Origin of the sequence: Massilia sp. MS-15 (assembly GCF_020176695.1) — a bacterium.
GTDB classification, from domain to species: domain Bacteria; phylum Pseudomonadota; class Gammaproteobacteria; order Burkholderiales; family Burkholderiaceae_D; genus Telluria; species Telluria hydrophila.
On record NZ_JAIWIA010000035.1, the window covers coordinates 1 to 57,528 of the forward strand.

The following is a 57,528-nucleotide window of genomic DNA, read 5'->3' on the forward strand; positions in this document are numbered from 1 at the left end:
TCGGTTAGTTTTCTTGCATGAAGATGCCGGGGAAGCACCCCAAAAATGGGCTGCCTCAAGCGGGGCTTAAGCTTTCTGCACTACAATAACGGATTACCCAAAATTTAATGACGCTGTGTCAAACCTAGTTGAAATCCGCGATCTGCACTTTGCGTACGGAGAGCGTTCCATCCTGTCAAACCTCCGCATGGACTTCCCGCGCGGTAAGCTCGTCGCCGTCATGGGCGGCTCGGGCTGTGGCAAGACGACCGTCCTGCGCCTGATCGGCGGACAGATCCGCCCGCAGCGCGGCGAGGTGCGCGTTGGTGGCGAGGTCGTGCACCAGCTCAATACCGAGGGCTTGTACCGCCTGCGCCGCCGCATGGGCATGCTGTTCCAGTTCGGCGCGCTGTTTACGGACCTGTCGGTATTCGACAACGTCGCTTTCCCGCTACGCGAGCATACCGACCTGCCGGAAGAGCTGATCCGCGACCTGGTCCTCATGAAACTCAATGCCGTCGGCCTGCGCAATGCGCACAAGCTCAAGCCTGCCGAGATCTCTGGCGGCATGGCGCGCCGGGTCGCCGTGGCGCGCGCCGTCGCGCTCGACCCCGAACTGATCATGTACGACGAGCCCTTCGCCGGCCTCGATCCGATCTCGATGGGCGTGACCGCCAACCTGATCCGCAACCTGAACGACGCGCTCGGCTCGACCTCGATCCTGGTCTCGCACGACGTGCACGAATGCTTTGCCATTGCCGACTACGTGTATTTCATGTCGGCCGGCAAAATCGTCGCGGAAGGTACGCCAGCCGAACTGCGCGTCTCGCAAGATCCTTATGTAAAGCAGTTCGTGAACGCGGCGCCGGATGGTCCGGTACCCTTCCATTATCCGGGCAAGTCGCTGGCCGACGACCTTGGGCTGGGAGTGCGTCCATGATCGTGCGTCTCCTGGAAACCGTCGGCCGCAGCGTGCGCGAAGCCATCGGCAGCGTCGGCTTCGCCACCCGCGCCTTCTTCAACCTGCTCGGCGTCTCGCCGGGCGCTTTCCGGCGTCCATCCCTGATTTCGGAACAGATCCATTTCATCGGCAACTATTCGCTGGTGATCATCATCGTCTCCGGCCTGTTCGTCGGCATGGTGCTGGGCCTGCAGGGCTATTACACCCTGAACCAGTATGGCGCCGAACAGGCGCTGGGCCAGGTGGTGGCGCTGGCGCTGGTGCGCGAACTTGGCCCGGTCGTGACCGCGCTGCTGTTCGCCGGCCGCGCCGGCACCTCGCTCACGGCCCAGATCGGCCTGATGAAAGCCGGCGAGCAGCTGTCCGCCATGGAAATGATGGCAATTAATCCGGTCCAGCGCGTGCTGGCGCCGCGCTTCTGGGGCGGTGTGATCGCCATGCCGATCCTGGCCGCCATCTTCTCGGCGGTGGGCGTGTTCGGCGGCTACCTGGTCGGTGTGCAACTGATCGGGGTGGACGAAGGCGCGTTCTGGTCGCAGATGCAGTCCGGCGTGGATGTGCGCGCTGACGTACTGAACGGCGTATTGAAAAGTTTTATCTTCGGTATCGCGGTGACGTTCACGGCGCTGTTCCAGGGTTACCAGACCAAGCCCACGCCGGAAGACGTGTCGCGCGCCACCACGCGCACCGTCGTCATTGCGTCGCTGATGGTCTGGGGCCTGGACTTCATCATGACCGCATTGATGTTCAATAAATAAGCAGTCAAGAAACTAAACAAGAGTTACTAGGGTATTCGTATGCATCGCAAAACTATCGACGTCTGGGTTGGCCTGTTTGTCCTGCTGGGCGCGGCCTCGCTGCTGTTCCTGGCCCTGCAGGCCGGCAATATGAGCACGATCTCGTTCAGCAAGACCTATGCCGTAACTGGCAAGTTCGACAACATCGGCGGACTCAAGCCGCAGGCCCCGGTCAAGAGTGCTGGCGTGGTGGTGGGCCGCGTGGGGGAAATCACCTTCGACGACAAAACCTACCAGGCGCTCGTGCGCCTCGATATGGAGCCAGGCTATAAATTCCCGAAAGACAGTTCGCTCAAGATTTTGACTGCCGGCCTGTTGGGCGAGCAATACATCGGTATCGAACCGGGTGGCGACACCCAGAACCTGGCCGATGGCGACCGTATCAACCGTACCCAGTCGGCGACGGTGCTCGAAGACCTGATCAACCAATTCATCTATAGCAAGGCCGCTGAAGGAAAGGAAGGTAGTGAATGAACCACTTGCCATACCGCCGCATGCAAGGCCTGGCGGCCATCGCCGCCGCGCTGCTGCTGACCGGCTGCGCCACCACCGGTAATCCGCAGGATCCGCTGGAAGGCTATAACCGCGCCATGTTCAGCTTCAACGATGCGGTCGACCGCAGCGTCCTGAAGCCGACCGCCACCGCCTACAAGAATGTGACACCAAGCTTCGTGCAAACGGGCGTCAACAATTTTTTTGGTAACTTGTCGGACGTGTGGAGCGCCGTCAACAACCTCTTGCAGGGCAAGGGCGAAGCCGGCATGGGCGACCTGAGCCGCGTCACGCTGAACACGACCTTCGGGGTCCTGGGACTGTTCGACCTGGCCTCGGAAGCCGGCCTGCCGAAACACAACGAGGATTTTGGCCAGACCCTGGGCGTGTGGGGCATCCCGAGCGGTCCGTTCTTGATGTTGCCGGTACTGGGCCCATCTACGGTGCGTGACACCGCGGCCCTGCCAGCCGACATGGGCGGCGACATCTGGAAGTACAAGGAACCGGCCAACTGGCGCAATATCGGCGCCGCCGTGCGCGTGGTCGACAAGCGCGCCAGCCTGCTCGATGCCACCAACCTGCTGGAAGATGTTGCACTGGACCGTTACGAGTTTCTTCGCGATGCCTACCTCCAGCGCCGCCAGAGCCAGGTCTACGACGGCGACGTGCCGCGCCAGCAGGAAGAGGCGGACGCGGCGACCAGCAATGCCGAACCGGCCGCCAACCCGGCTGGAAAAGCGGCAGTGAAACCGGGCAAGTAACAAGTCCTTACATACCGGTGTCATCCGTAGGCCAGCACGCAGAGTTAACCGGGGACATACCGCGCTTCCCGATCAGGATGCGCCGCCCCAACCATAAGGAAAGTACATGAAACCTATCATCCAACTGATCGTAGCAGCCAGTGCCACCATCGCCTTCGCCACTTCGGCCATCGCTGCCGAAGCGCCGGATGCCCTGGTCAAGCGCATCAGCGCCGACGTCATCGAGACCGTCAAGACCGACAAGGACATCCAGGCCGGCAACCGCAAGAAGATCATGGACCTGGTAAATTCCAAGATCCTGCCGCACGTCGATACCCAGAAGATGACCCAGCAGGCGGCCGGCCGCTTCTGGCCTCAGGCCACCCCGGAGCAGCAAAAAGCATTGACCCGCGAATTCACCACGAAACTGGTTTACACCTACTCGGGCGCGCTGTCGACCATCACGAACGAGACCGTCGAGTTCAAGCCGATGGTCGCCGAACCCGGCGCCACCGACGTTGAGGTGCGTTCGCTGGTGAAATCGGCCCGCCGCGAGCCGATCATCCTGAACTACCGCCTGTCTCAAGGCCCGCAGGGCTGGAAGATCTACGACCTCAACGTGCTGGGCGCGTGGCTGGTCGAAGCCAATAAAAGCTCGTTCACCAGCGAGATCAACAAGACCGGCATCGATGGGCTGATCAAGAAACTGACCGAGCAAAACCAGCAGCTGGCAAACAAGCCAGTGAAGGCGCCGAAGTAATGGCCGAAGCCAATACCATGCTCTCGCTCGATGCCCTGACCTTCCAGAGCGCCCGCGGCGCGCTGGAGCAGGGCTGCGCGGCGATCGCCGCCGGCGACACCGTGTTCGACCTGGGCGGCGTCAAGGCCGCCGATTCGTCCGGCGTGGCGGTGCTGCTGGCATGGCAGCGCCGTGCCCGCGTGGCCGGACGGCGGCTCAGCTTCATCAACGTTCCCCAGAACGTGCAGAAGCTGGCTGCGCTGTATGGCGTGGACGGGCTGATCCAGTAGGGTGGGCGGCTATGCCGCCCGCGCGGTGATACGTACGATGTGCGGCGCCGCGACGGCAGTTCAAGCGATAGCCATCAGCGCATGGGATGTTCCGGTCCAGTGGACCAGAACACAAGCCCCCCACTCCGTGCCTCACTCCCGCCGAATGACCCGCCGGCCGCTTGTATTTGCAATTTCCCCTATAATGGGCCGTTTCCCCCACGGCCTCGCGCGTCCGCGCCGCCGCTTCCAACAAGAATGACAGCGATCCAGATTAACAGCGTCGAAAAGAGCTACAAGGGTTTCAAGGCCCTCAAGGGCGTCTCGATGAACATCGAGGAAGGCGAGTTCTTCGGCCTCCTCGGCCCCAACGGCGCCGGCAAGACCACCCTGATCTCCACCGTGGCCGGCTTGATCCGCCCCGACGCGGGCAGCGTCAGGATCCATGGCCATGATGTCGTCACCGACTTCCGCGAGGCGCGCAAGCGCCTCGGCGTGGTGCCGCAGGAACTGGTGTTCGATCCCTTCTTCACGGTGCGAGAAACGCTGCGCCTGCAGTCCGGCTACTTCGGCATCCGGAACAACGACGCCTGGATCGACGAGGTGATGCACAACCTCGACCTGACCAACAAGGCTGACGTCAACATGCGCGCCCTGTCCGGCGGCATGAAGCGCCGCGTGCTGGTGGCCCAGGCCCTGGTGCACAAGCCCCCCGTGATCGTGCTGGACGAACCGACCGCCGGCGTCGACGTCGAGCTGCGCCAGACCCTGTGGAAGTTCATCTCGCGCCTGAACCGCGCGGGCCATACCGTGGTCCTGACCACCCACTACCTGGAAGAAGCGCAGGCCATGTGCCAGCGCGTGGCGATGCTGAAACTGGGCGAGGTGGTGGCGCTGGACACCATGTCGGCGCTGCTGCGCCGCGTGTCCGGCTCGCAGCTGGTGGTGCACCTGAAAAGCGGCGAGCTGCCCGAGGGCCTGCGGCCGCTGGTCTCGCACGACGAGCACGACCAGAACAACGGCAGCGGCAACCGCTATACCTTGCGCGTGAACGACGTCAACGAAGTCGAAGCCATCCTGGCCAGCCTGCGCGCGGGTGGCGCCGTGATCGACGAGATGCAGCTGGAGCAGGCCGACCTGGAAGACATCTTCCTGCAGGTGGTCGGCAGCAGTGGGCAAGATGCGCAGCCGGGAGGCCCGCAATGAACCTGTTCTCCGTCGGTTTCCGTACCCTGTTCTATAAAGAATCGCTGCGTTTCTGGAAGGTGGCTACCCAGACCGTCGCCGCGCCGATCGTCACCGCCATGCTCTACCTGCTGATCTTCGGCCACGTGCTGGACGGCCGCATCGAGATGCTGGATGGCGTCAGCTACACCGCCTTCCTGATCCCGGGCCTGGTGATGATGAGCGTGCTGCAGAACGCGTTTGCCAACTCGTCGTCCTCGCTGATCCAGTCCAAGATCACCGGCAACCTGGTTTTCATCCTGCTGCCGCCGCTGTCGCACGCCGAGATCCTGTCGGCCTACATCGCGGCCTCGGTGCTGCGCGGGCTGGCGGTCGGCTTCGGCGTGTTCGTGGTCACCGCCTGGTTCGCCCACCTGAGCTTCGTGGCGCCCGTGTGGATCGTCGTGTTCGCCCTGCTGGGCGCGGCCATCCTCGGCACCATGGGCGTGATCGCCGGCATCTGGGCCGAGAAGTTCGACCAGCTGGCCGCTTTCCAGAACTTCCTGATCATGCCGGCTACCTTCCTGGCCGGTGTGTTCTATTCCATCCAAAAACTGCCGCCGTTCTGGCTGGCGGTCTCGCATTTCAACCCGTTCTTTTATATGATTGACGGGTTCCGCTATGGGTTCTTCGGCAAGTCCGACGTCTCGCCCTGGACCAGCCTGGCCATCGTGTCGGTGTTCTTCGTGGTACTGGCGGCCATCGCGGTCAACCTTCTCAAACGCGGCTACAAGCTTCGTCACTAAAGAATTCACTGGAGTTTCCCCGTGTCGACCACACCTGAACTGATCCACAGCTACATCAGCGCCGGCCTCGAATGCACGCACCTGCATGTCGAAGGCGATGGCCAGCATTTCACGGCCGTCATCGTGTCCCCGAGCTTTGCCGGCAAGCGCCCGATCCAGCGCCACCAGCTGGTGTACGCCGCGCTTGGCGACCGCATGCGCGAGGAAATCCACGCGCTGTCCATGAAAACCCTGACTCCCGAAGAGTACGGAGGCTAAGCATGGACAAGCTCCAGATCGTTGGCGGCAAGCGCCTGAACGGCGAGATCGCCATTTCCGGCGCCAAGAATGCTGCGCTGCCCATCCTGTGCGCCGGCCTGCTTACCGGCGGCGACCTCGAACTGTCGAACGTGCCGCGCCTGCACGACGTGCGCACCATCCTCAAGCTGCTGGCCCAGACCGGCCTGAAGGTGACCCAGGACGATGAACGGGTCACGCTCAATGGCGCCAATATCACCTCGCTCGAAGCGCCGTACGAACTGGTGAAGACCATGCGCGCCTCGATCCTGGTGCTCGGCCCCCTGCTGGCGCGCTTCGGCCAGGCCAAGGTCTCGCTCCCGGGCGGCTGCGCGATCGGTTCGCGTCCGGTGGACCAGCACATCAAGGGCCTGCGCCAGATGGGTGCCGAGATCACCATCGAAGGTGGTTATATCCATGCCAGGACCGACGGCAAGCTCAAAGGCGCGCGCATCTACACCGACATGATCACCGTGACCGGCACCGAGAACCTGTTGATGGCCGCCACCCTGGCCGTTGGCGAGACCGTGCTGGAGAACGCCGCGCGCGAGCCGGAAGTGACCGACCTGGCCAACCTGCTCGTGGCCATGGGCGCGAAGATCGAGGGCATCGGCACCGATCGCCTGGTGATCCAGGGTGTCGAGTCGCTGCACGGCGCGCAGCATGCCGTGATCTCGGACCGCATCGAAGCGGCGACTTTCCTGTGCGCGGTGGCGGCCACCGGCGGCGACATCATGCTGCGCAACACCCGTACCGATACCTTCGACGTAGCGCTCGAGAAGCTGCGCCAGGTCGGCCTGCAGCTCGACGTCGGCAACGACACGATCCGCGCGCGCATGGATGGCCGCCCCCATCCGGTGTCCTTCCGCACCACCGAATACCCGGGCTTCCCGACCGACATGCAGGCCCAGTTCATGGCCGTGAACATCCTGGCCGACGGCCCGAGCAAGGTGACCGAGACCATCTTCGAGAACCGCTTCATGCACGTGCAGGAAATGAACCGCCTCGGCGCCCAGATCGCCACCGAGGGCAATACCGCCTTCATCAAGGGCGTCGACCGGCTGGTTGGCGCGCCGGTGATGGCGACCGACCTGCGCGCCTCGGCCTCGCTGGTGATTGCCGGCATGGCGGCCGAAGGAACCACCGTCGTCGACCGCATCTACCACCTCGACCGCGGCTACGACCGCATGGAAGTGAAACTCTCGGCGGTCGGCGCCGACATCGTGCGCATCAAAGAATGACCATGACTAGTAAAACTGGCGCGCCGGGCCTGATCCTGGCGCTCTCCAAGGGCCGCATCTTCGAAGACACCCTGCCGCTGCTGGCAAGCGCCGGCATCACGGTGACCGAGAACCCGGAAACCTCGCGCAAGCTGATCCTGCCGACCAACGACCCGGGCGTGCGCGTGCTGATCGTGCGCGCCAGCGACGTGCCGACCTATGTCCAGCACGGCGCCGCCGACTTCGGCGTGGCCGGCAAGGACGTGCTGCTCGAGCATGGCGGCGAAGGCCTGTACCAGCCGATCGACCTGCGCATCGCTTCCTGCCGCATGTCGGTGGCGGTGAACGCCGGCTTCGACTACGAGAACGCGGTGCGCCAGGGCGCGCGCCTGCGGGTGGCGACCAAGTTCGTGCACACCGCGCGCGAGCACTTCGCCAGCAAGGGCGTGCACGTCGACCTGATCAAGCTGTACGGTTCGATGGAGCTGGCGCCGCTGGTCGGCCTGTCCGACGCCATCGTCGACGTCGTCTCGACCGGCGGCACCCTGCGCGCCAACAACCTGGTCGAAGTCGAAAAGATCATGGACATCTCCTCGCGCCTGGTGGTCAACCAGGCCGCGCTCAAGCTCAAGCGCGAGCGCCTGCAACCCATCCTCGATGCCTTCGAACGGGCGACTGAGGCGTCCCCATCCCAAGCAAAAGGTTAACGCATCATGGCAGTACGGATCCGCAAGCTCGACTCCACCGCACCCGACTTCAGGCAGACGCTCGATGCCCTGCTGGCCTTCGAGGCCGAGACCGACGACGCCATCGAGGCAAGCGTCGCGAAGATCCTGGCGGAGGTGAAGCATCGCGGTGACGCGGCCGTGCTGGAGTACACGAACCGGTTCGACCGTATCCCGAACGGCGGCGCCACTTCGATGGCCGCCTTCGACATCGGGCAGGCGGAGCTGGATGCGGCGCTGGCCGCGCTGCCGGAGGCGCAACGCGCTGCCCTGCGCACGGCCGCCGAGCGCATCCGCGTGTTCCATGAACGCCAGAAGCAGGAGCTGAACGGGTTCACGTTCACCGAGCCCGACGGCACCGTGCTGGGCCAGCGCGTGACGCCGCTCGACCGCGTCGGCATCTACGTCCCTGGGGGCAAGGCCGCCTATCCTTCGTCGGTCCTGATGAACGCGATTCCCGCGCAGGTCGCCGGCGTGCAGGAAATCGTGATGGTGGTGCCGACCCCGGATGGCGTGAAGAACCAGATGGTGCTGGCGGCCGCCGCGATCGCCGGCGTGACCCGCGTGATCACCATCGGCGGCGCCCAGGCCGTGGGCGCGCTGGCCTACGGCACCGAGACCATCCCCGCCGTGGACAAGATCGTCGGCCCCGGTAACGCCTACGTGGCGGCCGCCAAGCGCCGCGTGTTCGGCACCGTCGGCATCGACATGATCGCCGGCCCGTCGGAAATTCTGGTGCTGTGCGACGGTACCACCGACCCGGACTGGGTGGCGATGGACCTGTTCTCGCAAGCCGAACACGACGAGCTGGCCCAGGCCATCCTGCTGTGCCCGGACGCGGACTACATCGCGCGCGTGGAAGCGAGCATCCACAAGCTGCTGCCGACCATGCCGCGCGCGGCGACCATCACCACCTCGCTCAGCGACCGCGGCGCCCTGGTGAAGGTGCGCGACATGATGGAAGCGTGCGACATCGCCAATGCCATCGCCGCCGAGCACCTCGAGATCTCGGCCGAGGAGCCGCTGCAATGGGCGGACAGGATCCGCCATGCGGGCGCCATGTTCCTTGGCCGTTTCTCGTCCGAGTCGCTGGGCGACTACTGCTGCGGTCCGAACCATGTGCTGCCGACCTCGCGCACCGCGCGCTTTTCCTCGCCGCTGGGCGTCTACGATTTCCAGAAGCGCTCGTCGGTCATCCAGGTGAGCGAGCAGGGCGCCCAGACGCTCGGCAAGGTGGCCGCCGAACTGGCTTATGGCGAAGGCTTGCAGGCGCACGCCCGCAGCGCGGAACTGCGTCTGAAGACATCATGAGCACCTGGGTCGACCAGGTGTTCTGCGAGGATGCGCTGCCGGGCCTGGCGCGCATCCCGGACGCTTCCATCGACCTGATCCTGACCGATCCGCCCTACAACCTGGGCAAGGATTACGGCAACGCATCCGACCAGCAGAGCGTCGAGGCCTACCTGGCCTGGACCGAGGCGTGGATCGACGCGGCCCTGCCCAAGCTCAAGCCCAACGGCAGCCTGTACATCTTCCTTACCTGGCGCCACGCGCCCGAGATCTTCGTGATGCTGAAAAAGCGCATGACGATGATGAACGAGATCATCTGGGACCGCCGCGTGCCCTCGATGGGCGGCAGCGTGCGCAGCTTCTCCTCGGTGCACGACACCATCGGCTTCTTCGTGAAGCGCAAGGATTACTACTTCGACCTCGACGCGGTGCGCATCCCCTACGACGCCGAGACCAAGAAGGCGCGCTCGCGCTCGATCTTCATCGGCGCCAAGTGGCTGGAAGTGGGCTATAACCCGAAGGACGTGTGGAGCGTGTCGCGCCTGCACCGCGAGCATCCGGAGCGCGCCGACCATCCGACCCAGAAGCCGCTGGAAATCATCGCGCGCATGGTGAAGGCATCCTGCCCGCCCGGCGGCATCGTGCTCGACCCCTTCATGGGGAGTGGCACCACGGCGATCGCCGCGCGCCAGGCCGGCCGCCATTTCACCGGCTTCGAGCTGAACCCCGCCTATTGCGACATCGTCCGCGCGCGCCTGGCCGCGCCCGAGGTGCCGGTCGCCGGCAGCAAGCCGGGAGCCAGGGCGGGAACCAAGAAACGCAAGAGCGCCAGGAACGCTCCCCTGGACGAGGAAACCGTATGAACGCCATCGACAAGCTGATCGAAAACACCATCCGCGCCGACGTGCGCGCCATTGCCAGCTACCATGTGCCCGACGCGAGCGGCTACATCAAGCTCGATGCGATGGAAAACCCGTATGAACTGCCGGACGCGCTGCGCGCGGAGCTGGGCCAGCACCTGGCCGACGCCGCGCTGAACCGCTATCCGGTGCCGTCCTATGCCACGCTCAAGCGCAGGATCTGCGCCGGCCTGGGCGTACCGAGCGGCTATGACGTCCTGCTCGGCAACGGCTCGGACGAACTGATCGCCATCATGGCCACCGCCATCGCGCGCCAGGACCGGAAGGCAGTCGTCATGGCCCCGACCCCGGCCTTCGTGATGTTCGCGCGCTCGGCCCAGTTCGCGGGCGCGGACTTCGTCGGCGTGCCGCTCAACAGCGCTGACTTCTCGCTCGACCTGCCGGCCATGCTGGCCGCCATCGCGCGGCACCAGCCCGCGCTGCTGTTCCTGGCCTACCCGAACAACCCCACCGGCAACCTGTTCGACGAGCAGGCCATGGAGGCGATCCTCAAGGCCATGGGCGAGACCGGCATCGTGGTGGTCGACGAGGCCTACCAGCCGTTTGCGAAGAAAAGCTTCATGGGCCGCCTGCCCGAATTCCCGAACCTGGTCGTGATGCGCACCCTGTCCAAGCTGGGCCTGGCCGGTATCCGCCTCGGCTACCTCTCGGGTGATCCGAAACTGCTGGAACAGTTCGAGAAGGTGCGCCCGCCCTACAACGTCAATGTGCTGACCCAGGTGGCGGCCGAGTTCGCGCTCGACCACCTCGACGTACTCGACGGGCAGGCCGCGCTGCTGAACCAGGAACGTACGCGCCTGGCGGCCGAACTGGCGGCGCTGCCGGGGGTCGAAGTGTTTCCATCGGCGGCGAATTTCATTTCGTTGCGGGTGCCCGACGCCGACAAAACCTGTTCAGAACTAAGCACGGGAAAGGTGTTGATCAAAAATTTGAGTAAAATGGACAAGATGCTGGCCAACTGCATCCGCGTCACGGTCAGCACCCCCGAAGAAAATACCGCATTCCTGCATGCCCTGAAAGCATCCCTTTAAGCGCAGCGCTTCCGCCAGGACGCGCTGTCCAGATGAGCCAGCAATGACCCGCACCGCCGACATCACGCGCAACACCAACGAAACGCAGATCCGCGTTTCGATCAACCTCGACGGCACCGGCCGCCAGAAACTGAACACTGGCGTTCCCTTCCTCGACCACATGCTCGACCAGATCGCGCGCCATGGCATGATCGACCTCGAAGTCGACGCCGTGGGCGACCTGCACATCGATGCCCACCATACCGTCGAGGATACCGGCATCACGCTGGGCATGGCGGTGGCCAAGGCCGTCGGCGACAAGAAAGGCATGACCCGCTACGGCCACGCCTACGTGCCGCTGGACGAAGCGCTGTCGCGCGTGGTGATCGATTTCTCCGGCCGTCCCGGCCTGGAAATGCACATTCCCTGGACCCGCGCCATGATCGGCACTTTTGATGTCGACCTGACGGGCGAATTCTTCCGCGGCTTCGTGAACCACGCCGGCGTGACCCTGCACATCGACAACCTGCGCGGCGTGAATGCGCACCACCAGTGCGAGACCGTGTTCAAGGCTTTCGGGCGCGCGCTGCGCATGGCCACCGCGCTCGACGAGCGCGCCGCCGGCATCATTCCTTCGACCAAAGGCAGCCTGTAGCTTGGGGAACATGCGTACCATGACGAACAAGATTGTGGTGGTCGATGGCCTGGGTAACCTGCGCTCGGTGGCGCAGGCGCTGCGCGCCGCCGCGCCCGAAGCCGACATCCTGGTGTCGAACAGGCCGGAAGACATCGATGCGGCCGACCGCATCGTGCTGCCGGGGCAGGGCGCGATGCGCGACTGCATGCGCAGCCTGCGCGAATCCGGCGCCGAGGACGCGCTGCTGCGCGCCGTGAAGACGCGCCCGGTGATGGGCGTGTGCGTGGGCGAGCAGATGCTGTTCGACGCGAGCGAAGAGAACGAGGGCACGCCGGGCCTGGGCCTGCTGCCCGGCCGCGTGGTCCGGTTCCAGCTCGACGGCAGGCTGCAGGCCGACGGCTCGCGCTTCAAGGTGCCGCAGATGGGCTGGAACCGTGTGCGCCAGACCCGCGCCCACCCGCTGTGGGAAGGCGTCGAGGACGGCAGCTATTTCTATTTCGTGCACAGCTACTACGCCGTGCCGGAGCAGGCCCGGGACACCATCGGCGAAACCGACTACGGCGGCATGTATGCCTGCGCCGTGGCGCGCGACAACCTGGTCGCCACCCAGTTCCACCCCGAGAAAAGCGCGGCCGCCGGCCTGCGCCTGTACCGCAATTTCATCCACTGGAAACCGTAAGCCTTTACGTTCATTCCCCGTCAACCAACCGACAACGACCATGCTGCTGATCCCCGCCATCGACCTCAAAGACGGTCACTGTGTCCGCCTCAAACAGGGTGACATGGACCTCGCCACCGTATTTTCCGAAGACCCCGCCGAGATGGCGCTGCACTGGCTGAAGAAGGGCGCGCGCCGCCTGCACCTGGTCGACCTGAATGGCGCCTTCGCCGGCAAGCCGAAGAACGAGGCGGCGATCAAGTCCATCCTGAAGACCGTGCAGGACTACGCCGAAGAGATGGGCATCGAGGAAATCCCGGTCCAGCTGGGCGGCGGCATCCGCGACCTCGACACCATCGAGCGCTACCTGGACGACGGCATCACCTACATCATCGTCGGCACCGCCGCGGTGAAGAACCCGGGCTTCCTGCACGACGCCTGCGGCGCCTTCCCGGGCTCGATCATCGTCGGCCTGGACGCCAAGGACGGCAAGGTCGCCACCGATGGCTGGAGCAAGATGTCGGGCCACGAAGTCATCGACCTGGCCAAGAAGTTCGAAGGCTATGGCGTGGAATCGATCGTGTACACCGACATCGGCCGCGACGGCATGATGGCAGGCGTGAACATCGAAGCCACCGTCAAGCTGGCCCAGGCCGTCCGTATCCCGATCATCGCCTCGGGCGGCGTGCACAACCTGGCCGACGTGGAAGCGCTGTGCGCGGTGCAGGACGAAGGCATCGAGGGCGTGATCTGCGGCCGCTCGATCTACGAAGGCACGCTCGACCTGGCCTCGGCCCAGGAACGCGCCGACGCACTCACCGAGGGCGCCCAGGCTTAAGCTCCATGCTCGCAAAACGCATCATTCCCTGCCTCGACGTCACCGGCGGCCGCGTGGTCAAGGGCGTCAACTTCACCGAGCTGCGCGACGCCGGCGACCCGGTCGAGATCGCGCGCCGCTACGACGCACAAGGCGCCGACGAGATCACCTTCCTCGACATCACCGCCTCGAGCGACGGCCGCGACCTGATCCTGCCGATCATCGAAGCCGTGGCTTCGACCGTGTTCATCCCGCTCACCGTCGGTGGCGGCGTGCGCAAGGTCGAGGACGTGCGCCGGCTGCTCAATGCCGGCGCCGACAAGGTGTCGATGAACACCTCGGCCGTCACCAACCCGCAGCTGGTGTTCGACGCGGCGCAGAAGCACGGCTCGCAGTGCATCGTGGTGGCGATCGACGCCAAGCAGGTCGCACCGGGCAAGTGGGAAGTGTTTACCCATGGCGGGCGCAACGCGACCGGCCTGGATGCCGTCGAATGGGCGCGCAAGATGGAAAGCCTCGGCGCCGGCGAACTGCTGCTGACCTCCATGGACCGCGACGGCACCAGGGCCGGCTTCGACCTGGGCCTGACGCGTGCCGTGTCCGACGCGGTCGGCATTTCCGTGATCGCCTCGGGCGGCGTGGGTGGCCTGCAGGACCTGGCCGACGGCATCCTGGAGGGCCACGCCGACGCGGTGCTGGCCGCCAGCATCTTCCACTACGGACAGCACACGGTCGGCGAGGCCAAGCGCTTCATGCTTGACCGCGGCATCCCGATGCGCCTGGAGTGAACATGCCGACCAACGCAAAATGGCTGAACAAGGTGCGCTGGGACGAGCACGGCCTGGTGCCCGTGATCGCCCAGGAAGCGGCGAGTGGCGACGTCGTGATGTTCGCCTGGATGAACCGCGAGGCGCTGGCCAGGACGGTGGAGCTGGGCGAAGCCGTCTACTGGAGCCGTTCGCGCAAGAAGCTGTGGCACAAGGGCGAGGAATCCGGCCACACCCAGAAGGTGCTCGACATCCGCCTCGACTGCGACGAAGACGTGGTCCTGTTGAGAATCGAGCAGAAGGGCGGCATCGCCTGCCATACCGGACGCCACTCCTGCTTCTTCCAGCAACTGAAGGACGAGGACTGGCAGGCGGTCGAACCCGTGCTGCAGGACCCCGCCACCATCTACTCCCAGGACAAGAAACACCCATGAACGATATCCTGGCCCGCATCGCGGCCGTGATCGAGTCGCGCAAGCCGGCCGCCGGCGGCGACCCTGCAAGCTCCTACGTCGCCAAGCTGTTCAGCAAGGGCGACGACGCCATCCTCAAGAAGATCGGCGAAGAAGCCACCGAGACCGTGATGGCCGCCAAGGACGCGCGCGTCTCGGGCGACGCGTCCAAGCTGCTGTACGAAACGGCCGACCTCTGGTTCCATTCGATGGTGCTGCTGGCGCAGTTCGGTTTGACGCCGCAGCAGGTGGTCGACGAGCTGGCGCGGCGCGAAGGCGTGTCCGGCATCGACGAAAAGGCGGCGCGCACCGAGTAAAGCCGGGGCGTGCGTGCCATGCCCATCGGCAGTGTCATAATCGGGCTTTCGACGCCGCGCGTTCACGGCATCTGGAGACAAGATGGATAACTGTATTTTTTGCAAGATCGTCGCCAAGCAGATCCCGGCCAGCGTCGTCTACGAAGACGACGAGGTGCTGGCCTTCAAGGACATCAACCCGGCCGCGCCGGTGCACCTGCTGGTGATCCCGAAGCAGCACGTGGCCACCCTGTCCGACTGCACCGACGCGCACGCGGCCGTGCTGGGCAAGATGCTGGCGCTGGCGCCGAAGCTGGCGCAGGAGCACGGCGTTGGCGTCACCTCCGATGGCAATGGCGGGCACAGTGGCGGCTTCAAGACCCTGATCAACAGCGGCCCGGACGGCGGGCAAGAGGTCTACCACCTGCACCTGCACATGTACGGCGGCAAGCGCCCGTGGCGCGGTCTCGGTACCTGAGGGCAAGGAAACTTTTAATCGTGGCAAGCATGGGGCAAGCGAGCCCGCATGGCGTATACTGAAACGCAGGCTTTTCCGATTTTACAGGCGCAATGCGTCTTGCTAGGAGATAAACATGGGTTCGATGAGTATTTGGCACTGGGTCATTGTCCTGGTCGTCGTGATGCTGATTTTTGGCACCAAGAAGATCGGCAATATCGGTTCCGATCTCGGTAAGGCAGTCAAGGGCTTCAAGGATGGCGTGAAGGGCGAGGAAGACAAGGCGAATCCGAACGCCGCGGCCGCCCAGCCGCCGCAGCAGGTGGCCGACAAGTCCACCATCGACGTCGAAGCCCGCGACAAGACCCGTCACTGACCCCCGGGCATGATCGATCTCGGACTGTCGAAGCTGGCGATCATCGGCGTTGTCGCGCTGATCGTGATCGGCCCTGAAAAGCTGCCGAAGGTGGCGCGCATGGCGGGCACCCTGTACGGGCGCGCCCAGCGCTACCTGCACGACGTCAAGTCCGAGGTCAGCCGCGAGATCGAGCTCGACGAGTTGCGCAACCTGCACAAGGAAGTGCACGACAGCGCGCACTCGTTCAAGTCCGAGGTCGAGCAGTCCATGTCCAGCCACGTCGACGAAGTCGAAGCGCTGTGGGACGGCAGGGAACACCTGCCTTCGTCTTCATCCTCTTCCCATGCGTCGCATGGCTTCGTCAGCACTGCCGACATCGAACGCAAGGCGCGCGATTTCCGCCGCAAGAAGCTGGTGCGTACCTCGGCCGTGCCGAGCTGGTACAAGCACCGCCACGGCGGCAAGACCCATGTGCTGTCGGGCGCCGCGCGCGTACGCAAGTTCCGCCCCGGCTCCAGCAAATCCAAGACTTCCTTTTTCTAGATGACCGACGAAGCCGCAGGCGAAGAAACCTTCATTTCCCACCTGGTCGAACTGCGTGACCGCCTGGTCAAGGCGTCGATCGGGATCGCCATCGCCTGCGCGGCGCTGTTCATCTGGCCCGGCCCATCGCAGGTCTACGACCTGCTGGCCGCGCCCATGATCGCCTCGCTGCCGCCAGGCGCCAAGATGATCGCCACCGGCGTCGTCTCGCCTTTCCTGGTGCCGATGAAGGTGACCCTGCTGCTGGCCTTCATCCTGTCGCTGCCCTGGGTGTTCTACCAGCTGTGGGCCTTTGTCGCGCCCGGCCTGTACGCCCACGAGAAGCGCCTGGTGCTGCCGCTGGTGATCTCGTCCTCGCTGCTGTTCATCGCCGGCGTGGCCTTCTGCTACTTCTTCGTGTTCGGGCGCGTGTTCCACTTCATTGGCGAGTTCGCGCCCACCTCGATCGCGGTCACGCCCGACATCGAGAACTACCTCGACTTCGTGATGTCGATGTGCCTGGCCTTCGGCGCCACCTTCGAGGTGCCGGTGGTGGTGGTCATCCTGGTGCGCATGGGCATCGTCAGCATCGAGAAACTGCGCGAGATCCGCTCCTACGTGATCGTCGGCGCGTTCGTCATCGCGGCCATCGTCACGCCGCCGGACGTGGTCAGCCAGCTGGCCCTGGCCATCCCGATGTGCCTGCTGTACGAGCTGGGCCTGCTGGTGGCGCCGATCTTCGCGCGCGTTACCCGGGCGCCCGAGGAACACGCCTGAGGCGACGCCGTAGCGCGATCCTATGCCTTCGGCATCATCTGCCGGGCTCCCGCTGTTCTTTCTTGTGATTGCCTCCTGCGCATGCAAATATTGCGCTCCCGCATTTGACGCACAGGATACGCATGTCTTTCCTTTCCCCGCTCCGCTACGTCGGCATCGTGCTGGTTGCCGTCCTGGGCGCCTCCGCCTCCGCCGCGCCCGCCGATCCGCTGCCGCTCGACCCCCAGCTCAGGTTCGGCAAGCTGGACAATGGCCTGAGCTACTACATCCGGCAAAACGCGCGGCCGGCCCAGCGCGTCGAACTGCGCCTGGTCGTCAACGCCGGGTCGATCCTGGAAGACGAAGACCAGCTGGGCGCTGCCCACTTCGTGGAACACCTGGGCTTCAACGGCAGCCGCCATTTCAAGAAGCAGGAACTGGTGTCCTATCTGCAGTCGATCGGCATCCGTTCCGGCGCCGACCTGAACGCCTTCACCAGCTTCGACTCCACGATCTACGTCTTGCCGGTCCCGACCGACAAGCCGGGCAACCTGGAGCAGGGCTTCCGGGTGCTGGAGGACTGGGCCCATGGCATGACGCTGTCGGACCAGGCCATCGAGGACGAGCGCGGCATCATCCTCGAGGAAAAGCGGCTGCGCAGCGGCTACGGCCGGCGCATGCAGGAAGCGACCCTGCCGAAGCTGGCCAACGGCTCGCGCTACAAGGACCGGCTGCCGATCGGCACCGAGGCGTCGATCGCCGGCAACCGTCCGGATGCGCTGCGCCGCTTCTACCGCGACTGGTACCGGCCCGACCTGATGGCGGTGATCGTCGTCGGCGACATCGACCCGGAGGAAGCGCAGCGCCTGGTGCGGCGCCACTTCGGCCACATCGCGATGCCAGCCGCGCCGCGGCCACGGCCACAGTATCCGCTGCCTGCGCTGGGCGACCCGGACGTCCTCGTCTACGCCGACCCCGAGGCGCCCGGCAGCACCCTGCGCCTGACCTGGTCCAGCTACCAGCGCGCTCCGGCGGCCACGGTGGCCGACTTCCGCACCGTGCTGCAGCGGCGCCTGTTCTCGGAGCTGATGCGCATGCGCCTGGCGCGCCTGCCGGTGCTGGGTGGCTTCGTTGGCGAATCGGCCTCGCCCTTCGGAACCAACCAGCACACCTATACCGCCACGGCCGGGATCGGCCCGGCCGGCGTGCACAAGGCGATCGATGCGCTGGTCGGCGAGAACCAGCGGGTGCGCCAGTTCGGCTTTTCCGCCGCCGAACTGGAGGCGGCCAGGCGCAGCGTCATGGCCAGCTACGAGCATGCCTACAAGGCGCGCGACAGCCGCAGCTCGGCCGCGCTGCTGGGCGCGTACGTGCGCCACTTCCTGGCCGGCGAACCGGCGCTCGACATCGAACAGGAAGTGGCTTACGCGCGCAGCGCCATCCCGGCGATCACGGAAGAGGAGATGCATGCCTATGCCAGGACCGTGATCCCCGGCGACGGGCCGAAGCTGCTGGTGTACACGACCAGCCCGAACGGCGCCCAGCCCGTCCCTACCGGCACGGAGCTGCTGGAGCGGGTCGACTCGGCACTGAAGACGCCCGTGTCGCGGCACAAGGAAAAGGAGCTGCCTGCCCAGCTGATGGCGCAGCAGCCCGCGCCTGGCAGCATCGTCGAACAGCGCGAAGACAAGCTGCTCGGGGTCACCCGGCTGCTGCTGTCGAATGGCGTGAAGGTGGTGCTCAAGCCCACGCCCTTCAGCCGGGACAGCGTGCAGATGGCGGCGCTGCGCCCCGGCGGTCAGATGCTGTTCGCGGACGCCGACAAGGACGCCCTGCGCTTCGGTGGCGTACTGCACCGGGCGATGGGCGCCGGGCCATATAGCGTGCTGGACCTGTCGCGTATCCTGGCGGGCAAGAACCTGACGCTCACGGCCGGCATGGGTCCGTACACCGACCACCTGAACGGGAGCAGCAACAGCGGCGACCTGGAGACGCTGCTGCAGCTGAACTACCTGGCGATGACCAGTCCGCGCCGCGACAAGGCGGTGTTCCGCTCCTTCGTGAACAGCAATGCCACGCTGGCCCAGACGCAGGCGGCGGTGCCCGAAGGGCGCTTCGCCGATGCGCGCGAGCTGGCCGTGTACGGTGGCCATCCGCGCACCCAGTTGCGGCCCCGTCCCGAAGACTACCGCAAGCTGGACCTGGACCGCAGCCTCGAACTGTTCCGTTCACGCATGCTCAATGCCAAGGGCATGAGCTTCTACTTCGTGGGCGACTTCGAGGTCGAGGCGATCAAGCCGCTGCTGGCCGCCTACGTCGCCACCTTGCCGGTTTCCGAGCTGGCGCTGTCCTACCGCGACCCCGGCATCCGCCAGGTGCCCGGGGTCGTGCGGCGCGAAGTCAGGGCGGGCGTCGAGCAGAAGAGCATGGTCACCTACGATTTCGGCGGCGAGATGGACTACTCCCGCAGCGAAGCGACGGCCTTCACGGCGATGGTCGACGTACTGAACCTGCGCATCCGCGACGCGCTGCGCGACCGCCACCAGCTGATCTACACGGGCGGCGCCAGCGGCCGCTACGGACGCATCCCGCGCCCCTTGTACTCGATCGCCATCCAGCTGCCGACCGCGCCCCAGCATGTGGAGAAGATCGAGACGGTGCTGTGGGAAGAGATCGCGGCCCTGCAGGACAAGGGACCGACGCCGGAAGAGCTGAACAAGGTCAGGCAGGGCATGCTGCAGGTCTATCGCAAGTCGCTGAAGGAAAACGGCTACTGGCTGGTGCGCCTGCAGAATGCCGACCTGGAAGGGGACGATCCGGGCGACATCCTCACGGTGGCCGAGCGCATCGAAGCGGTCAGCGCGGAAGGGGTGCGGGCGGCGGCGCAGCGTTTCCTGACCAGGGAACGCCATGTGGAGATGGTGCTCAGGCCCGAAGCCTGAGGAGGTGGCCGGCAAGGGCTCCGCTCTCGTGTCGAATAACCTTGCCGGCAACGATCACCGCGTGGGCGGAAATCCGCCCACCCTACGGGTGCAAGTTGGCGCTTACTGCATCATCAGCTCGGCGATCATCTTCACCGGCGCATTGCCGTAGCCGAGGAACTGGTCGTGGAATTCCTTCAGGTTGAAGCGCTCGCCCAGCTGCTGCTTGCGGCGCTCGCGCAATTCCATGATCTGCTCGTAGCCGCTGTAGTAGCTGGTTAGCTGCACCGAGGTGAGCTGCACGCGGCGCCACTTTTCCTCGGCTTCCTGGCGCGTCTGGAAAGCCTGGCGGGTCAGCAGGTCGATCGCTTCCGGCCGCTGCATGCCGAGCACGTGGACGCTGTAGTCGAGGATGGTGTTGGTGACGCTGCGCAGGTTCCATTTCGAGTACATCAGCCACATCTCGGGCGCGTTGTCGCCATAGCCGTTCTCCAGCATCATGCGCTCGCCGTACACGGCCCAGCCCTCGACCATGGCGCCGTTCCCGAACAGCGACTTCACCAGCGAGGGCGAGCGGTTCGCATACACCAGCTGCGCGTAGTGGCCGGGAATCGCCTCGTGGATGTTCAGGATCTGCAGGATCCACTCGTTGTACTCGCGCAGGCTGCTCTCGGCCTGTTCCGGCGTCAGGTCGTCCAGCGGCGTGACGTTGTAGTACGTCTTGTCCTTCGGGCGGTAGGGGCCGGGTGCGTCGATGCTGGCGCCGGCCACGCCGCGCTGGTACATCGGGGTCTCGCGCACTTCGAGCGGCTTGTCGGCGTCCAGCGTGAGCAGGTTTTTCTCGGTGACGAACTTGTGCAGGGCCGGGATCTGGCGCCGGATCTCGGGCAGGAAGTTCTCGCGCGCGACGTGGCGGCTCGACAGCTTGTCGATCATCATGCCGATCTTCTGGAAGCGGTCGCGCGGCTTGGCCACCCCTGCCATGGTGCGCGGCCACAGTTCGTCGGAGATCGTGTCCATGCGCGCGAGCAGCTCCTCGCGCGTGGCCAGCGCCTTGCGGAAGGTCTGCTCGGCACTGCTGGAAGACTGGATCTCGAGCGCGAACTTTTGCTCGTACAGCGCCTTCCCGGCGCGGAACGGACGCGGGCTGGCCGCATTCCTGTCGAGCGCCGTCAGGAAATCGATATAGCCCAGCACGGCGCTGCCGGCGTTCGCGATGCGCTGCGCGAAGATCGCCTTCTCTTGCGGGTTCAGGATCGATTCCTGCGCCGCCTTGCCCAGGTCGGCCAGCACCGCGATGGTGCCCGGGGCCTGGGCGATGGCGAGCTGGGTGTGCTCGCGGGTCGGGTTGACGATCGAGGCCTGCGCCGCTTCATAGAAGGCCGGCACATCGGCCAGGCGCTTGAGGATGGTGCGCAGGCGCTGCGGCTTGGCGGCGTACTCGGTGTTCAGGATCAGGTCGAGCGGCTGGGCGATGTTGTACAGCGAAGGATTCCACGCGTACTCGCGCCAGGTCGTCAGGTTCCAGCGGTCCCGCTCCAGCTTGTTCACCAGCAGGGCCAGGTCGGTGCGCTGGCGGTCCGATAGCTGGCGGGTGTCGAGCTTGTTGAATTTCTCCAGCCATTCATTGGCGAAGGCCAGCTTCTTGGCGCGCGTGGCGGCGTCCGGAATGGTGAGGTTGGCGGCCTGGTCGAACTTGCCGACATAGATGCCGCCCTCCGGGTCGATCCGCCACAGCGCGGTCAGGTATTGCATGCTCATCGTGTCGAAGCGGCGGTCGAGACGCTTTTCACTTGCCCGTGCGGACGGTGCGGCGGTTGCCGTGGCAGCTGCCGCGGCGGCGGCGGTCGCGACGGCCGCCTTCTTGCCGGATTTCCTGACCGGTGCTTTCGACTTGTTCGTTTTCGCCTTGACCACCTTGGCGGCCTTGGCCTTGCCCTTGGCGGGCTTGCTCGGCTTGGCGCTGGCGGGCGCCAGCGCGAAACTCGCCAGCAGGACTGCCAGCGCGATTTTCGTTTTCATCATCCTGTTCGAACCCTGAGTTGTGAAGGCCGGAGCCCGGAAGAGTAGCACCATTCAGGCCGCTTGCGGACCGCTGAAACATTCCGACACGTATCCCGGGCTTAATCGACGGCGCCGGAACGGATCATCTGCTGGTGGATGGCATTGACCGTTTCCACGGCCTTGCGCCCGCCCGCGATGTGGTGCAGGACGATCTCGCTCTCCTTGGTGAAGCGGTGGCCGATGCGCACCGTGTACGAGCGCGTGACCCAGCTGACGAAGCCGTTGACGTAGCTGGCTTCGTCCATGTCGCGCCACTTCACGCCCGCCACGCCGCGCGCCCAGGGCAGTACGCCCGAGACCACCCAGACACCGACATCGTCGTAGTACAGCTGCACGCTGCGCACCAGCAGGAAGCGGTAGACGACGATCAGGCTCGAGCCCGCCAGCACCGTGCCGGCGGCCAGTTCGTTCCAGCGGAAGGACAGGGGCAGCGCGATCAGGAACAGCAAGCCGGCCAGCGCCAGCACGCCGGCGTAGGCCGTCCACGATTTGACGCCGATGACGCGCGCCTGGGGCGTCATTGCCGCTTTGTCCAGTTCCATCCGTCTTTGCTCGTCCATAAAAGCGGCATGATCACATGGAATGTCATGCAGCGCCAAGGCCTTGTTCCAGCATGGCCAGCATCTCGCCCGGCGACATGCGCGCCGCCATCTCGGTCCCTTCCAGCAGGCTGTCGGCCAGGTCGCGCTTGCGGCCATGCAGTTCGACGATGCCTTCCTCGATGGTGCCGCGCGCCACCAGCCGGTAGATCGTGACCGGGCGCTGCTGGCCCATGCGGTGGGCGCGGTCCGAGGCCTGGTCTTCCACCGCCGGGTTCCACCAGGGGTCCATGTGGATCACGTAGTCGGCCGCGGTCAGGTTGATGCCGACCCCGCCTGCCTTCAGGCTGATCAGGAACAGTTCTCCTTCGCCGGCCTGGAAGGCATCCACCCGCCGCTTGCGCTCCTGCATCGGGGTGGCGCCGTCCAGGTACTGGTAGGGGATGTGCCTGCCGTCGAGGTACTTGCGGATCAGGCGCAAATGGTCGACGAACTGGCTGAACACCAGTACCTTGTGGCGGTTTTCCAGCAGGTCGTCGACCAGGCGTGCAAAGGCCATCAGCTTGCTGCTGGCGATGCCGGCGCCCGGCGCCACCAGTTCCGGATTACAGACGGCGCGGCGCAGCCGCATCATCTCGGCCAGGATCTCGATCGACTTCTGGCTTTCCGGCGCCTCGAGCGCGGCCAGCTTGTCGAGCGCATCGCGGCGCAGCGATTCGTACAGCGCGCTTTCTTCCCCGGTCAGCTCGACCGGCAGCACGATCTCGGTGCGCGGCGGCAGCTCGGCCAGCACCTGCGCCTTGGTGCGGCGCAGGATGAAGGGCTGCGTCAGCCGGCGCAGCCGGGCCCGGGCGCCGGCTGCGGCGCGCTTGTCCTGTGCCTTTTCGATCGGCCCGGCAAAGCGCAACTGGAACTGGTCGGCGCTGCCCAGCAGGCCCGGGTTGATGAACCTGAACAGGTTCCACAGCTCGCCCAGGTGGTTTTCCAGCGGGGTGCCGGTGGCCGCCATGCGAAACCCCCCTTGCAGCGCCATCACGGCCTGCGAGCGCTTGGTGTGCATGTTCTTGATGGCTTGCGCTTCGTCCAGCACGATGCTGTGCCATGGCCGTTTTGCAAACAGCGCCGCTTCCTGCTGGAGCAGGCCGTAGCTGGCCACCACCACGTCGAAGGGACCGGCTTGTTCCAGCATCGCGGCGCGCTCGCCCGGACCGAACAGCTTCAGGTTCAGCGTCGGCGCGAAGCGCTGGGCCTCGGCGATCCAGTTGGGGCAGACCGAGGTCGGCGCCACCACCAGCGCCGGGCCGTCCGGCGCACGCGTGAGCAGCAGGGCCAGGGCTTGCAAGGTCTTGCCGAGGCCCATGTCGTCGGCCAGGCAGGCGCCGACGCCCAGGTGGGCCAGGCGTCCCAGCCATTCGAAGCCTTCGCGCTGGTAATCGCGCAGCTCGGCCTGCAGGGTGGAAGGCAGCGCCGGCGTATGGGCTTCGCTGTCGGCGATGCGCTTCACATGCTGGCGCCAGGCGGCGTCGCTGTCCACGCTGCCGGCCTCGCGCGCCAGCTCCGCCAGCGAGAAGCTGGCCAGTGGGTGCATGCGCAGTTCGTCGCCATGGAGCGTGCCGTAGTCGGCCAGCTCCATCAGGCGCCGGTGCAGCTCGTCGCTCAGGGCCAGGTAGTCGTTGTCGCCCAGCGCCACGAAGCGGCTCTTCCCTTCGCGCACGCGCTCCAGCAGCGAACGCAGGTCGAGCACGCGCCCTTCGTCCACCACGATGTCGCCGTTGGCGGCGAACCAGTCACGCTCGCGCCGCACCTGGAGGCGTACGGATTTGGAGCTAGCGCGTTTCGATACGCGGAATTGTTCGCCTTCCGGCCAGGCCACCACGACCTTGTCCGGGTCGACGCCGCGCAACTCGTCCACCAGCTCCAGGCATTGCAGGGGCTGACCCAGTAGCCATTCGCCGTGCTCGGGTTCCGCGTGCTCGAGCGCGTGGCAGGCACTGATCAACCGGCGCTCGGCGTCGCGCTCGGCGTTCAGGTCGCGCCTCGCCTCGGTGCGCACCCCGTTCACGTCGGCGATCACGCTTTCGGCGCCGGCGCCGGGCGCATAGTAGGCGCCATTGTCCAGCGGGCGCACCAGGATCTGCAGGCTCAGGCCCTGCTGGTAGGGGCGCAGGTGCAGGTGCAGGCGCGGGTCGGCCGCCACCTGTTCCAGGTCGCCCGGGCTGGCGCCGATGTCCGACTGCACCGTCACGATCGAGGAGATCGCGCTGATCGCGCGCAGTACGCGGCGCTCGGCTTCCACCGGCACTTCGAGGCCGGCGCCGACGATGGCGGCGATGCGCCGGTGTTCCTCGTTGACGCGCACCAGGCGCAGGCGGGTCGGTGTCTCGCGCGTGACGATGACGTCGCCATCCTGTTCGCCCGGCGCCGGGTGCAGCGCGATGGTGACCTTGGCGCCGCGCGCCTTCACCAGCAGTTCAGGTTCTCCCGGCAACAGCTCGACCCGGGTGCCGGGCGAATCCATCCAGAACAGCAGCGGGTGGCCGACCAGGGCGGCCAGGGCCTTGTCCAGCTCGAATTCGAAGCGGATGCCGGTGCTGCCGTAATAGCGCCGCCCGGCAATGCTGGACACGGCCTGCACGTCCTGGGCACTGAGGAACTCGAGCGCATGCGCCTCTTCGGCCAGGCGCTTCAGGCCGACGGCGCGGCCGCGGCTCCAGCCGCCCTGGGCATCGCGCTTCTGTTCGCGCGGCTCCAGTTCGCGCACGCCCATCTGCTCGTCATAGCGGATCATCCACACCAGGCGCGACTCGCGCACCACTTCGGCGTTCAGCGCCGGCTGCAGGTTGATCAGGGCGTTGAGCTGGCGTTCCCAGGCTTCCTCGCGCTCGAACCAGTGGGTCAGGTCGCTGAGGCGCTGCCTGCGGCGCAATTCGCCTGCGCGCGCTTCATGCGCGAGCGCACCGGGTCCGCCGATCTGCGCCAGCAAGCCGGCCAGCTGGGCCGACAGCAGGTCGAAGCCGGCGGCTTCGGACTGCGCCAGCATGTCCTCGATGTCCTGGCGCCTGCCCGGCAGTTGCGGCAGGCCCAGCCAGTGGTGCATCAGCGCGCGAAAAGTAAAAGGCTCGAGCGCCATCTCCCAGCTGCGCGAGGCCAGCACCTCGGCATCGACGGTGCCGCGGCGGATTTCCTGCAACATGCTGAGCTGGAAGAGCACGGCCGTCTCCGGACGCTGCACCGCGCGGGTGGCGATCTCCAGCCAGGCATCGGCCAGTTTCAGGTGGGCGGGCTGGTTGCTGCGCAGCAGGGCAGCCAGGTAGAGATGGGCGCCGATGCCGTGGAAAATCGCCTTGCGCTTGCCCGTTTCGCGGCGCAGCCCCTTGAGCGCCGCCTCGGCGCCGGGCAGGCCCGTTTCGGGATCGTCGCGCAGCAGGGCAACGACGCTGCGCAGGAACAGTCCTGCCGCATCCGGCACCTCGGCCAGCAGCGCCAGGGCCGCGTCGAGGCGGCCGCACAGGATGAAGTGCTCGCCCAATGCGATGCGCAGGCCGATCGCGGGTTCGCCCTGGGCTGCGTGCGCTTCGGCGGCGGCGCGGACCACGGGCGCCAGCGCCGGCTCGCGCTGCGCATGGTGCACCAGTTCGGCAAGGATGGCGTCGCGCAGCTGCGGGTGGATGCGTTCCATGAGCGCCGGCGAGAACGGCCGTGCGCAAACCTCGACCAGGGGATGCAGGTAGGCGGCTTCGTGGCAGCGCAGGCAGGCCTCCAGCAGCGGCATGACGGCCGCGGCCGGCTCGCCCGTGAACAGGCGCATGCGCAGCAGGGCCAGGCCCTGGCGATAGCTGCGCAGGACCGGCGTGCCCTGCCAGTCGCGGCGCAGCGGTGTCACGCGTTCATACGCGCCTTGCAGCTCGCGGAACAGACTGGACGCCAGCGCCCCTTCCAGCGCCGGGCCGACAGCGCCCGCTGTGATCGTGAATCCGCGTCCGGCGGCTTCCGTGACCAGGCCTTGCTGGCGCAGGCGTTCCAGCTCGTCCGCCCATTGCCCGTCCGGCAGCGGCAGGCCGGCCGCCATCAGGTGTTCGAGGATGCGCTGGCGGCCCATCGGCTCGCCCGCCATGGCGAGCAGGGCCAGGATCGCCGCCTCGCCGCTAGCCAGTTCTTGATGAATCATGCAGCCGGCAGGTGTTCGATCTCGAGTGGCGGCAGGCCGGACGGCACCGGAATGCCGAACACGCGCAGGTAGAACACCAGTTCGGACTCCAGCGTCGTCACCACGCTGTCGGCCCTGCGGAAGCCATGGCCTTCGCCTTCCAGGGTGAGATAGGCCACCGGCACCCGGCGCGCGCGCAGCGCCTCGACCATGGTCTCGGACTGCCGGGGCGGCACCACCATGTCGTCCAGGCCCTGGAAGAAGATCATCGGGCGCGTGAGCTTGTCGGTATGGTGGATCGGCGAGCGCTCGCGGTAGACCTGTTCGGCACGTTCCGGCGGCGCGATCAGGTACTGGTTGTAGTGCGACTCGAACTTGTGCGAATCCGCATCCAGCCCGGCCAGGTCGGACACGCCGTAGTAGCAGGCGCCGGCCTTGAACAGGTCGTGGAAGGCGAGGGCGCACAAGGTCGTCAGGCCGCCGGCGCTGCTGCCGCGCACCAGCAGGCGCTCGCGGTCGACCAGGCCCTGATCCGCCAGGTGGCGGGCGCCGGCCACGCAGTCCTCGACATCGACCACGCCCCACTGGCCCTTGAGCAGGTCGCGGTAGGCGCGGCCGAAGCCGGTGCTGCCGCCGTAGTTCACGTCCAGCACCGCGAAGCCGCGGCTGGTCCAGAACTGGGTCGCCAGTTTCAGGGTGCTGGCCGCCATGCCGGTCGGGCCGCCGTGGCCGATCACGATCAGGGGCGGCAGTTCGCCGTCCTGGGGGGCGAAGTCGGCATTGGTCGGCGGGTAGTGGAAGGCGTAGGCGGTGCGGCCGTTCGCGCTCGGGTAGCGGATCGACTGCGGGACCGACAGGTAAGCCATGTCCGGCAGTTGCGCGATCGAGCGCGCCAGGACCTCGTGCTGGCCGCCATCGAGGTCGATGCGGGCCAGTTCCAGCGCCACGGTGGGGGCGCCCCCCAGCAGCGCGACCGTGTGCGCGTTCACGCGCAATTCGCGGATTTCTTCGTAGGGCGTGGCGACCTCGGTGAGCTGCCCGCCACGCAGGCGCGCCAGTTTGCTGACGCCGCCCTCGATGTAGGCGCAGACGATCTCGTCCTCCGAACGAAAACCGTAGAGCGAGCCGCCGAAGGTCCACTGCGGTCCGCCAAATTCCGCCGCGCGCGGGCACAGGGCTTGCACCACGCCATGCGCGTAGCGGTACAGGTTCCACCAGCCGCTGCGGTCGGACACGAAGTGCAGCACGCCACCAGGAGACCACTCCGGCTGGCAGACCGATTCCTGCGGTCCGCCCGCCACCAGCCGGCCATTGGCCAGCGTGCCGTCTTCCAGGATGTCGGCCAGCCACAGCTCGCTGCCTTCCCAGGGCATGCGCGGATGGTCCCAGCACAGCCAGGCCAGCTGGCGGCCGTCCGGCGAAATGCGCGGCGCGGCATAGAAGTCGTTGCCCGCCACCAGCACCGTTTCGACACCGTCGAAGCCGATGGCGGCGATGGTGTTGTCGGGATAGTGGCGGCCGGCTGAATGGTCTTCGCGCACCGCGACCAGGCGGCGGCGCCCGGCATCGGCCACGAAGTCGGCATAACGCTGTTTGTTCTCCGCGGCCGTCACCGGGAACGGCGCCGCGCCGCCTTCGGCCCGGTAGATACGGCTGTCGGCATGGTTGGAAAACCAGGCGACACCGTCCGCGACCATGTATGCGCCGCCACCGTATTCGTGTACCTTGCTGCGCACATTGAAGGGCGCCGGCGTCAGTTCGCCGCGGCTGCCGACCAGGGTCGAGCGTCCCGCTTCGCTGGCCCGCCCTTCCAGCCAGTACAGGCCGGCGCCGTCGAGCACCAGCGACGACAGGGGCGTGGCACCGGCCGCGACGATGGCGGCGGTGATGGGGGAGGTCCAGGTGCCGCACGGGGCTTGCTGTTTGGTCATGGCAGTATTTTCTTCGACAAGAAACGCATTATAAGTGGGGCCCCAAGGATGCGATAATAGAGGTTTTCCCTCCGCATCCATTGTCAGCCATGCCACAATTCGCCCCGCTCCAGAACGACACCTTCCTGCGTGCGCTGCTGCGCCAGCCGACCGACTATACCCCGGTGTGGCTGATGCGCCAGGCGGGCCGCTACCTGCCTGAATACCGGGCGACGCGGCAGAAGGCGGGCTCCTTCCTGGGGCTGGCGAAGAATCCGGATTACGCCACCGAAGTCACCCTGCAGCCCCTGGACCGCTATGCGCTGGACGCTTCGATCCTGTTCTCCGACATCCTGACGGTGCCGGATGCGATGGGCCTGGGCCTGTACTTCGCCGATGGCGAAGGCCCGAAGTTCGAGCGCCCGCTGCGCACGGAGGAACAGGTGCGCAGCCTGGTGGTACCGGATATGGCATCGCTCGACTACGTCTTCAAGGCGGTGACCCAGATCCGCACCGAGATCAATGGCCGCGTGCCCCTGATCGGCTTCTCGGGCAGCCCCTGGACCCTGGCCTGCTACATGGTCGAAGGCGGCGGTTCGCGCGAGTTCCACACCATCAAGAAGATGATGTACCAGCGCCCGGACCTGATGCACCACATCCTCGATACGAACGCGCGCGCGGTCAGCCAATACCTGAACGCCCAGATCGACGCTGGCGCCCAGGCCGTGATGATCTTCGATTCCTGGGGCGGCGCGCTGGCCGACGGCGCCTACCAGCAGTTCTCGCTGGACTACATGCGCCAGGTCGTGAGCCAGCTGCAGCGCGAGAAGGATGGTGTACGGATCCCGGCCATCGTCTTCACCAAGGGCGGCGGCCTGTGGCTGGACGAAATGGCGGACATCGGCGCCGATGCGCTGGGCCTGGACTGGACGGTCAACCTGGGCAAGGCACGCGCCCTGGTCGGCGACCGCGTGGCCCTGCAGGGCAACCTGGACCCGGCCATCCTGTTCGCGGCGCCGGAGCAGATCCGCGCCGAGGTCGAGCGCTCCCTGAGCGCCTACGGCAAGCCGTCGAACGGCCATGGCCACGTGTTCAACCTGGGTCATGGCATTTCCCAGTTCACCCCGCCGGAATCGGTCACGGCCATGGTCGAGGCTGTGCATGGGTTCAGCCGCAGGCAGCGCGCTGGCTGAACCATCACTGCGGCGGCTGGCGTTGCCGCAGCAAAATCACACTTGTTCACAAGTTCGTCAAACAACAAATTTATTCCTGTGGACATCTTTGCTGGATGTGAAAATACCTAAATCAATGATTTATATAACTTTTTTTCACGGCGAACTGTAGGTATACACAGTAGGGCTTCCTACTTATGGGTAAATTGTCCCAGCGTCCTGCCCATTGTTCACAAAGTTATCAACAGGTCGGTGGATGAGCTGGGAAAAGTGCTTGGTTTACGCGGACTTAGCTCAACTCTTCAAGTAAGCTCTGAAGATTCTGGTGCGCTGCAGCGAGTTTTCCCGGAGCATATGTGCAGTTATGCACAGCAAGCCGATTCCAGCCTGGGTTGTTAACAGGGATAACTTGCGTTTTGCAAGTGCTTGAATTGATTGGCAAATTTATTGGTGTCCCAGCGAATCGGCTGATTTCGCTTGATCTAACGTAAACCTCGGACGGGGTCAAGCGCCGCGCTATTCACAAAGTTTTCCACAGCCACTGCACATCAAAAGGTTGGAATTGGCACACTGTTTTCTACAGGTTGCGCTCGATACGCCGCTCAACAGCTGTTTCGACTACCGTTGGGAGTATGAAGCGGGTGCCGAGCCGGTCGTTGGCCAGCTGGTGCTGGTGCCTTTCGCACGGCGCGAAGTGGTGGGCCTGATTGTTGCCATTAAGGAAAACAGCGAAGTTCCGGTGGACAAGCTCAAGGAGGCGATCGCGGTACGCAGCCAGCTTTCGGCCTTGCCCGAGCGCTGGCTGGCGCTGGCGCGCTTCGCCGCCGACTACTACCAGCGCCCGCTGGGCGAAGTGGCGCTCCCGGGCCTGCCGAAGAACCTGCGGGTGCCGAAGACCGTGGCGCTCGACCGCGCGCTCAAGAAGCTGGCGAAGGACGCGCACCCGCACGATCCGGCCCCGACCGGCATGCCGGCGTTGAACCCGGCGCAGCAGGAGGCGGCCGACGCCATCGGCGGGGCCCAGGGCTTTGCACCGATGCTGCTGTACGGTGTCACCGGCAGCGGCAAGACCGAGGTCTACCTGCGGGCCTGTACCCAGGTGCTGGCGCGCGATCCGGACGCCCAGATCCTGATCCTGGTCCCCGAGATCAACCTGACCCCGCAGCTGGAAGGGAATATCCGCGCGCGCTTGCCCGGCCTGATGCTGGCGACCCTGCACAGCAGCCTGTCCGAGGGCGAGCGCATGCTGCACTGGCTGGCCGCGCACCAGGGCCGGGCGCGCATCGTGCTGGGCACGCGCCTGGCGATCCTGTCCTCGCTGCCGCATCTGCGCCTGATCGTCATCGACGAGGAACACGACCCTTCATACAAGCAGCAGGAAGGCCTGCGCTACTCGGCGCGCGACCTGGCGGTATGGCGTGCGCACCAGCTGGCGATCCCGATCGTGCTCGGCTCGGCCACGCCCTCGCTGGAGAGCTGGCACCATGCGCAATCGGGCCGCTACCGCAAGCTGGAGCTGCGCGAGCGCGCCGTGCGCGACGCCGTGCTGCCCGTCGTGAAGCTGGTGGACCTGGAGCGCGACCGTCCCAAGGATGGCCTGAGCAGCGCCCTGGTCGCCGCGCTGCGCCAGCGCCTCGACCGCGGCGAGCAGTCGCTGCTGTTCCTGAACCGGCGCGGCTATGCGCCCGTGATCTGCTGCGACGCCTGCGGCTGGATCAGCAACTGCACCCGCTGCACCGCCTTCATGGTGCTGCACCGGCCCGAGCACCGCCTGCGCTGCCACCACTGCAGCCTGGAGCTGCGCATCCCGCGCCACTGCCCGACCTGCGGCAACGTCGACCTGCAGCCGCTGGGGCGCGGCACCCAGCGCGTCGAGGAAGGATTGCAGGCGATGTTCCCGGAAGCGCGCATCCTGCGCATCGACGCCGATTCCACGCGCCTGAAGGGCAGCGCGCAGGCCGCCTTCGACAGCGTGCACCGGGGCGAGGTCGACATCCTGGTCGGCACCCAGATGGTCGCCAAGGGCCACGACTTCAAGAAGCTGACCCTGGTCGGCATCCTGAACCCGGACACGGCCCTGTTCTCGCAGGACTACCGCGCCAGCGAGCGCCTGTTCGCGCAGCTGATGCAGGTGGCCGGCCGGGCCGGCCGGGCCGGCGCGGCCTCCGAGGTGCTGGTGCAGACCCGCTACGCCAGCCACCCGCTGTACGGCGCCGTGATGCGCCACGACTACGACCGTTTCGCCGGCAGCCTGCTGGCCGAGCGGCGCCAGGCCGGCTTGCCGCCCTATATGTACCAGGCCCTGCTGCGCGCCGAGGCGCCCGCGCTGGCCGATGCGATCGCCTTCCTGGAAGCGGCGCGCGACAGCCTCGTGTTCGAGGCCGTGACCGTCAACGACCCGATTCCGATGACGATGACGCGGGTGCACAACGTCGACCGCGCCCAGCTGCTGGTGGAGTCTAGCTCGCGCCCGGCGCTGCAGGCCTTCCTGCGCGAGTGGGTGGAGCTGCTGCGCGCCATGAAGTCGCGCGTGCGCTGGTCGCTCGAGGTCGACCCGCTCGATATCTGAGCCCGGGAAGCCCCTTGACCCTAGCGGTGCGGGCGAGGGCGCCGAAAATCGCGTATCGTTTCGTCATGAATCGTGCACGAGGCAGGGAGGAACGATGAACAGAATGGATGTGGACGTCGCCGTGATCGGCACCGGCACCGCCGGCATGACGGCCTACCGTGCGGCGAAGGCGCAGGGCGCGCGGGTGCTCGTCATCGAAGGCGGTGAGTACGGCACCACCTGCGCCCGGGTCGGCTGCATGCCCAGCAAGCTCCTGATCGCCGCGGCGGAAAGCGCCCATGCGATGCGGCACAGCGCGCCCTTCGGCGTGCATGCGGGCGAAGTCCGCATCGACGGGCGCGCCGTCATGGAACGCGTGCGGCGCGAGCGCGACCGCTTCGTCGGCTTCGTGCTGGAGAGCGTCGCTTCCTTCCCGGAGCAAGACCGGCTGCGCGGCCATGCGCGCTTCACCGGCCCGCATACCCTGCTGGTGGACGAGCATACCGAGGTCAGCGCCGCGCGCATCGTGATCGCCACCGGCTCGTCGCCGCTGCGCCTGCCGGCGCTGGCCGATGGCGGGCCCGGGGTCGTCACCAGCGACGACGTGTTCTATTGGGACACGCTGCCGGAATCGGTGGCCGTGATCGGCACCGGCGTGATCGGCCTCGAGCTGGGCCAGGCCCTGCACCGGCTCGGCGTGCGCGTGAAACTGTTCGCGCGCGGCGGCAGCATCGCCCAGCTGAGCGATCCGGAGGTATTGCGCTGCGCCACCCGCGTGCTGGGCGGCGAGCTCGACATCCAGTTCCAGTCGACGGCGCTGGGAGCGGTGCAGGAGGATGGCCAGGTCGCGCTCACGGTGGCCGACGCGCTTGGCGGGGAAAGCACCGAGCGTTTCCAGTGTGTGCTGGTGGCGGCCGGGCGCAGGCCGAACGTGCACGATCTCGGGCTGGAACACAGCGGCCTGGAGCGCGGACCTGACGGCATCCCGCTGTTCGACGCGCGCACCATGCAGTGCGGGACCAGCCACGTCTTCATCGCGGGCGACGCCAACGACGAGCGTCCGCTGCTGCACGACGCGGCCGACCACGGCAAGATCGCGGGCGACAATGCGGGGCGCTATCCGGACGTGCGTCCAGGCCTGCGCCGCACGCCGATCGCGGTCGCCTTCACGGAGCCGAACATCGCGACCCTGGGCGCCAGCTACCGCCAGCTGTGCGCGGGCGGCGCGCGCAAGTTCGCGGTCGGCGCGGTCTCGTTCGAGAACCAGGGCCGCAGCCGGGTGATGCTGCAGAACCAGGGAATGCTGCGGGTGTATGCGGAATTCGGTTCGCGCCGCTTCCTGGGTGCCGAGATGATCGCGCCGCGCGCCGAACACCTGGCGCACACGCTGGCCTGGGCCTGCCAGATGCGCATGACGGTGGACCAGATGCTGGACATGCCCTTCTACCACCCGGTGATCGAGGAGGGCGTGCGTACCGCCCTGCGCGACCTGTCCCGTTGCCTGGCGGCCGGCGAGAGCGACGTCGATGCGGCCGATACCGAACCGGGAACCTGAACGCTACCCAGGCCGGGCGCTCAGTTCAGGTAGCTCGCGTCCAGCTTGCCTTCCTCGGCCAGCTGGCGCAGGATGCGCACCGTATCGATGTCCGCTTCCTGGTAGGCCGAGCGCTTGAAGTCGTCGTACATGGCGTTCGCGGGGTCGGTATGTTCGCCCTGGCCGTCGTCGTAGCAGAAGCGCACCAGCAGCACACCTTCGGCCGGCGCCTCGATCCGCATGAGCAGGCTGGATGCGGCGATCTCGCCCTGGGCCGGCACTTCGTAGCGCACTTGCTGCAGCGGCGTCAGGTGCACGACATCGTCGACCACCAAATCCCCATAGCGCAGGCGGCGCTTGAAGCTGCCGCTGCTGCGCTCGCCGATCGTGCATTCGTCCAGGTGCGGCACGAACAGGGTCGGCGATTCGGCGCGCAGCACCAGGCCGCGCCATAGCTGCTCGACCGAGAGGGTGTCGGCCAGCGGATTGAGCGGATCGTTGATCTGGATGAGATGTTCAAATTTCATGAGCGGTGTCCATAATGCCCTGGCGCAGTGCGCCACGAGGGTGGGATGGTACCCGATTGTGGTCGCTGGCGTCGCCATGCCCGCGTCCGCATCTGGCCCGGCAGGCGCTATATACTCTCGTCCATGAAGCGAATTTTCCCGTCCCTGCCGGCGCCACCCGCCCTCCTGCTCGCGCTGGCCTGCATGCCGGCGGCGCACGCGGGCGAGGTGCAGGTCGCGGTGGCCGCCAACTTCAGCGCTCCGATGCGCGACATCGCCGCGCAGTTCGCGCGCGACACCGGCCACAGGGCGGTCGTGGCAACTGGCGCGACCGGCAAGTTCTATGCACAGATCCGCCATGGCGCACCGTTCGAGGTCCTGCTGGCCGCGGACGAAGCCACCCCGGCCAGGCTGGGGCGGGAAGGCCTGGGCGTGTCCGGCACCCGCTTCACGTATGCCACCGGCCGGCTGGCGCTATGGTCGGCGCGGGCGGGCTATGTCGACGGCGCCGGGACGGTGCTCGCGACCGGCGACTTCCGCCACCTCGCCATCGCCAACCCCAAGACCGCCCCGTATGGCGCGGCGGCGGTCGCGGTGCTGCGCAAGCTGGGGCAGCTCGACCGGCTGCAGGGCCGGCTGGTGCAGGGCGAGAACATCGCCCAGGCGCAGCAGTTCGTCAGCACCGGCAACGCCGAACTGGGCTTCGTCGCGCTGGCCCAGGTCAGCCGCGACGGCAGGCTCACCGGCGGTTCGGCCTGGATCGTGCCCGCCAGCCTGCATGCCCCGATCCGCCAGGATGCGCTGCTGCTGAAGAAAGGGCAGGGCAATCCGGCCGCGCGCGCGCTGCTCGACTACCTGGCATCGGCGCCGGCCCGGGCCATCATCCAGTCCTACGGCTACGCCCCCTGACCCGGATGGCAAGCAGCGACTTCGCAGCCGTCTGGCTGACCCTCAAGCTGGCCGGCGTCGTGACCGCGCTGCTGCTGGTGCTCGGCACGCCGCTCGCCTGGTGGCTGGCGCGCACCCGCTCGCGCCTGAAGGGCGTGGTGGGCGCGGTCGTGGCCCTGCCGCTGGTGCTGCCGCCCACCGTGCTCGGCTTTTACCTGCTGGTGGCGATGGGGCCGGAAGGCCCGGTGGGACGCGCCACCACGGCGCTCGGCCTGGGCACGCTGCCCTTTACCTTCCCGGGGCTGGTAGTGGGCTCGATCCTGTATTCGATGCCTTTCGTGGTCCAGCCGCTGCAGAACGCCTTCGAGGCCATCGGCGCGCGGCCGCTGGAGGCGGCGGCAACCCTGCGTGCCAGTCCCTGGGACAGCTTCTGGTCGGTGGCGGTGCCGCTGGCGCGGCCCGGCTTCCTGTCCGGCGCCATCCTCGGCTTCGCGCATACGGTGGGCGAGTTCGGCGTGGTGCTCATGATCGGCGGGAATATCCCGGACAAGACCCGCATGGTCTCGGTGCAGATGTACGACCACGTCGAGGCGATGGAATATGCGCAGGCGCACTGGCTGGCCGGCGGCATGCTGGTGTTCAGCTTCCTGGTGCTGCTGGCGCTGTACACCTTCAACCCGCCGGCGCTGAACAGGGGCAGGCGGTGAGCGGCATCCGCGCCCGCATCCGCATCGACCGCGGCGGCTTCGTGCTGGACGCCGACCTGCACCTGCCCGCGCGCGGCGTCTCGGCCCTGTTCGGGCATTCGGGCTCGGGCAAGACCACCTGCCTGCGCGCCATCGCCGGCCTGGAACGCGCGCCGGGCGCGCTGGTGGCGCTCGGCGAGGAGGTCTGGCAGGACGAGGCGCGCGGCGTTTTCGTGCCGACCCACCGGCGCGCCCTCGGCTACGTGTTCCAGGAAGCGAGCCTGTTTCCCCACCTGAGCGTGCACGGCAACCTGGTCTTCGGGATGAAACGGGTGGCGGCCGGCGAGCGCCAGTTCGCCCTCGGTCCGGTGGCCGAGATGCTGGGCATCGGCGCGCTGCTCGAGCGCCGTCCGCACAGCCTGTCGGGCGGCGAGCGCCAGCGCGTGGCGATCGCGCGCGCCCTGTTGTCCTCGCCGCGCCTGCTGCTGATGGACGAGCCGCTGGCCGCGCTCGACCTGCCGCGCCGGCAGGAGATCCTGCCCTATCTGGAGCGCATGCACGGCGAGCTGTCGATTCCGATCGTGTACGTGAGCCATGCACCGGACGAAGTGGCGCGCCTGGCCGACCACCTGGTGCTGCTGGACGCCGGCCGGGTAGTGGCGAGCGGTCCGCTGAAGGAGGTCCTGGCGCGCACCGACCTGCCGCCCGCGTTTGCCGACGACCCTGGCGTGGTGCTCGATACCGTGCTGGCCTCGCACGAAACCGACAACCTGTCCTGCCTGCAGTTCCCGGGTGGTTCGCTGTTCGTGGGCCGGCGCCGCGAAGCGCTGGGCAGCCGCATGCGCTGCCGCATCCATGCGCGCGACGTCAGCCTGGCGCTCGAGCGCCCCCACCGCAGCAGCATCCTGAACCTGCTGCCGGCCCTGGTCACGGCCTGCGCCGCCACCGACACCCCGGGCCATGTGCTGGTGCAGATGCGGGTGGGCGAAGCCACGCTGCTGGCGCGCATTTCGGAGCGCTCGCGGCGCGAGCTCGACATCCGCCCGGGCCTGCAGGCCTGGGCCCAGGTCAAGGCGGTGGCGCTGCTCACCTGAAACCGCCCGCCTGTTGCAAACTGGCCAAGACGGAAAAATCGGGACGCCGGTTTTTGGCGCGACGTCCAACTCAGCCGTACAATACCCGGCCATCCCGCAGAAATCTTCCCATGTCCAACGCACCCAAATTCGGCCTCAACGGGCCGCAGAGCGAAGCCGTGCTCTATCTCGACGGCCCTTGCCTGGTGCTGGCCGGCGCCGGCTCGGGCAAGACGCGCGTCATTACGCAAAAGATCGCCTACATGATCGAAGACCGCGGCTACGATCCGCGCACGATCGCGGCGCTCACCTTCACCAACAAGGCGGCGCTCGAGATGCAGGAGCGCATCGCCAAGCTGCTCAAGCAGCCCAAGCAGGCCAAGCAGCTGACCGTCTCCACCTTCCACTCGCTGGGCGTCAAGATCCTGCGCCAGGAAGCGGCCGGCGTCGGCCTGAAGGACAAGTTTTCGATCATGGACAGCGACGACTGCTACACCGTCGTGTCCGACCTGGCGCTGACCACGGATAAACAGGAAATCCGCCGCATCCAGAACGCGATCTCGCTGTGGAAGAACGGCCTGGTCGACCCGGAAGACGCGATCCGCAATGCCAGGGACGAGGACGAGGCCATGTCGGCGCGCGTCTACCGCAGCTACCTGGCCACGCTGCAGGCCTACCAGGCGGTCGACTTCGACGACCTGATCCGCCTGCCGGTGGAGCTGTTCCGCAATAACGAATCGATCCGCGACCGCTGGCAGCGCCGCCTGCGCTACCTGCTCATGGACGAATACCAGGACACCAACACCTGCCAGTACGAGCTGGTGAAACTGCTGGTGACGGGCCTGGGCAAAAAGCCGATGTTCACCGCCGTGGGCGACGACGACCAGGCGATCTACGCCTGGCGCGGCGCCTCGGTCGAGAACCTCAAGACGCTGCAGACCGACTTCCCCGACCTGCGCGTCATCAAGCTGGAGCAGAACTACCGCTCCACCACCCGCATCCTGCAGGCGGCCAACGCCGTCATCGGCAACAACCCGAAACTGTTCGAGAAGTCGCTGTGGTCCGAACATGGCCTGGGCGAGCCGATCGAGGTGCTGGGCATGCAGAGCGACGAGCAGGAAGCCGAGCAGGTGGCCATCATGATCTCGGCCGACCACTTCCAGCGCAAGAACAAGTGGACCGACTACGCCATCCTGTACCGCGGCAACCACCAGGCGCGCATCATCGAGCAGGCCCTGCGCAAGGAGCGCATCCCGTACACGATGTCGGGCGGGCAGAGCTTTTTCGACAAGGCCGAGATCAAGGACATCATCGCCTACCTGCGCCTGATTGCGAACCAGGACGACGACCCTGCTTTTATTCGCGCCGTCACCACCCCGAAGCGCGGGGTCGGCATGGCCACGCTGGAAACCCTGGGCGAATTCTCGAAGCAGTGGAACTGCTCGCTGTTCGAGGCCGCGCGCAAGGGCGGGCTGGAAGCCAAGCTGGCCGAGCGCCAGCTGGCGCCGCTGCGCGACTTCTGCCGTTTCCTGCTGGAGCTGGAAGACCGCGCCACCCGCCCGGGCCCAGCGGGCAGCGGCGACAACGCGGCCGAGGTGCTGGACGACATGATGAAGGAGATGAACTACGAGCACTACCTGTACGAGAGCTTCGACGACCGCGCGGCCCAGGCCAAGTGGCAGAACGTACTGGAATTCACCAACTGGCTGAAGGAACGCGGCCGCGGCGGGCGCGACCGGGATGGAGAAGAGAAAAACCTGCTCGAGCTGACCCAGATGGTGGCGCTGATGTCGATGCTGGAAGGCGCGGACGAGGAACAGGACGCGGTGCGCATGTCGACCCTGCACGCCTCGAAAGGCCTGGAATATCCGCACGTGTTCCTGGTGGGCGTGGAAGAGGGCATCCTGCCGCACAAGGGTGATCCGGATGCGCCGGTGGAGGTGATGGCCGCGCGCATCCAGGAAGAGCGGCGCCTGATGTACGTGGGCATCACGCGCGCCCAGCGCACCTTGCGCCTGAGCTGGTGCAAGAAGCGCAAGCGCGCGGGCGAACTGGTGCATTGCGAGCCCTCGCGCTTCATCAAGGAGATGGCGCTCGACGTGGGCGACGCGCCACCGAAGGAAACCGAAGTATTGACGCCGAAAGAGCGCCTGGCCAGCCTGAAAGCCCTGCTGGCGATGCCAAAGGTGTAAGCCTTTGGGCAATCCGTTGCGTGGAAGCCTTGGCGAGCTGCCAAGGCTTGCGCACGATTGAAAGACAGCCATTGACTTCAACTGGTCGACAAGAAATACTTTGAGGAAAGCGAGCCCATCCTTCGGGCGCCGCGCCCACTTCCTCCTACCTCACGCATGGCAACCGTTTCCGACCTGACCATTACGCCCGTCTCCGGGCTGAACCATATTGACGCATTGCTGGATGTCGGCCCCGACTGGAATTTCGTCACCGGCCTGTCCGCACCGAACACGATCTACTACACGTTCTCGATTTCGAGCGGTAACGAAAGCGGCGTGACCGGCCACGAAGCCTTTACCCTGGCCCAGCAGAACGCCGCCTACACCGCCTTCGCCTACCTGCAGCGCATCACCGGCATCCAGTTCGTCGAGACCGCGATCGGCAGCAATGCGCAGATCCACCTGGCGAACCTGAATCTCGACGGCAGCAACACGACCGGCCTGTGCAGCTGGCAGAGCAGCTACAGCTATGCCTCGGACAATACGCTGGTCGAGTACACCGCCAACGCCTACGTCTACCTCGACAACGTCGAGTGGCGCGCCCAGAACCGCGAGCTCGATCCGGGCGGCTCCGGCTACCAGACCCTGCTCCACGAGCTGGGCCATGCGATGGGCCTGAAGCATTCGTTCGAGGGCATCACCCTGCCGGGGGCGGAAGACAATACCAACTACACCCTGATGTCCTACAACGACGTCGGCGCCCCGCACAGCAGCTACAGCCCGTACGACATCGCGGCCTTCGACTGGCTGTACGGTCGCGACGGCCTGCGCGGCGCCCTCGGCATCAATTCGACCGGCGGCGGACGCTACATCAGCGGTTCGATGAAGGCCGAGTCGATCATCGGTTCCACCGGCGACGACGTCCTGGTGAGCGGCGGCGGAAACGACGCCGTCGATGGCGGAGCCGGCAACGACACGGTCGTGCTGGGCGGCCTGCGCAGCGAATACACCATCAGCAATGGCGCCAACGGCAGCGTGGTCGCGGCCCATGCGACGCGCGGCACGGTGAGCATCGCCAACGTCGAGCAGTTCGCCTTCAGCGACATCATGGTCGGACGCTCCCAGCTGCTGGGCACGCCGGGCGGCGGCGATACCACCGCGCCGCCGGCGCCCACGCTGTCGGTGCCGACCAATGCCGCCGGCTATGCCGCCGGCAACCGTCCCGCGTTCAGCGGCCAGGCCGAAGCGGGCGCCCTGGTGCGCGTGTATGCGGGCGACCTGCTGGTGGCCGAAACCCAGGCCGCTGCCAACGGCAGGTGGAGCGCGGTCCCGAATGCCTTTGCCGATGGCATGCACTACGCGGTGCGCGCCACCGCGACCGATGCCGCCGGCAACGTGTCGGCTTCGAGCGGCAGCGTCAGCTTCCATGTCGATGCGACCGAGCCGCTGGTGCCGACCCTGGCAGTGGCCAAGAATAGCGCCGGCTATGCGACCGGCAACCAGCCGCAGGTCAGCGGCCAGGCCGAAGCCGGTGCGCTGGTGCGCGTGTATGCGGGCGACCAGCAGGTAGGGGAAACCCGCGCCGACGCGAGCGGCAAGTGGCTGGTTGCCACCAGCGCGTTTGCCGATGGCCTGAATTACTCGGTGCGCGCCACCGCGACCGATGCCGCGGACAACGTGTCGGTGTCCAGCGCTCCCGTGAGCTTCCACGTGGACGCGACCGCGCCGGCCAAGCCGACCCTGGTGGTGGCCAAGAACGCGGGCGGCTACATCGCCGGCAACCAGGCGCAGGTGAGCGGCCAGGCCGAAGCGGGCGCGCTGGTCCAGGTGTACGAAGGCAACCAGCTGGTGGCCGAAACCCGCGCCGGCGCGACTGGCGCGTGGACGGTCGCCACCAGCGCCCTGGCCGATGGCCTGAACCACACGCTGCGCGCTACCGCCACCGATGCCGCCGGCAACGTGTCGGTGTCGAGCGCCCTTGCCAGCTTCCATGTGGAAGCGACGGCGCCGGCCGCCCCGACCCTGGCGGTGTCGAAGAATGCCGCCGGCTACACGGCCGGCAACAAGCCGTTGGTGACGGGCGAAGCCGAAGCCGGTTCGCTGGTGCGCGTGTATGCGGGCAACGTGCTGGTGGCCGAGACCCGGGCAGATGACAGCGGCCTGTGGACGGTCGTCACCAGCGCCTTCGCCGATGGCCTGAACTACACGCTGCGCGCCACCGCCACCGATGCCGCCGGCAACGTGTCGGTGTCGAGCGGCACCGTCAGCTTCCATGTGGATGCGACCGCGCCGGTCAAGCCGACCTCGGTGCTGGCGCTGCAGGGCGGCGGCAACCAGCCGGTGTTCAGCGGCACCGGCGAAGCCGGCACCACGATCGAGATCGTGCGCATCAAGGATGCCACCGTGATCGGCCGCACGGAAGTCAACAGCAACGGCAGCTGGAAGCTCGATTCGGCCGCACTGCCCAATGGCAGCTATGAAGTCGCGGCGGTCTCGATCGACCGCGCCGACAACGCCACCAGCGCCGACAACCGCCTGAATTTCAACATCAACAGCGCGCTGAACCTGGCCGGCAACACCGGCAACGACCGTTTCACGCCGGGCGCCGGCAACAATGCGATCGACGGCATGGATGGCCTGGATACGGTGTCCTACGCCGGCCTGCGCGGCAACTTCACGATCGAGCGCGGCGCGTACGGCGTGACCGTCACCGACAAGAGCGGCGCGCTGGGCAGCGACAACCTGGTCAACGTCGAGCGCATCCAGTTCGGCGACACCATGGTGGCGCTGGACATCGACGGCGCCGCCGGCGAGGTGTACCGCCTCTACCGCGCCGCCTTCGACCGCGAGCCGGACAAGGGCGGCCTGGCGTTCTGGATCAAGGCGCTCGATAGCGGCGACTACTCGCTGAACGACATCTCCGCCATGTTCCTGTCCGACCGTGAAGCGCGCGAGCTGTATGCGAGCGATCCGTCGGACGCCTATTTCGTCACCAAGCTGTACGCCCACGTGCTGCACCGTCCAGCCGAAGGCGCGGGCTTCGACTACTGGGTCAAGGGGCTGGAGCTGGTCTCGCGCGCCGAAGTGCTGGCCTTCTTCTCGGAGAGCGTGGAGAACCAGGCGCAGGTGATCGGCGTGATCAACAACGGCATCGAGTTCCCCCTCGGCTAAGGAGCCCCTATGAGCCAGGAAGACCGTTTCGTCGATATCGAGATCAAGCTCGCGCACCAGGAAGACCTGGTCGAGACCCTGAACCAGACCATCTACCGCCAGGGCCGCCGCATCGACCAGCTCGAAGCGATGGTCGCCGCGCTGGCGGACCACATCCGTACCCTGCAGTCGACCCGCGGGGGACCGGTCAACGAGAAGCCGCCCCACTACTGAGGCGCTCTCCCAGCCGCCGTCCCAGGGCCAGCAGGGTCAGGGTCGGTGGCAGGCCCCAGGGCTGGGGAATCACCGACGCATCGCACACGTACAGGCCGGGGACGGCGCGCAGCTCGCTGTCCACGCCTGTTTTTCCGTCACGCTGTCCGCCGATCGGCACGCTGCCGCCCGGATGGGCCGCGAAGTGGTGGGTGGCGAACACCCGCCGCGCGCCGGCCTGGCGCAGGATCGCGCGCGCCATCCCGATGCCTTCCGCCAGGCGCGCCCGGTCGCCCGGCGTGAGGCGCTTGTCGACCCAGCGCGGCCCGATGCTGCCGCCGATCTCATCGCGGATCTTCACCATCACGCTCAGCGTATGCCGGTGCGCCCCCAGCCGGCCGATCCGGCCCGCCTGCAGCGCGAAGGCCGCGTACATCGGCGCCGGCAGCGTGAGGTCGGCCAGGGCGATGCCCCGCTCCGGAAAGCTGGCGCCGGCCGCCATCGGCACCTCGGCCCCGCCATCCAGGTCGTCCACGCCCCCCATCACCGCCACCACCGGATCGCTGAAGAAGGACGCGTGGCGCGGGCCCAGACCGGAGGCATGCAGCAGGCGCGGGCTGCCGATGCCGCCGCCGGCCAGCACCACCAGCGGCGCGTGCGCCACCCGCGTGGCGCCGGCCTGCACATATTCGACCCCGACCGCGCGGCCGTCTTCCAGCAGCACGCGCCGTACCCGGCTGCGGTCGCGCAGTGCGGCGCCGTGGCGGCATGCTTCGTCGACAAAGTCGCGCGCGCTCCACTTCGCGCCGAAGGGACACCCGTACACGCAGCGCCAGCAGCCGCTGCGGCAGGTCTCGGGGCGGATCATCTTGTCCAGCTTGTTCCAGGCGAAGCCGGCGGCGCGCGCCGCCGCCATGATGCGGGCGGCCATCGGGCCGACCAGGCCGTCGGGCAGGGGAGCGAGCGGCAGTTCGGCGCGCAGCGCGGCCAGGTGCGGCGCCAGGTCGATGCCGTGCGCCGCGAACATCGCGGGCGGCGGGTCGGCGGCGGTGGCGAAGTTCAGCGCCGAGCTGCCGCCCAGGGTGGTCCCGGCCACCAGCAGCGAGGCGTCGCGGTGCAGCCAGGCGCCGCGGCCGGGCAGGGCCATGCCGGCCATCTGGCCCAGGGTGCCGGCCAGCGGCGCCGCGCTGCCCTGTTCCAGGACCAGCACGCGGGCGCCGGCGCGCGCCAGCGTGCGCGCGCTGCTGGCACCGCCGGGGCCGGTGCCGACGACGATCGCATCATAGGACAGGTTCATGGGAGCAGGAATCCAGGCGTGAAGGCGGGGTGGAGCGCCGATGCTAGCACGCGCGACCGGTGCCCGCTGATACATGCGGATACATGCCTGAAACATGGCCGATACATATCGTTTTTCGTGTGACTTGGTGCATACAAGCCTGCTATGATCGTCGCGCAGAGGCTGTCGAGCATGCCCGGCGGCTCCCTCCAAGAGACTGTGAAAGATCGCATGAACCGCCCTCAACTGCTCATCCTTGCCGCCAGCCTCGCGTTCGCCCACGCCGCCGTGGCGGCACCTGCGCTCGACGCCGCCAACCCGTTCGCCCGGCCCAGCAGCCTGCCGCTGAACTATCCGGCCTTCGACAAGATCAGGAACGAGCACTTCCTGCCGGCCTACGCGGCCGGCATGGCCGAGCAGCTGCGCGAGATCGACGCGATCGCGGCCAATCCCAGGGCGCCCACCTTCGACAACACCATCGTCGCCATGGAGCGCAGCGGCCAGCTGCTGGCGCGCGTGAGCGCCGTGTTCTCGAACCTGCAGACCGCCAACACCAATGATGTGCTCGATGCGGTGGACCGCGAGATGTCGCCAAAACTGGCGGCCCACAACGATGCGATCTACCTGAACCCGGCGCTGTTCAAGCGCGTGCAAGCCCTGCACGACAAGCGCGCCAGCCTCAAGCTGGACGCCGAGTCGCAGCACCTGCTCGAGCGCGTGTACAAGGAATTCGTGCGCGCCGGCGCCAGGCTGTCGGCCGCCGACAAGGACAAGCTGAAGAAGTACAACGCCGACATCGCCTCGCTGCAGTCCGACTTCTCGCAGCGCGTGCTGAAGGAAGCGAATGCCTCGGCGCTGGTGGTCGACACCCGCGCCGAGCTGGCCGGCCTGACGGAAGCCGAGATCGCGGCCGCCGCGGCGGAAGCGGACAAGCGCGGCCTGAAGGGCAAGTACGCGATTGCGATCGTCAACACCAGCAGCCAGCCGGCCCTGTCCAGCCTTACCGACCGCAAGACCCGCGAGCGCCTGATGGCGGCTTCGCTGAATCGTGGCAGCCGCGGCGGCGAGTATGATGCGCGCGAGCTGGTGCTCAAGCTGGCGCGCCTGCGCGCCGAACGCGCCGCCCTGCTGGGCTACCCGAACTACGCTGCCTACTCGCAGGAGCTGGAGACGGCCAAGAACCCGGCCGCGGTGAACCGCCTGCTGGCCGAACTGGCCAGGCCGGCGGTGAACAACGCACGCAAGGAAGGCGCCGAGATCCAGCAGCTGATCGACCGCGAGAAGGGCGGCTTCCAGCTCGCCTCCTGGGATTGGCCGATCTACCAGGACAAGGTGCGCGCCGCCAGGTACGACTTCGACGAGAACCAGCTGCGCCCGTATTTCGAGCTGAACCGCGTGCTGGTGGACGGCGTGTTCTTCGCCGCCACCCGCGAGTACGGCATCACCTTCAAGGAGCGCAAGGACCTGCCGGTGTACGACCCGGACGTGCGCGTATTCGACGTGTTCGACACTGATGCCAAACAGCTGGCGATCTTCATCTTCGACCCTTACGCGCGCGGCAACAAGCAGGGCGGCGCCTGGATGAACGAGTACGTGTCGCAATCGACCCTGCTGGGCCGCAAGCCCGTGGTCGGCAACCACCTGAACATCCCCAGGCCGCCCAAGGGCCAGCCGACCCTGCTGACCTATGACGAGGTGCGCACCGCCTTCCACGAGTTCGGCCACGCGCTGCACGGCATGTTCTCGAACGTGAAGTACCCGCACTTCTCGGGCACCAACGTACCGCGCGACTTCGTCGAGTATCCGTCCCAGGTCAACGAGATGTGGGCGATCTGGCCCGAGGTGCTGGCCAACTATGCGAAGCACCACCAGACCGGCGCGCCGATGCCGAAGGCGCTGCTGGACAAGGTGGTCGCCTCCAAGAAGTTCAACCAGGGCTATCTCACCACCGAGTACCTGGCCGCGTCGCTGCTCGACCAGCGCTGGCACCAGCTGACGCCGGACCAGATCCCGCCTGATGTGCTGGCCTTCGAGGCCAAGGCGCTGAAGGATGCGGGCGTCGACTACGCGCCGGTGCCGCCGCGCTACCGCACGACCTATTTCTCGCACTCGATGAACGGCGGCTACTCGGCCGGCTATTACGCCTACCTGTGGAGCGAGAAGCTCGACGCCGACACGGTCCAGTGGTTCACCGAAAGCGGCGGCTTGAGCCGCAAGAACGGCGACCACTTCCGCAAGACCCTGCTGTCGCGCGGCGGCAGCGCCGATGCGATGCAGCTGTTCCGCAACTTCCGCGGCCGCGATCCGGTCATCGAACCGTTGCTCGAACGCCGCGGCCTGAACGGCAACTGAGCCGGCCGGCACCCCACTTTTTCGCGCCATGCCTGGCGCCGCCGGGCCCCCCGCCCGGCGGCGCCCGGCAGGCATGTTTCAACGTAGTTCAATCAATACCCGAGACACCATGAACCGTCCCCGTATGCTCCTGATCGCAGCCAGCGTCGCCATGGCCAACCTGGCCCATGCCGCGCCGCTCGACGCCACCAACCCGTTCGCCAAGCCGAGCACCCTCCAATACGGCTACCCGGCCTTCGACAAGATCAGGAACGAACACTTCGCGCCGGCCTTCGAGGCAGGCATGCGTGAGCAGGCGCGCGAAGTGGAAGCGATCGCCAACAACAAGGCGGCGCCGACCTTCGAGAACACCATCGTCGCGATGGAGCGTTCGGGCCGGCTGCTGAACCGCGTGTCCACCGTGTTCGGCACCCTGGTCGGTTCCTACACCAACGACAGCCTGCAGGCCCTGGACAAGGAACTGGCGCCGAAACTGGCCGCCCACGGCGACGCGATCCGCCTGAACCCGAAGCTGTTCCAGCGCATCCAGGCCCTGTACGCCAAGCGCGACAGGCTGGGCCTGGACGCCGAGTCGGCGTACCTGATCGAGCGCTACCACACCGACTTCGTGCGCGCCGGCGCCAAGCTCTCCAGCGCCGACAAGCAGAAACTGCGCGAGTACAACAGCAAGCTGGCCGCCCTGCAGACCCAGTTCAGCCAGAACGTGCTGAAGGAAGTGAATGCCTCGGCCTTCGTGGTGGACACCCGCGAAGAGCTGGCCGGCCTGCCGGAGAGCGCGATCGTGGCCGCCAGCGCCGAGGCCAGGAAGCGCGGCCTGGACGGCAAGTTCGTGATCCCGGTCGTGAACACGACCCAGCAGGGCCCGCTGTCGCAGCTGAGCGTGCGCGGCACCCGCGAGAAGCTGCTCTCGATCTCGGCGGTGCGCGGCTCGCGCGGCGGCGAGTTCGACAACCGCGACATCGTGCTGCAGCTGGCCAGGCTGCGCGCCGAGCGCGCCGAGCTGCTGGGCTACAGCAGCCACGCCGCCTACTCGCTGGAAGACCAGACCGCCAAGGACACGACCGCCGTCAACAAGCTGCTGTCCGACCTGGCCGTGCCGGCCGTGCGCAACGCCAGGAAGGAAGCCGCCGAGATCCAGGAAATGATCGATGCGGAGAAAGGCGGCTTCAAGGTCGCGGCCCAAGACTGGAACTACTACAGCGACAAGGTGCGCGCCGCCAAGTACGCTTTTGACGCCAACCAGCTCAAGCCTTACTTCGAACTCGACCGCGTGCTGCACGACGGCGCCTTCTTCGCCGCCAACAAGCTGTGGGGCATCACCTTCAAGCAGCGCAAGGACTTGCCGACCTACGACGCCGACGTGCGCGTGTACGACGTGTTCGAAGAGAACGGCGAGCACCTGGCGATCTTCGTGCTCGATCCGTACGCGCGTCCGAACAAGCGCGGCGGCGCCTGGATGGGCGCCCTGGTCAGCCAGAGCACGCTGCTGGGCAACAAGCCGGTCATCACCAACAACCTGAACCTGGCCAAGCCGGCGCCGGGCGAGCCGACCCTGCTCACCTGGGACGAAGTGCGTACCACCTTCCACGAATTCGGCCACGGCACCCACGGCTGGTTCTCGAAGGTGAAGTACCCGCGCTTCTCGGGCACCAGCGTGCCGCGCGACTACGTCGAGCTGCCGTCGCAGGTCTACGAGATGTGGATGGCCTGGCCGGAGGTGCTCGCCAATTATGCCAAGCATTACCAGACCGGCGCGCCGATGCCGAAAGAGCTGCTGGACAAGCTGCGCGCCTCGCAGAAATTCAATGAAGGCTACCGCACGACCGAGTACCTGGCCGCCGCGGTGCTCGACCAGCGCTGGCACCAGCTGGGTTCGAAAGCGATCCCGGGCAACGTGAAGTCGTTCGAGGAACAGGCGCTGAAGGAAGCGGGCCTGGACTTCGCGCCGGTGCCGCCGCGCTATAGCTCGACCTACTTTTCGCACGCCTTCTCGGGCGGCTATTCGGCCGGCTACTACAGCTACCTGTGGGCCGAGCGCCTGGATGCCGACGCCGGCGAATGGTTCAAGGAAAACGGCGGCCTGCAGCGCAAGAACGGCGAGCGCTTCCGCCAGATGGTGCTGTCCAAGGGCGGCACCATGGACGCGGTGCAGATGTACCGCGATTTCCGCGGCCGCGACCCGGTCATCGCGCCGCTGCTGGAACGCCGCGGCCTGAACTAAGTCCAGGCAAGCCGGCGCACGCGCCGGCTTGTCGTTCATTCAGCTTTTTACGACAACCATAAAAAGGGGACACCATGATCCGTCCACACATCCTGCTGGTCGCTGCCGCCAGCGCCGTCGCCAGCATGGCCGCCGTCGCTGCCCCGGCATCGATGCTCGCGGCCTCGAACCCGTTCGCCAGGCCGAGCACCCTGCCGCTGCAGTATCCGGCCTGGGACAAGATCCGTAACGAGCACTTCGCGCCGGCCTTCGCCGAAGCGATGCGCCAGGAAGCGCTCGAGATCGAGGCGATCGCCAACAACAAGGCGGCGCCGACGTTTGAAAACACCATCGTGGCGATGGAGCGTTCGGGCCAGCTGATGAATCGCGTCAGCACCGCCTTCGGCACCCTGACCGGCTCCTATACCAACGACACCCTGATCGCCCTGGCCAGGGACCTGGCGCCGAAGCTGTCGGCCCACAACGATGCGATCCGCCTGAACCCAAAACTGTACGCGCGCATCAAGTCGCTGTATGAGCGCCGCGCCAAGCTGGGCCTGGACGCGGAATCGCAGTACCTGATCGAGCGCTACCACACCGACTTCGTGCGCGCCGGCGCCAGGCTGAATGACGCCGACAAGCAGAAGCTGAAGGAAATGAACGGCCAGCTGGCCGCGCTGTCGACCCAGTTCGCGCAGAACGTGCTCAAGGAAGCCAATGCCTCGGCCCTGGTGGTCGACACCCGCGCCGAGCTGGCCGGCATGAGCGACAAGCAGATCGACGCCGCCGCGCTTGAGGCCAAGAAACGCGGCCTGGACGGCAAGTTCGTGATCCCGGTCGTGAACACCACCCAGCAGGCGCACCTAGCAGTGCTGAGCAACCGCGCCACCCGCGAAAAGCTGCTGGCGGCATCAATGGCGCGCGGCTCGCGCGGCGGCGAATTCGACAACCGCGAGGTCGTGCTGAAGCTGGCCAAACTGCGCGCCGAGCGCGCCGTGCTGCTGGGCTACCCGAACCACGCCGCCTACAACCTGGAAGACCAGACCGCCAAGACCACCGGCGCCGTCAACGGGCTGCTGGCCGAATTCGCCCGGCCGGCCGTGAACAATGCGAGGAAGGAAGCGGCCGAGATCCAGAAAGCGATCGACGCCGAGAAGGGCGGCTTCCAGGCCGGTCCGCAGGACTGGGGCTTCTACAGTGACAAGGTGCGCGCCGCCAGGTACGCGTTCGATGCCAACCAGCTCAAGCCCTACTTCGAACTGAACCGCGTGCTGCAGGATGGTGTGTTCTTCGCCGCCAACAAGGAATTCGGCATCAGCTTCAAGGAGCGCAAGGACTTGCCGACCTATGATCCGGACGTGCGCGTGTTCGACGTGTTCGACCACGACGGCAAGCAGCTCGCGATCTTTACCCTCGACCCCTACGCGCGCGCCACCAAGCGCGGCGGCGCCTGGGCCAATGCCTGGGTCCCGCAAAGCAAGCTGATGGGCACCAAACCGGTCATTGCCAACAACCTGAACATCGCCAAGCCGGCCGCCGGCGAGCCGACCCTGCTGACCTACGACGAGGTGCGTACCACCTTCCACGAGTTCGGCCACGCGCTGCACGGCATGTTCTCGGATGTGAAGTATCCGCGCTTCGCGGGCTCGCGCGTGCCGCGCGACTACGTCGAATTCCCGTCGCAGGTGAACGAGATGTGGATGACCTGGCCGGAAGTGCTGGCCAACTACGCCCGTCACTACCAGACCGGCGAGCCGATGCCAGCGGCGCTGCTGGACAAGGTGCAGGCTTCGCAGCAGTTCAACGAAGGCTTCCGCACCACCGAGTACCTGGCGGCCGCGCTGCTGGACCAGGCCTGGCACCAGCTGGCGCCGGACCAGATCCCGACGGACGTGCTGGCCTTCGAGGCCGCGGCGCTGAAAAAAGCCGGCGTCGACTTCGACATGGTGCCGCCGCGCTACCGCACCACCTACTTCTCGCATACCTTCGCGGGCGGCTATGCGGCCGGCTACTACGGCTACCTGTGGGCCGAGAAGCTGGACGCGGACACCGTCAACTGGTTCAAGGAGAATGGCGGCCTGACCCGCAAGAACGGCGACCATTTCCGCAAGACCCTGCTGTCGCGCGGCGGCACGCTGGACGCGATGCAGATGTACCGCAACTTCAGCGGGCGCGATGCGCAAGTCCGGCCGCTGCTGGAGCGCCGCGGCCTGACCGGGGAATAAGCACCGGCGGCCACGCGAGGCCGGCCGTTGCGGCCGGCGGGCTTCACGTAGAATCGGGGGACGGTGCCATGGCGCCGTTCCCTTTTTTATGCACGGTACAATTATCTTCACGGTCAGCAAGCGATGAGTGTTCAGTCCCTTCACGGTATTACCTTAGAATCCCTGTTAACCCGGCTCGTTGCGCATTACGGCTGGGAAGGGCTCGGCCGCAGGGTCGACATCAACTGCTTCCGGAACGATCCGAGCATCAAGTCGAGCCTGAAATTCCTGCGCCGTACGCCGTGGGCGCGCGAGCAGGTCGAGAAGCTGTATCTCGATACCCGTTTCACCAACTAGCGAGAACGACATGCTGAGTGACAAGCAGAGCGAGCACGATGCCAGCCTGAAGGCGCGCCTGAAGGCCTTGCATCGCCAATTGCAGGAAACCACGGACGTCGATCCGGAGCTGGAAACCCTGTTGCGCCAGCTTGACGGCGACATCGACCGGGCCCTTGCACGCCGGGCCGAGCAACAGCTCGATGACAATACCTTTGGCCTGGGAACACGCACCCAGGAGCTGGCGGCGCGCTTCACGGTGCGCCATCCCGGTGTCTCGAGCGGCCTGCGTGAACTCGGCAATATCTTGTCGAACATGGGCATCTAGCCGATATCGCGCGCGCCGCCGGGCGGCGATGATGCCACAAGTCATTGATAACTAAGCCATTTTCCGGTCGATGAGACGACCGGAAAAGGGTTTTCCGGTACAATACCGGCCAATGAACGCCCCCCTGAACCTTTTCGCGAGCGTCCCGAAGCGCTCCAGCCGCGCCCCCGCCGCGCCCTTCCTCCCGATGTCCCGTGCCGAAATGGACAAGCTCGGGTGGGATTCGTGCGACATCATCCTGATCACCGGCGACGCCTACATCGACCACCCGAGCTTCGGGATGGCGCTGGTCGGCCGCCTGCTGGAAGCGCAGGGCTACCGCGTCGGCATCATCAGCCAGCCGGACTGGACCTCGGTCGAGCCCTTCCGCGCGCTCGGCAAGCCGAACCTGTACTGGGGCATAACCGCCGGCAACATGGACTCGATGGTCAACCGCTACACGGCCGACCGCAAGATCCGTTCCGACGATGCCTATACCCCGAACGCCGAGCCGAACAAGCGTCCGGACCGCGCCGTCACCGTGTACTGCCAGCGCGCGCGCGAAGCCTTCCCGGGCGTGCCGGTGATCGCCGGCAGCATCGAGGCCTCGCTGCGCCGCATCGCCCACTACGACTACTGGTCGGACAAGGTGCGCCGCTCGGTGCTGTTCGAATCGAAGGCCGACCTGCTCATCTTCGGCAATGCCGAACGCGCGCTGGTGGACGTGACGCGCCGCATCGCCGCGGGCGAGAACATCAAGACCATCCGCGACCTGCGCGGCACCGCCTTCCTGGTGCCGCACGGCTGGCTGCCGGACGGGGAGTGGAGCGTGCACAACTCCACCCGCGTGGACGTCCCGGGGCGCATCGACGCGCATCCGAATCCGTATGCGATGGCCCAGGAAGATACCAAGGCTTGCGCCACCGAGAATGCGCAGCCGGCGCTGGAAGTCAAGCCGGTGCTGATCATGACGCGCGAGGAGCGCCAGGCCGCCGCCCGCGAGAAGGCGCGCAAGACCGTGGTGCGCCTGCCTTCGTTCGAGACCGTCAGTACCGATCCGGTGATGTACGCGCACGCCTCGCGCGTGTTTCACCTCGAGTCGAACCCGGGCCATGCGCGCGCCCTCGTCCAGCAGCACGGCGACCGCGACGTGTGGCTGAATGCCCCGCCGCTGCCGCTCGCGATGGACGAGATGGACAACGTGTACGACCTGCCGTATGCGCGCGCGCCGCACCCGAGCTACGGCAAGGCGCACATCCCGGCCTGGGAAATGATCCGCTATTCGGTGAACATCATGCGCGGCTGCTTTGGCGGCTGCACCTTCTGCTCGATCACCGAGCACGAAGGCCGCATCATCCAGAGCCGCTCGGAGCCGTCGATCCTGCGCGAGATCGAACTGATCCGCGACACGACCAGGAATTTTGCCGGCACGATCACCGATCTGGGCGGACCCACCGCCAACATGTACCGGCTGGCCTGTAAAGATAAAAAGATCGAGGAATCCTGCCGCCGCCTGTCGTGCGTCTACCCGACCATCTGCAGCAACCTGGGCACCGACCACAGCAAGCTGATTTCGCTGTACCGCAAGGCGCGCGCGATCCCCGGCATCAAGAAGATCCTGATCGGCTCCGGCCTGCGCTACGACCTGGCCGTGCGCTCGCCCGAGTACGTGAAGGAACTGGTGACCCACCACGTGGGCGGGCTCCTGAAAATCGCGCCGGAGCACACCGAACAAGGCACGCTCTCGAAGATGATGAAGCCGGGCATCGGCGCCTACGACGAGTTCAAGCGCCTGTTCGACAAGTATTCGATCGAGGCCGGCAAGAAGCAGTACCTGATTCCGTACTTCATCGCGGCGCACCCGGGTTCGACCGACGAGGACATGCTGAACCTGGCCCTGTGGCTGAAGAAGAATAATTTCAAACTCGACCAGGTGCAGACCTTCACGCCGACGCCGATGGCGATGGCGACCACCATGTACCATTCGGGCAAGAACCCGCTGGCGAAGGTGACGGAAGACTCGGAAGTTGTCGAGACCGCCAAGAGCGGCAAGACGCGCAAGCTGCACAAGGCCTTCCTGCGCTATTACGATCCGGAGAACTGGGGCGTGATCCGCGAAGGCCTGCGCCGCATGGGCCGGGCCGACCTGATCGGCAACGGCGAGCGCCACCTGGTGCCGGCGTCCGACGAAGGCGCCACCATGGTGCGCGAAGACCGCCGCGTGCCGGGCGGCGTGCCCAAGGGGCGCACGATCGAGGTGGCGCCCAAGCGCGCCGCGCGCGCCGGTGAGCGTGGCGAGCGCAAGCCGGCGAACGCGACCTTCGCGCCGCCGCCGGGCAAGGCCAGGCCGTCGATCCTGGCGACCATCAAGTCGAAGCCCAAGCGCTAGGCCAGGCGCGGCCCGTGCGTGCATCAACGCGGCGATAGCGGTAGCGGTTCATACGTGCGTCGAACGCGTGGGCAGGCAAGCTGCCCACCCTACAGGCCGGCATTCGGGGTAGGCGTTCCGCGCCGCTCGCGCCCGATATCGAGGTCCACCGCCGCCTGGCGCGCCCGCAGTGCGCGCGCATGGCGGTGGCGCGCGCGCAGCCGCGGGTTGGTCATCAGGCGGCCCAGGGTTTCGCCGACCACCATCACCACGCCCAGCAGCGGCAGCACCAGCATCAGTCCCACCACCCCGGCCAGCGCGCCGCCCACGAAGATCATCAGGACCGTCACCATGGGATGCACGCGGATGCTGCGCCCCAGGGTCAGCGGCAGGAACACGAAGTCGTCCAGTAGGCGCACCAGCACGAACACGCCGATCGCGCCATAGGCGATGAAGGGGTTGGCGGGGGCATCGGTCGAGGCCACGATCACCACCAGTAGGCAGCCGGCGATCGAACCGACGATGGGCACCCAGGCCAGCACCGCGCAGAACAGTCCCAGCAGCAAGGGTGAGGACACCCCGATCGTCCACAGGCCCAGCGCCAGCACCGCCGCGTCGAGCACGGTCAGCCTGAGCAGGCCCTCGAAGTAGCGGCGCGCGGTCTGGTCGACTTCGTGCAGCAGGTAGAGTGCGCGCTCGAAATAGGCGTTCGGCACCGCGCGCGCCAGGAACTTCTTGAAGCGCAGGCCGTCGCGCAGGAAGAAGAAACTGAGGAAGGGCGCCAGCAGCAGCGACGGAATCCAGGTCGCCAGCCCCATCAGGATCGTGCCCAGGTGCTTCTCGGCGAAATGCTCGGTATGGGCACGCAACAGGCCGTTCACGGTGGCCGTCAGGCGCATTTCTGCCAGCATGGGAAAGCGTTGTTCGAGCAGGGCCGTGCTGTTGTGGACGAAAGCGAGGCCGCCGTCGAGGTAGAGGCCGAGCGTCTTTTCCCAGGTCGCTTCTTCCGGTCCGCGGCTCCAGTTCAGGGCCGCCGCCAGGGCCAGCGCGGACAGGGCCAGGAACAGCAGGCACACCATCAGTGCGGCGCTGTTGCGCCCATGGCCGGCACGCACCAGGCGCTGCATCGGGCCGACCAGGATGTAGTGCAGCACGGTGCCGAAGATGAAGGGCAGTGCCAGCCACAGCACCTGCTGCACCAGCAGCAGCAGCACGCAGGTGGCGGCGATGATGCCGGTCCAGACCACCGGCCCCGCGCGCCCGCCGCCGTTCACAAGGCTTCCAGCTGGGGACGGCCGCTGCCCATCCATTCGCGCAGGCGCAGGCCGATGTGGCGCGCCAGCGCGAGCGAGATCTTGTAGCCGGTCACGGCGTCGGTTTCCAGCAGGCCGAGGAAGTCGGCGCGGAAGAACACCGCCATCTCGCAGGGCTCGAGGGCGCGCGCCTGGGCGTTGCGCGGCGAGTTGTCGAGCAGGGCCAGGTCGCCGAAGAAGCTGCCGGGCGCCAGCTCGGCCACCACCTGCTTGCTGTCCCCCTGCTGCTTGGTGATGACCACCCTCCCGCTCATGATCAGGTACAGCGCTTGGCCTTCCTCGCCTTCGTCGAACACGATCTCGTCGGTGAGATAGCGGCGTTCGTGCAGCAGGCCGTCGACGATTTCGAGCTCCAGGGGTGTCAAGGTCGAAAACAGGGAAGAATTCTTCAGGCGGTGCAGGCGCGGCGACATCTTGGGCGGCTTGAGGAAACCGAAAATCACGATTGCTCCGAATAGGACGGTAAGTACGGTGCTGCAGGTATGTTGCCAGATGATTATCCGCGATTCGATGCCTGAGTGCACCAGAAAGCTGTCGCTGAATGGTAGCGCATAGAAACTGTTGCGCTGGAGATAATGTCGTGTCCAAGCGGTTCAATTGTGCAAGCCCTCCCAATGAAAACAGGTAATATAGTTCTCTAGGGCAACATATATGATGAAAGCGCTATCGTGAGCCTGAGGCACAGATGCGGCATCCCTGGGGACAGGCCGTGATCGACATTTCATCTTTCGTGCTGGCACTGGGTGTTGGCAACATCGCATTTGCCGTACTGATGGCGGGGTACATGCGCGGCGCCGCGGCCAGCCCCGGCCTGCGCCTGTGGATGTGGGCCCGGCTCGGCATCGGCCTGTGCCAGCTGCTTGGCTGGTGCCGTCCCGTGCTGGATCTGCCCGGCCTGCATGGGGTGGAAGGCGCCGCCTGGGTGCTGGCGGTGTCGCTGGAAGTAGCGGCCTATTGCATCTTCTTCGGCTTCGCGCGCTGGCGGCGCATCCTGCTGCCGGTATCCGCGCTGGCGCTGGCGATCGTGCTGGCGGCCGGCAGCGCCGGGGCCTCGGTGGAGTACATCACCACGCTGGTAGCCGGCTTCGTGGCCCTGTTCGCCGCGGCGATGGCCTGGATCCTGCTGCGTCCGCGCCGCCGGGCCTCGCTCCTGCAGCGCATCATCGGCGTGAACGACGCCGTGTTCGCGGTCGCGGTGGCGCTGTGGGCGGCCAGCGGCCTGCGGGCCGGACTTCCGCTGGAGCCGCGCGCCGCCCAGGAGGCGGCCTACCTGGCCGGCTATCTCCTGATGATCGTGAACGGATTCGGTTTCCTCCTGCTGTGCAAGGAGCGGGACGATGCCGAGATGGCGCGCCTGGCCACCACCGACAGCCTGACCGGCCTGCCCAACCGCCATGCCTTCCTCGAACGCGCCGAGCAGGCGCGCCGGGCGGCGCTGCGCCAGCGCCAGCCGCTGGCGCTGGCGATGCTGGACATCGACCACTTCAAGCAGATCAACGACCGCTTCGGCCATGCGACCGGCGACGAGGCCCTGATGGTCTTCGCGCGTACCGTGCACGGCAGCCTGCGTGCGCATGAAACGGTCGGCCGCCTGGGCGGCGAGGAATTCGCGATGGTGCTGCCGGGAACCAGCCTGGCCGGTGCGCTCACCGCCGCCGAACGCCTGCGCCAGGCGGTGCGCGCCGCGGCCGTGATCACCAGCGGCACGCCGTACACGATGACGGTGAGTATCGGGGTGGTGGTGCTCGATCCGAACGAGACGCTGGGCATGGCGCTGGCACGGGCGGACCATGCCCTGTATGCGGCCAAGAGCGGGGGGAGGGACCGGGTCGAGGTGGGCATGCCGCAGCAGCGCCGGGCGTGAATCCGTCGCCGGACGGCCCTGCCGCTCGAGCGCATGGGCGAAAAGAAAAGGCGCTGTCACCGTTATCTGTTGATGGCGCCGATCGCGATACGCAGCAATTGTTCCGCAGTAGTGATGCGTTCGCCATCGAGCGCCCAGCGCCAGCCCAGGTAGTTGGGCAGGTAGCGCGAGGCCACGCCGCGGAAATGGCTGAGCCACTGCCGCAGGCGTGCGTGATAGGCGTTGACGTTCTGGACGTGGATGGCGCCGGCAGCCCGGTGACGGACCCGTATGCCGGCCTGCAGGTTGACCGCCTCATGCGCAATGCGGTGCTTGCGGGCGAATGCGCGGTAGGCAGCGTGGGAATCGCTCACCAGCAGCACCTGCCGGTCGAGCCTGGGCAGCAGATGGCGCTCCAGCTGCCCGGCTGTTAACGATCCCCTGCCTACGACCGCATCGATCGTCTGTCCGCTACGGTCGCGCGCCACCAGGATGCAGTCGAGCTCGCCTGAAATCCCGCGTTTGCGGGCCCGGCCACCGCGCTTGCGTGCCGGCCTGTCCAGCTTGCGCGAGCCCTTTTGTGATTCGAGGATGAACATCTCGTCCGCTTCGGCGATGCCGCTCAAGGTCTTGGGACGATCGTGCCTGGCCTGGTCGAGAAAGCGGTGGCGCCACCGGAAGGCCGTGTTGCGGTGTACG

General features: G+C 66.6%; 50 protein-coding genes. 41 read left to right on the plus strand and 9 right to left on the minus strand.

Translation table 11 applies throughout. From position 1 onward, the window contains the following. Positions 1–115: 115 nt before the first annotated feature. The 25 genes from LCI23_RS14240 to LCI23_RS14360 all read left to right on the plus strand — a co-directional run bounded on the left by LCI23_RS14240 (position 116) and on the right by LCI23_RS14360 (position 20,050). Entirely contained in the window at positions 116–919 is an 804-nt protein-coding gene (locus tag LCI23_RS14240; RefSeq protein ID WP_224947111.1) for an ABC transporter ATP-binding protein, read from the plus strand. Then, positions 916–1,698 (plus strand): lipid asymmetry maintenance ABC transporter permease subunit MlaE, encoded by a 783-nt coding sequence (gene mlaE, locus LCI23_RS14245; protein WP_224947112.1) that lies wholly within the window; start codon positions 916–918, stop codon positions 1,696–1,698. The genes LCI23_RS14240 and mlaE overlap by 4 nt, the downstream gene beginning before the upstream one ends. Positions 1,699–1,737: 39 nt before the next feature. After that, a complete protein-coding gene (gene mlaD, locus LCI23_RS14250; protein ID WP_224947113.1) occupies positions 1,738–2,211 on the plus strand; it encodes an outer membrane lipid asymmetry maintenance protein MlaD in 474 nt (157 codons plus the stop codon). Beyond that, positions 2,208–2,990: a VacJ family lipoprotein gene (locus LCI23_RS14255; RefSeq protein ID WP_224947114.1), complete on the plus strand. Its 783-nt coding sequence runs from the start codon at positions 2,208–2,210 to the stop codon at positions 2,988–2,990. Before mlaD ends, LCI23_RS14255 begins: the two co-directional genes overlap by 4 nt. Positions 2,991–3,096: 106 nt before the next feature. After that, complete coding sequence (locus tag LCI23_RS14260) at positions 3,097–3,729, plus strand: phospholipid-binding protein MlaC (protein WP_224947115.1); 633 nt, start codon at positions 3,097–3,099, stop codon at positions 3,727–3,729. Next, the gene (locus LCI23_RS14265; protein ID WP_224947116.1) at positions 3,729–3,998 is read left to right on the plus strand and encodes an STAS domain-containing protein; all 270 of its coding nucleotides are present in this window, start codon (positions 3,729–3,731) and stop codon (positions 3,996–3,998) included. The genes LCI23_RS14260 and LCI23_RS14265 overlap by 1 nt, the downstream gene beginning before the upstream one ends. Before the next feature lie 237 nt (positions 3,999–4,235). Further along, positions 4,236–5,183: an ABC transporter ATP-binding protein gene (locus LCI23_RS14270; RefSeq protein ID WP_224947117.1), complete on the plus strand. Its 948-nt coding sequence runs from the start codon at positions 4,236–4,238 to the stop codon at positions 5,181–5,183. Beyond that, entirely contained in the window at positions 5,180–5,947 is a 768-nt protein-coding gene (locus LCI23_RS14275) for an ABC transporter permease (protein ID WP_224947118.1), read from the plus strand. The genes LCI23_RS14270 and LCI23_RS14275 overlap by 4 nt, the downstream gene beginning before the upstream one ends. A gap of 21 nt (positions 5,948–5,968) precedes the next feature. Then, complete coding sequence (locus LCI23_RS14280; RefSeq protein WP_224947119.1) at positions 5,969–6,205, plus strand: BolA family protein; 237 nt, start codon at positions 5,969–5,971, stop codon at positions 6,203–6,205. A gap of 2 nt (positions 6,206–6,207) precedes the next feature. Further along, complete coding sequence (gene murA, locus LCI23_RS14285; protein ID WP_224947120.1) at positions 6,208–7,464, plus strand: UDP-N-acetylglucosamine 1-carboxyvinyltransferase; 1,257 nt, start codon at positions 6,208–6,210, stop codon at positions 7,462–7,464. A gap of 2 nt (positions 7,465–7,466) precedes the next feature. Then, positions 7,467–8,150, plus strand: coding sequence for an ATP phosphoribosyltransferase (hisG, locus tag LCI23_RS14290; RefSeq protein WP_224947121.1), 684 nt, complete (start codon positions 7,467–7,469; stop codon positions 8,148–8,150). Between the two features lie 6 nt (positions 8,151–8,156). Further along, a complete protein-coding gene (gene hisD, locus LCI23_RS14295; RefSeq protein WP_224947122.1) occupies positions 8,157–9,479 on the plus strand; it encodes a histidinol dehydrogenase in 1,323 nt (440 codons plus the stop codon). Beyond that, positions 9,476–10,321, plus strand: coding sequence for a site-specific DNA-methyltransferase (locus LCI23_RS14300; protein ID WP_224947123.1), 846 nt, complete (start codon positions 9,476–9,478; stop codon positions 10,319–10,321). The genes hisD and LCI23_RS14300 overlap by 4 nt, the downstream gene beginning before the upstream one ends. Next, entirely contained in the window at positions 10,318–11,409 is a 1,092-nt protein-coding gene (gene hisC / locus LCI23_RS14305; RefSeq protein ID WP_224947124.1) for a histidinol-phosphate transaminase, read from the plus strand. Before LCI23_RS14300 ends, hisC begins: the two co-directional genes overlap by 4 nt. 43 nt (positions 11,410–11,452) lie before the next feature. Beyond that, entirely contained in the window at positions 11,453–12,043 is a 591-nt protein-coding gene (hisB, locus tag LCI23_RS14310; RefSeq protein WP_224947125.1) for an imidazoleglycerol-phosphate dehydratase HisB, read from the plus strand. A 19-nt stretch (positions 12,044–12,062) separates the two neighbouring features. Next, positions 12,063–12,704: an imidazole glycerol phosphate synthase subunit HisH gene (hisH, locus tag LCI23_RS14315; RefSeq protein WP_224947126.1), complete on the plus strand. Its 642-nt coding sequence runs from the start codon at positions 12,063–12,065 to the stop codon at positions 12,702–12,704. 40 nt (positions 12,705–12,744) lie between these two features. Further along, positions 12,745–13,521, plus strand: a complete 777-nt coding sequence (hisA, locus tag LCI23_RS14320; RefSeq protein WP_224947127.1) for a 1-(5-phosphoribosyl)-5-[(5-phosphoribosylamino)methylideneamino]imidazole-4-carboxamide isomerase — start codon at positions 12,745–12,747, stop codon at positions 13,519–13,521. A 5-nt stretch (positions 13,522–13,526) separates the two neighbouring features. Next, positions 13,527–14,288, plus strand: coding sequence for an imidazole glycerol phosphate synthase subunit HisF (gene hisF, locus LCI23_RS14325; RefSeq protein ID WP_224947128.1), 762 nt, complete (start codon positions 13,527–13,529; stop codon positions 14,286–14,288). Positions 14,289–14,290: 2 nt separating this feature from the next. Next, positions 14,291–14,701 (plus strand): phosphoribosyl-AMP cyclohydrolase, encoded by a 411-nt coding sequence (hisI, locus tag LCI23_RS14330; protein WP_224947129.1) that lies wholly within the window; start codon positions 14,291–14,293, stop codon positions 14,699–14,701. Continuing rightward, positions 14,698–15,036, plus strand: coding sequence for a phosphoribosyl-ATP diphosphatase (locus LCI23_RS14335; protein WP_224947130.1), 339 nt, complete (start codon positions 14,698–14,700; stop codon positions 15,034–15,036). Before hisI ends, LCI23_RS14335 begins: the two co-directional genes overlap by 4 nt. 82 nt (positions 15,037–15,118) lie before the next feature. Continuing rightward, positions 15,119–15,493, plus strand: a complete 375-nt coding sequence (locus LCI23_RS14340) for a histidine triad nucleotide-binding protein (RefSeq protein ID WP_224947131.1) — start codon at positions 15,119–15,121, stop codon at positions 15,491–15,493. A 115-nt stretch (positions 15,494–15,608) separates the two neighbouring features. Beyond that, positions 15,609–15,848 carry a Sec-independent protein translocase subunit TatA gene (gene tatA, locus LCI23_RS14345; protein ID WP_224947132.1) on the plus strand — a complete coding sequence of 80 codons (240 nt, stop codon included), beginning with the start codon at positions 15,609–15,611 and terminating at the stop codon, positions 15,846–15,848. Between the two features lie 9 nt (positions 15,849–15,857). Continuing rightward, positions 15,858–16,373 (plus strand): Sec-independent protein translocase protein TatB, encoded by a 516-nt coding sequence (gene tatB, locus LCI23_RS14350; RefSeq protein ID WP_224947133.1) that lies wholly within the window; start codon positions 15,858–15,860, stop codon positions 16,371–16,373. Beyond that, positions 16,374–17,129, plus strand: coding sequence for a twin-arginine translocase subunit TatC (gene tatC / locus LCI23_RS14355; RefSeq protein ID WP_224947134.1), 756 nt, complete (start codon positions 16,374–16,376; stop codon positions 17,127–17,129). 122 nt (positions 17,130–17,251) lie between these two features. Continuing rightward, positions 17,252–20,050, plus strand: coding sequence for a pitrilysin family protein (locus LCI23_RS14360; protein WP_224947135.1), 2,799 nt, complete (start codon positions 17,252–17,254; stop codon positions 20,048–20,050). A gap of 102 nt (positions 20,051–20,152) precedes the next feature. Here LCI23_RS14360 and LCI23_RS14365 read toward each other — a convergent pair whose 3' ends face one another. From LCI23_RS14365 to LCI23_RS14380, 4 genes are all read right to left on the minus strand, one after another. Continuing rightward, positions 20,153–22,054 carry a DUF885 domain-containing protein gene (locus tag LCI23_RS14365; protein ID WP_224947136.1) on the minus strand — a complete coding sequence of 634 codons (1,902 nt, stop codon included), beginning with the start codon at positions 22,052–22,054 and terminating at the stop codon, positions 20,153–20,155. Between the two features lie 98 nt (positions 22,055–22,152). Beyond that, positions 22,153–22,635, minus strand: coding sequence for a hypothetical protein (locus LCI23_RS14370; RefSeq protein ID WP_224947137.1), 483 nt, complete (start codon positions 22,633–22,635; stop codon positions 22,153–22,155). A 43-nt stretch (positions 22,636–22,678) separates the two neighbouring features. Further along, positions 22,679–26,800, minus strand: coding sequence for a DEAD/DEAH box helicase (locus tag LCI23_RS14375; protein WP_224947138.1), 4,122 nt, complete (start codon positions 26,798–26,800; stop codon positions 22,679–22,681). Continuing rightward, positions 26,797–28,710: a prolyl oligopeptidase family serine peptidase gene (locus LCI23_RS14380; protein WP_224947139.1), complete on the minus strand. Its 1,914-nt coding sequence runs from the start codon at positions 28,708–28,710 to the stop codon at positions 26,797–26,799. The genes LCI23_RS14375 and LCI23_RS14380 overlap by 4 nt, the downstream gene beginning before the upstream one ends. Positions 28,711–28,799: 89 nt before the next feature. Here LCI23_RS14380 and hemE point away from each other — a divergent pair, with 89 nt between their 5' ends. The 3 genes from hemE (at position 28,800) to LCI23_RS14395 (ending at position 33,964) form a co-directional block, all read left to right on the plus strand. Next, positions 28,800–29,882 carry a uroporphyrinogen decarboxylase gene (hemE, locus tag LCI23_RS14385; RefSeq protein ID WP_224947140.1) on the plus strand — a complete coding sequence of 361 codons (1,083 nt, stop codon included), beginning with the start codon at positions 28,800–28,802 and terminating at the stop codon, positions 29,880–29,882. Between the two features lie 541 nt (positions 29,883–30,423). Beyond that, positions 30,424–32,430, plus strand: a complete 2,007-nt coding sequence (locus tag LCI23_RS14390; protein WP_224947141.1) for a primosomal protein N' — start codon at positions 30,424–30,426, stop codon at positions 32,428–32,430. A gap of 94 nt (positions 32,431–32,524) precedes the next feature. Then, on the plus strand, positions 32,525–33,964 hold the full coding sequence (locus tag LCI23_RS14395; protein WP_224947142.1) for a dihydrolipoyl dehydrogenase: 1,440 nt from the start codon (positions 32,525–32,527) through the stop codon (positions 33,962–33,964). A 20-nt stretch (positions 33,965–33,984) separates the two neighbouring features. Here the strand turns inward: LCI23_RS14395 and LCI23_RS14400 are convergent, their stop codons facing one another. Beyond that, a complete protein-coding gene (locus LCI23_RS14400; protein ID WP_224947143.1) occupies positions 33,985–34,470 on the minus strand; it encodes an SRPBCC family protein in 486 nt (161 codons plus the stop codon). 123 nt (positions 34,471–34,593) lie between these two features. Here LCI23_RS14400 and modA point away from each other — a divergent pair, with 123 nt between their 5' ends. The 6 genes from modA (at position 34,594) to LCI23_RS14430 (ending at position 42,651) form a co-directional block, all read left to right on the plus strand. Continuing rightward, positions 34,594–35,358 carry a molybdate ABC transporter substrate-binding protein gene (gene modA / locus LCI23_RS14405; RefSeq protein WP_224947144.1) on the plus strand — a complete coding sequence of 255 codons (765 nt, stop codon included), beginning with the start codon at positions 34,594–34,596 and terminating at the stop codon, positions 35,356–35,358. Positions 35,359–35,363: 5 nt separating this feature from the next. Further along, a complete protein-coding gene (modB, locus tag LCI23_RS14410; RefSeq protein ID WP_224947145.1) occupies positions 35,364–36,044 on the plus strand; it encodes a molybdate ABC transporter permease subunit in 681 nt (226 codons plus the stop codon). Then, on the plus strand, positions 36,041–37,117 hold the full coding sequence (modC, locus tag LCI23_RS14415) for a molybdenum ABC transporter ATP-binding protein (RefSeq protein WP_224947146.1): 1,077 nt from the start codon (positions 36,041–36,043) through the stop codon (positions 37,115–37,117). The genes modB and modC overlap by 4 nt, the downstream gene beginning before the upstream one ends. A 110-nt stretch (positions 37,118–37,227) precedes the next feature. Next, entirely contained in the window at positions 37,228–39,288 is a 2,061-nt protein-coding gene (locus LCI23_RS14420; protein ID WP_224947147.1) for a UvrD-helicase domain-containing protein, read from the plus strand. A 156-nt stretch (positions 39,289–39,444) separates the two neighbouring features. Next, on the plus strand, positions 39,445–42,438 hold the full coding sequence (locus LCI23_RS14425) for an Ig-like domain-containing protein (protein WP_224947148.1): 2,994 nt from the start codon (positions 39,445–39,447) through the stop codon (positions 42,436–42,438). Positions 42,439–42,447: 9 nt separating this feature from the next. Next, a complete protein-coding gene (locus LCI23_RS14430) occupies positions 42,448–42,651 on the plus strand; it encodes a SlyX family protein (RefSeq protein WP_224947149.1) in 204 nt (67 codons plus the stop codon). On the opposite strand, the gene LCI23_RS14435 is transcribed toward LCI23_RS14430, so the two are convergent. After that, the gene (locus tag LCI23_RS14435) at positions 42,626–43,927 is read right to left on the minus strand and encodes a GMC family oxidoreductase N-terminal domain-containing protein (RefSeq protein WP_224947150.1); all 1,302 of its coding nucleotides are present in this window, start codon (positions 43,925–43,927) and stop codon (positions 42,626–42,628) included. The two genes, LCI23_RS14430 and LCI23_RS14435, sit on opposite strands and share 26 nt — an antisense overlap. A gap of 210 nt (positions 43,928–44,137) precedes the next feature. Here LCI23_RS14435 and LCI23_RS14440 point away from each other — a divergent pair, with 210 nt between their 5' ends. The 6 genes from LCI23_RS14440 (at position 44,138) to LCI23_RS14465 (ending at position 53,694) form a co-directional block, all read left to right on the plus strand. Then, complete coding sequence (locus LCI23_RS14440) at positions 44,138–46,258, plus strand: M3 family metallopeptidase (protein ID WP_224947151.1); 2,121 nt, start codon at positions 44,138–44,140, stop codon at positions 46,256–46,258. 109 nt (positions 46,259–46,367) lie between these two features. Continuing rightward, positions 46,368–48,479 carry a M3 family metallopeptidase gene (locus LCI23_RS14445; protein WP_224947152.1) on the plus strand — a complete coding sequence of 704 codons (2,112 nt, stop codon included), beginning with the start codon at positions 46,368–46,370 and terminating at the stop codon, positions 48,477–48,479. A 74-nt stretch (positions 48,480–48,553) separates the two neighbouring features. Continuing rightward, positions 48,554–50,683, plus strand: coding sequence for a M3 family metallopeptidase (locus LCI23_RS14450; RefSeq protein ID WP_224947153.1), 2,130 nt, complete (start codon positions 48,554–48,556; stop codon positions 50,681–50,683). Between the two features lie 123 nt (positions 50,684–50,806). After that, entirely contained in the window at positions 50,807–51,019 is a 213-nt protein-coding gene (locus LCI23_RS14455) for a VF530 family DNA-binding protein (RefSeq protein ID WP_224947154.1), read from the plus strand. 10 nt (positions 51,020–51,029) lie between these two features. Then, on the plus strand, positions 51,030–51,326 hold the full coding sequence (locus LCI23_RS14460) for a DUF4404 family protein (protein ID WP_224947155.1): 297 nt from the start codon (positions 51,030–51,032) through the stop codon (positions 51,324–51,326). A 187-nt stretch (positions 51,327–51,513) separates the two neighbouring features. Further along, positions 51,514–53,694 carry a YgiQ family radical SAM protein gene (locus LCI23_RS14465; RefSeq protein WP_374041176.1) on the plus strand — a complete coding sequence of 727 codons (2,181 nt, stop codon included), beginning with the start codon at positions 51,514–51,516 and terminating at the stop codon, positions 53,692–53,694. Positions 53,695–53,783: 89 nt separating this feature from the next. Here LCI23_RS14465 and LCI23_RS14470 read toward each other — a convergent pair whose 3' ends face one another. Both LCI23_RS14470 and LCI23_RS14475 read right to left on the minus strand, forming a co-directional pair. Continuing rightward, positions 53,784–54,947 (minus strand): AI-2E family transporter, encoded by a 1,164-nt coding sequence (locus LCI23_RS14470; RefSeq protein ID WP_374041177.1) that lies wholly within the window; start codon positions 54,945–54,947, stop codon positions 53,784–53,786. Beyond that, entirely contained in the window at positions 54,944–55,429 is a 486-nt protein-coding gene (locus tag LCI23_RS14475; protein WP_224947158.1) for a cyclic nucleotide-binding domain-containing protein, read from the minus strand. The genes LCI23_RS14470 and LCI23_RS14475 overlap by 4 nt, the downstream gene beginning before the upstream one ends. Positions 55,430–55,695: 266 nt before the next feature. Here LCI23_RS14475 and LCI23_RS14480 point away from each other — a divergent pair, with 266 nt between their 5' ends. Next, complete coding sequence (locus LCI23_RS14480; protein WP_224947159.1) at positions 55,696–56,850, plus strand: GGDEF domain-containing protein; 1,155 nt, start codon at positions 55,696–55,698, stop codon at positions 56,848–56,850. A 62-nt stretch (positions 56,851–56,912) separates the two neighbouring features. Here the strand turns inward: LCI23_RS14480 and LCI23_RS14485 are convergent. Continuing rightward, a partial coding sequence (locus tag LCI23_RS14485; RefSeq protein ID WP_224947160.1) for an IS1595 family transposase occupies positions 56,913–57,528 on the minus strand: 616 nt, incomplete at its 5' end.

Coding starts and splice junctions, on each gene's coding strand:
- modB (WP_224947145.1), top strand. CDS start 35,364: ATGGCAAGCAGCGACTTCGCAGCCGTCTGGCTGACCCTCAAGCTGGCC.
- tatA (WP_224947132.1), top strand. CDS start 15,609: ATGGGTTCGATGAGTATTTGGCACTGGGTCATTGTCCTGGTCGTCGTG.
- tatB (WP_224947133.1), top strand. CDS start 15,858: ATGATCGATCTCGGACTGTCGAAGCTGGCGATCATCGGCGTTGTCGCG.
- LCI23_RS14450 (WP_224947153.1), top strand. CDS start 48,554: ATGATCCGTCCACACATCCTGCTGGTCGCTGCCGCCAGCGCCGTCGCC.
- LCI23_RS14420 (WP_224947147.1), top strand. CDS start 37,228: ATGTCCAACGCACCCAAATTCGGCCTCAACGGGCCGCAGAGCGAAGCC.
- LCI23_RS14425 (WP_224947148.1), top strand. CDS start 39,445: ATGGCAACCGTTTCCGACCTGACCATTACGCCCGTCTCCGGGCTGAAC.
- LCI23_RS14455 (WP_224947154.1), top strand. CDS start 50,807: ATGAGTGTTCAGTCCCTTCACGGTATTACCTTAGAATCCCTGTTAACC.
- murA (WP_224947120.1), top strand. CDS start 6,208: ATGGACAAGCTCCAGATCGTTGGCGGCAAGCGCCTGAACGGCGAGATC.
- LCI23_RS14400 (WP_224947143.1), bottom strand. CDS start 34,470: ATGAAATTTGAACATCTCATCCAGATCAACGATCCGCTCAATCCGCTG.
- LCI23_RS14370 (WP_224947137.1), bottom strand. CDS start 22,635: ATGGAACTGGACAAAGCGGCAATGACGCCCCAGGCGCGCGTCATCGGC.
- hisC (WP_224947124.1), top strand. CDS start 10,318: ATGAACGCCATCGACAAGCTGATCGAAAACACCATCCGCGCCGACGTG.
- hisH (WP_224947126.1), top strand. CDS start 12,063: ATGACGAACAAGATTGTGGTGGTCGATGGCCTGGGTAACCTGCGCTCG.
- LCI23_RS14360 (WP_224947135.1), top strand. CDS start 17,252: ATGTCTTTCCTTTCCCCGCTCCGCTACGTCGGCATCGTGCTGGTTGCC.
- LCI23_RS14460 (WP_224947155.1), top strand. CDS start 51,030: ATGCTGAGTGACAAGCAGAGCGAGCACGATGCCAGCCTGAAGGCGCGC.
- LCI23_RS14340 (WP_224947131.1), top strand. CDS start 15,119: ATGGATAACTGTATTTTTTGCAAGATCGTCGCCAAGCAGATCCCGGCC.
- LCI23_RS14395 (WP_224947142.1), top strand. CDS start 32,525: ATGAACAGAATGGATGTGGACGTCGCCGTGATCGGCACCGGCACCGCC.
- LCI23_RS14440 (WP_224947151.1), top strand. CDS start 44,138: ATGAACCGCCCTCAACTGCTCATCCTTGCCGCCAGCCTCGCGTTCGCC.
- LCI23_RS14365 (WP_224947136.1), bottom strand. CDS start 22,054: ATGATGAAAACGAAAATCGCGCTGGCAGTCCTGCTGGCGAGTTTCGCG.
- hisG (WP_224947121.1), top strand. CDS start 7,467: ATGACTAGTAAAACTGGCGCGCCGGGCCTGATCCTGGCGCTCTCCAAG.
- LCI23_RS14375 (WP_224947138.1), bottom strand. CDS start 26,800: ATGATTCATCAAGAACTGGCTAGCGGCGAGGCGGCGATCCTGGCCCTG.
- LCI23_RS14270 (WP_224947117.1), top strand. CDS start 4,236: ATGACAGCGATCCAGATTAACAGCGTCGAAAAGAGCTACAAGGGTTTC.
- mlaE (WP_224947112.1), top strand. CDS start 916: ATGATCGTGCGTCTCCTGGAAACCGTCGGCCGCAGCGTGCGCGAAGCC.
- tatC (WP_224947134.1), top strand. CDS start 16,374: ATGACCGACGAAGCCGCAGGCGAAGAAACCTTCATTTCCCACCTGGTC.
- LCI23_RS14435 (WP_224947150.1), bottom strand. CDS start 43,927: ATGAACCTGTCCTATGATGCGATCGTCGTCGGCACCGGCCCCGGCGGT.
- LCI23_RS14260 (WP_224947115.1), top strand. CDS start 3,097: ATGAAACCTATCATCCAACTGATCGTAGCAGCCAGTGCCACCATCGCC.
- LCI23_RS14300 (WP_224947123.1), top strand. CDS start 9,476: ATGAGCACCTGGGTCGACCAGGTGTTCTGCGAGGATGCGCTGCCGGGC.
- LCI23_RS14335 (WP_224947130.1), top strand. CDS start 14,698: ATGAACGATATCCTGGCCCGCATCGCGGCCGTGATCGAGTCGCGCAAG.
- hisA (WP_224947127.1), top strand. CDS start 12,745: ATGCTGCTGATCCCCGCCATCGACCTCAAAGACGGTCACTGTGTCCGC.
- LCI23_RS14265 (WP_224947116.1), top strand. CDS start 3,729: ATGGCCGAAGCCAATACCATGCTCTCGCTCGATGCCCTGACCTTCCAG.
- LCI23_RS14465 (WP_374041176.1), top strand. CDS start 51,514: ATGTCCCGTGCCGAAATGGACAAGCTCGGGTGGGATTCGTGCGACATC.
- LCI23_RS14275 (WP_224947118.1), top strand. CDS start 5,180: ATGAACCTGTTCTCCGTCGGTTTCCGTACCCTGTTCTATAAAGAATCG.
- LCI23_RS14255 (WP_224947114.1), top strand. CDS start 2,208: ATGAACCACTTGCCATACCGCCGCATGCAAGGCCTGGCGGCCATCGCC.
- LCI23_RS14430 (WP_224947149.1), top strand. CDS start 42,448: ATGAGCCAGGAAGACCGTTTCGTCGATATCGAGATCAAGCTCGCGCAC.
- hemE (WP_224947140.1), top strand. CDS start 28,800: ATGCCACAATTCGCCCCGCTCCAGAACGACACCTTCCTGCGTGCGCTG.
- hisD (WP_224947122.1), top strand. CDS start 8,157: ATGGCAGTACGGATCCGCAAGCTCGACTCCACCGCACCCGACTTCAGG.
- mlaD (WP_224947113.1), top strand. CDS start 1,738: ATGCATCGCAAAACTATCGACGTCTGGGTTGGCCTGTTTGTCCTGCTG.
- modA (WP_224947144.1), top strand. CDS start 34,594: ATGAAGCGAATTTTCCCGTCCCTGCCGGCGCCACCCGCCCTCCTGCTC.
- LCI23_RS14445 (WP_224947152.1), top strand. CDS start 46,368: ATGAACCGTCCCCGTATGCTCCTGATCGCAGCCAGCGTCGCCATGGCC.
- hisB (WP_224947125.1), top strand. CDS start 11,453: ATGACCCGCACCGCCGACATCACGCGCAACACCAACGAAACGCAGATC.
- hisF (WP_224947128.1), top strand. CDS start 13,527: ATGCTCGCAAAACGCATCATTCCCTGCCTCGACGTCACCGGCGGCCGC.
- LCI23_RS14380 (WP_224947139.1), bottom strand. CDS start 28,710: ATGACCAAACAGCAAGCCCCGTGCGGCACCTGGACCTCCCCCATCACC.
- hisI (WP_224947129.1), top strand. CDS start 14,291: ATGCCGACCAACGCAAAATGGCTGAACAAGGTGCGCTGGGACGAGCAC.